Below are 41,522 nucleotides of genomic sequence, written 5' to 3' on the forward strand. Positions count from 1 at the left end.
TCAAAGGGATGTTTGATCAGTTCCCTTACTTCAATTTTTAGCCCTATATAGTTTATCTTCTCGATCTTGTCCCCATTTTCGTCATAGAACAAAAACTCACTGACTATAGGTGAAAGTTCCTTTTTCTTCTCCCTGATTTTTTGGGCCTCCCTCGTAATCTTGTTCCTAAAGTAGAACACGGAAATTAGGTATACCACCGCCAGCCCCATAAAAAAAGAGGATAAACCCCATAGCAAATCCGTCGGGATTTTGGGGCTTGTGATCAAGGTCGTTATTTTATATGTCTGGGGGACTATGACTATATTATTAAGTTTTTTTCAGTTCACGTGCCAGACGGACCATAAGCTCCGTCGGACTAAAGGGCTTCGAGATAAAATCGTTAGCACCCAGTTCAAAGGCACTTAATACATTTTCTTCATTTCCTGCTGAGGAAATAATGATTATTGGCGTATCCAGGGAAAGATCTTTTCGTACATAATTGATCAATTCGATTCCGGAGAAATAGGGCATCATGATATCGCTCACGATGATATCGGGTCTATTGGTTTTTAAATATTCCTTTACCTCCTTGCCATTGGAGGAATGGTGTACGCAATACCCACCTTTTTTTAGTCTAAACCCTAAAAGGGATGCCAATAAATCATCGTCATCCGCCAATAATACATTCATCATCAGTCTTCCTTTTGCGTTTTTAGTATGGAAAGGGATGTATCGATCTCTTTTTCATACTCCGGATACCGTATGAGGAAATCCTCGAAGAGGGCACGAACCTTTATCTCGTTGCCTTCCTCACTATTTGTCTGCATATCCATCATAATGTTCACCAGATTTTCCAGTTGCAGCATTTTGATACCTGCCTTTAATTTATGGGCCGCAAAGCCTATTTCCTTGAGGTTGTTCTGTTTGAGATTGATTTTTACCGTACCAATAAACTCGTATACATTTTGTTTGAACAAGCGTATGAGTTCTTCCAGAACGCTGATTTCGCCACAACAATCTTCCAAAACTCCTAGTAGGTCGACTGCGGCAGAAGCCTTTCCCGTAATTATGCTCTTACGCAACAGGTCCTTGCTATTTTTTGAAAGATCGGTTTGGTTTTTGGCCTTTAAGAGCTTTTTCAGCAATTCGTCCAAGGTATAGGGTTTCAATAAAAAGTCATCGATACCGGAAGCAATGCATTTCTCTTCATCCGTAGCGGTATAATCCGCACTTACGGCAATGATGGGCACTTGTTCTATATACGCATCGCCCCTAATGATTTCGGATATTTGAAAACCGTTAAGGCCGGGCATCTTCAGGTCCATCAAAATCAAGTCTATTTGCTGGGTCCTCAATATCCCTAAACCGTTGTCCACATTGGAGGTTACATAAACCTTGCAACCCCATTTATCCAATTGCTCCTTAATCAAATGTTGGTTCATTGTATTGTCCTCAAACACCAATATTTTGGTGCCGCCCAACATTTCCTTTCCTTTTGAGCGATCAATGGTGTTTAAGGATTGCTTTGGTATATGCTTGGAACTTCCTTTTTTATATGGGATGGTAAACCTAAAAGTAGCACCTTCGCCAAATTGGCTTTCTGCGGATATTTCACCTCCCTGTCTTTCCACCAATTCCTTTACGATACAGAGTCCAAGGCCCGTGCCCCCATATTTTGGGTAAATGTCACTACTCGCCTGTTTAAAGCAATCAAAAACATGCTCTAACTGCTCCGCTGACATACCAATACCTGAATCAGCTACAACAAACCGAAGCCTACAATCGTCATTGCCTAGGTCCAATAGGGAAACTTCCAGCTTAATGAAGCCCTTCTCCACGAATTTTATGGCATTGCCCAATACATTCAAAAGTATTTGCGACAGTTTGGAGGGGTCGCCCATTAAGGTTCCCGGTATTTTTTCATCTATTTTTAGCCGTAGGTCTATGTTACGGTCCATCAACAACGTCTGGCAAAGGAAAATGACATCATTGATTAATCCGCGGAAGTTAAAATTGACGGATACAAAATCCTCCATCCCTGAGGTAAGTTTGGAGTATTCCAAAACCTCATTGATGATTTCCATTAAATTCTGGGAGGCCATATGAATGGCGTCCACTTTTTTGGATTGGCTTTCGTTCAGGTTATCCTCGCGCAAAAGATTGGTAAAGCCAATGATTCCATTCAATGGCGTTCGTATTTCGTGGCTGATATGCGCTATGAACTTCGTTTCCTTGACTCGACTATCCACCGCTATTATTTCATCCTTGGGGTTCTTGGCCATCCCAACCACTGATACGTGGCTATTGGGATTTTGAATTTTTTGCTCCAAAAGATCTGAAAATGCTCTAAAGGAACTTTTAAGCGAAGCTGCCTCCGAGACATTTAACGATTCAAATGAAAAGCTGGATAAGCTTGATTCCAAATGTTTTAACTGATTCAGTAAATTTTCTGTTTGTATACCGTCCATGTATGGATTGTAGTTTTGGGGTGCATTATGTTACAGGAAATAAAATTGGCCCTTTCACGCCCCTTGCACAATTAAATGTTCCCTAGGCTTCCTTTTTTGTTGTGAATGACCTTTATTTGTAGGTATAAAATCTTACAAAATGAAGCGATATATTTATATTTTGGGCGTTTTGGCCGTGTTCGCCTGCAAAGAGGAAAAACCTCAGGACACGGAATCCTTGGAGGAAAAAGCATTGAGGATCCATGAAAAGGTAATTACCTTGGACACGCATGACGATATCAATGTGGCGAACTTTACGGATAGCATCAACTATACCCAACGACTTAACACACAGATAAATCTGCCCAAAATGGAGGAAGGCGCCCTGGATGTTGCTTGGTTGATCGTGTACACAGGCCAGGATACATTAACCCCGGAAGGGTACGCAAAGGGCAAGGAAAATGCCATGGCCAAATTTGAAGCTATCCATAGGCTGTGCGAAGAAATTGCACCGGATAAAATTAACTTGGCATTGACCTCGGAAGATGTACGGCGTATCTATGCCGAAGGAAAAAAAGTGGCCATGATCGGGGTTGAGAACGCCTATCCCGTGGGCGAGGATCTAACTGAATTTGAACGCTACCATGAACTTGGGGCCAGATACGTTTCACTGGCCCACAACGGGCATAGTCAATTTAGTGATTCCAATACGGGAGAACAGGATTCCGTATGGTTACATAACGGTTTAAGTGAATTAGGTAAAAAGGCTGTTAATGAGATGAATAGGTTAGGTATTATGGTAGACGTTTCACATCCATCAAAGGAAGCCATGAAGCAGATGATTGCCTTATCCAAGGCACCGATAATCGCATCCCATTCCTCGGCAAGGGCACTTTGTGATCACAGTCGAAATCTGGATGATGAACAGTTGATGCTGATGAAGGAAAATGGCGGGGTGGTGCAAACCGTTGCGTTCAGTTCCTATCTGAATACCCAAAAGCATGAGGCCCGGGCCGCTTATATGAAAGAAGTGTATGAGCAGATTGCCGACTCACTGGATATTGAATGGTACGAACGCTCCCAATTCAGAAGCCTTACGGACGAACAAAGAGCGACTTTCATGGAGAATTACCCCAAGGTTACCCAAATGGGACAAGAACTGGTCAAAAGTCGGAAGGATGCCCCTGAAGCTGTAAATGTTGCCGACTTTGTGGACCATATCGATTACATGGTGAAATTGATAGGTATAGACCACGTGGGTATTAGCTCCGATTTTGACGGTGGCGGGGGAATCGATGGGTGGTCAGATGCTTCGGAAACCTTCAATGTTACCTTGGAACTTGTAAAACGTGGATACACCGAAGAAGAAATCGCCAAACTATGGAGCGGTAATCTACTTCGGGTATTGGACGAAGTACAGGCTGTCGCCAAAACCATGTCCTAGTCTTTTAGGAAGTCTCCGAAGCTGCCAATCGGTCTTTCACGAATTCAATCTTTGTTTTGCCATGAGGGGCGGGTTTTCCATCATCCCCAAGGTTTACCATGATGATATTGTCCACTGTAACAATGGTCTCGTGGTTCATTTTATTCCGAACTTCACAGTTCAAGGTTAGCGAGGTTTTTCCAAACTTTACGACCTGTACGCCAATCTCAACGATGTCGCCCTGTTTGGCAGCGCTCATGAAATTGATTTCAGACATATATTTGGTGACTATCTTACTGTTTTCTAGTTGTATAATACTATATAGGGCGGCTTCTTCATCGATCCAAGCCAATACTTTTCCACCAAATAACGTTCCGTTGGAATTCAGGTCTTCCGGCTTTACCAATTTTCTAGTATGGAATCTCATATCGTATTGTTTTATAGTACAAAATTAGTACGAAAAAACAAGGCGATTATGAGCCTTTACCATATTTAACAGATGGAATTATGAAGATGAAAAATGTAGTGGCGGGCAAGTTGATTATCGTCAATAAACGAGGGGAGAATTTAGGATAATCGCTATTTTAAAAGCCCTTCCGCCTACTTTTTTAACACTTAATTAGGGTGGATTTTGAACTTTTAAAATCTTTATGGGCACACTTAAAACTATTTGGGTATATAAATACAGTAAAACCATTAACGCGCAAAAAACAAGTATTGTTTATAACCCCGTTAAAAACTAATAGTGGGGCCCAAAAAGACGCGGATTATAATGGCTACCTTTATAAAAACCGCACAAGATGAACGACAGGTCCCAAAAGTTGCTTCAAATTCGTCCCGAAATTCCTTCCGCAAAAATTCTTCCCGACATGAGCGACGAAGAACGCTTTCAAAATGAAACCTTGCGGCCCATAATCAAGCTTCAAAACGATTTATTGCTGGCCTCTTTTCAGAATTACATTGTCAAGGGAAAAAACTCCTTCTACAATTTGGATTTGGAGAATCGGTTAAACTTTATTTTGAATGCCATTCAGAAGGATGTTAAATTCAGGAATTCGCTAAAGGGCATGATCATAGGTCAATTTACCTGGGAAGAATACGAGGGGTATATCAAAAATTCATCGGCCCTGAACAAAAGAATGATGAACATGGTTATCAAAAGACTTCAAGACCAGATCCAATATTTTGAGGACAAGGTACTAGTCTAACAAGGATTCCCCATTTAAATCGGTCGTCAGGATGTTGCTCATCAAATCAAAAAAAGGACGGATGGCCATAAAGGATTCGTTGATGGCATCCAGAAAATTGGGTGACAGTACCTCCTGATCCGTAAACTTTCTCATGAATATGTACTGTTTCCTTCTGATAAGGTCTATGTTAGGGTCTTCCTTATCAAAACCCTTTGGCGCTGTTTTAAGCTCCTCGCCTTCCAGACTTCCCCATATTTTTTGAAAATCGTGATTTTCCATTATACTCCTGAATTCAATGGCATCTACCTCCAACTCTTTTCGTATCCTATGCAAATCCTCCTTTTCAGGATTCCAGAACCCTGTGGCTATAAAGCTGCCTTCAGGTTGGATATGCACATAATAACCGCCCCTTCTTTCGGCGCCCATTCTGGTATAGGAGGCTGAGAAATTGAACTTATACGGTGTTTTGTCCTTTGAAAACCGGATATCCCTATAAATCCTGAACATCTTCATCCGCTCTATTTTGTCGTGCGTGTTCAGTTTTTCCATAACCTCCTGAAAAAACTTCTTGACCCCTCCCTGTTGCTCCTTGAACCGCTTTTTGTTATCCTCGAACCAATCCCTATTGTTGTTCTTCCTCAGCTGGTTCAAAAAATCGAGGGTATTTTTAGTAATTACGGTTTGTGACATACGACTACAGTATTGTGATTTTAAGCTAAAGTTAACCATTTGCAGGGAAGACCTTTTGAATTAATGGTTAATTTTGATAGATAAACCAAGCTGATGAGCCACCCATCCATCGTTGAGAAGATAAACCTTCATAAGAAGCAACCCAATTTACGTTTTCGTCTGAAAAAGGATACCGAAACCTTTACGGACCTGCTGTTCTACACCTTGTTCGACATAGAAACCCCTGTTTCGGAAAATTTGGACAAACTTGAGGCGCAATTCGATAATCTGGTCGATTTGGCCTGTTGGGAATGTCAAAAACCGTGTAAAAAAATTTGGGGCAATTACGTACAAAAGCTTCCGGCCATTCTGGAGAAATTGAATCTTGATGCGGAAGCCACCGTAAATTGCGATCCAGCTTCCCTATCCATTGAGGAAGTCTATATGGCCTACCCTGGATTTTATGCCATTGCCATCTACAGGCTAGCCCATGAGCTCTATACCATTGGTTTTCCCTTGGTACCCCGATTAATGACGGAATATGCACATCGCCAAACCGGTGTGGATATCAATCCCGGGGCCCAAATTGGGGATTCCTTCCATATAGACCATGGTACGGGCGTCGTTATTGGTGAAACGGCCATTATCAAGAACCACGTAAAAATCTATCAGGGGGTGACCTTGGGCGGATTGTACGTTGCCAAACACTTGCAGCAGACCAAAAGACATCCCACTATTGAGGACAATGTAACCATTTATGCCAATGCCACCATTTTAGGGGGAAATACCGTTATAGGGGCCAATAGCATTATTGGCGGGAATGCCTGGTTAACGGCTTCTGTACCTCCCAATAGCACAGTGTACCATTCACCTGAAATAAAAATAAAAACCCAGACCGATGTCTAATTCCATTATTGACCTTATAGGAAATACCCCGTTGCTGGAATCCCGGGTATTGAACACCAATCCCAACGTAAAACTGTACTTTAAAATGGAAGGCCATAATCCAGGTGGAAGTGTAAAGGATAGGGCGGCTTACAATATGATCAAAAGCGGACTGGATAGCGGTGCCCTAAAGCCTACGGATAAACTTATTGAAGCCACCAGTGGAAACACGGGCATTGCCCTGGCCATGATTGCTGGGGTGTACGGGTTGGATATTGAACTGGTCATGCCCGAAAATTCCACTAAGGAACGCGTACAGACCATGCGCGCATATGGTGCCAAAGTCACTCTCACCCCTTCCGACGTGGGTATTGAGGGTGCCCGTGATTATGCCGAAAACAAAGTAAAGGAAGAAGGATTCGTAATGATCAACCAATTTGCCAACGATGACAATTGGAAGGCGCATTATAACACCACCGGACCCGAAATTTGGAAGGACACACAAGGGAAAGTCACACACTTTGTTTCCGCCATGGGTACGACGGGTACGATTATGGGCACTTCGACCTTCCTTAAAGAAAGGAACAAGGATGTTCAGATTGTAGGGGTCCAACCTACGGACAATTCAAAAATTCCAGGGATACGCAAATGGCCCAAGGAATATTTGCCAAAAATATTCGATGCCTCCAAAGTGGATAGCGTGATGGAAGTCAGTGAGGAAGAGGCTATGGCAATGGCAAAGCGATTGGCTAAGGAGGAAGGTATTTTTTCCGGAATGAGTTCAGGGGGAGCAGCTACGGTTGCCTTACGATTGGCGTCGCAATTGAGTAGCGGCGTAATAGTTTCCATTGTGTGCGACCGTGGGGATCGCTATCTTTCATCCAACTTGTTCGATTGAGCACACAAGATGCTAAAGCCAATTCTTTCTTTTGAAGTAGACCATCATACCTATAAACAGTAGTATCATAACGACCCAGACCACAAAATATCCGTATCTGTATTGTAATTCCGGCATGTGTTCAAAATTCATACCATAGACGCCCACAATAAAGGTAAGGGGTATGAAGATGGATGCCATTATGGTCAAGACCTTCATCACCTCGTTCATTTTATTGCTCATATTGCTCATATACATCTCCATAAGGCTCATGCTCATTTCACGATAAATCTGCAGGGTCTCGTTTATTTCCAAGGAATGGTCCAAAGCATCCCGAAGGAATAATTTGGTGTCGTGTTTGATCAAGGGGCTATCCGAATCGATGAGCCTGCTCACCAATTCCTTCACGGGGAAAATCCAGCGTCGGATTTTCAACACCTCCTTCTTTAGCTGTTGTATCTGATGGGCCACTTCCGGTTTGGGATCGGCATAGACTTCGTCCTCCAGTATTTCAATACGATGATTGATATGTTCGAGGACCAGAAAATAGTTGTCGATGATGGCATCCAACAGGGCAAAGAACAAATAGTCCGCTCCCCTACTCCGTATGCGTCCAGATTTTGCATTGATCCTATTACGCACCCCATTGAAAACATCGTCCTTCACCTCCTGAAAGACCAAAACGGAATTTTCCATGAGCACCATGGCCATGTGTTCCGGTACGATTTCCTCGTTTTCATTTAAATAGAGCATTTTAAATACCCCAAAAATATAGCCTTCGTATTCATCGATTTTAGGGCGTTGGTCCGTATCCACCGTATCCTCCAAAACAAGATTGTTCAAGGCAAAACCCTGTCCCAATTCCTCTATAAAACCCACATCTGTAATTCCTATGACATTGATCCACGAGGTTCTTGGATCCTTTTGATATTTAACGATGTCTTCAAAGTGTTTATGCTCCTCGGTTTCCACCGTATTGGCATCGTAGGTCGTTATAAAAACAAGGCTTTCCGACTTCTCCTTAGTTCCAAGATAACTGACCGTTCCTGGAGCGGCACCCACCTTTTCCCGAACCCTGGATACTTTTTTCTTTCTTTTGGGCAATCCTAATTTTCTTTTCACCATACACTAAATTTGTTTAAAGATAGCCAATACTCCGAAGCCGATTCAATCGAATTTTACCCCGTTCAACAGGAGTCCGGATCCTGGCGCCACGGAGTTCAGTTTTATCTTTCCATCGGGATGGAGGGAATCCAAAATGTCCTGTTTTTCCAATTCGCCCTTACCCAATGCTATCAAGGCACCCATGATCATTCGGATCTGGTAGCGCATAAAACCCTGTCCCCTTACCACCAATTTAAAACTCTCCTTGGGAAAAAAGGACGCATTTATTAGATCGTTTTCCAGAATTTCACAGTAATCAACGGTCCTTACAACGTGTGTGTTGGGTTTCAACCGAGCGGTGTAGGAAGAAAAGTCGTGGGTTCCCCTAAAACAGGGAGCGACTTCCTTCATCAATCCTATATCCAAGCGTTCGATGACATTGTACAGAAACGGGGCACAAAAAGGATGGTTCTTCTCCCCAATGGAAAACAGGTACACATACTCCTTGGATTTGCTGTTTTTGATGATATTGAAATCCTTGGTTACAGCTTCTATGGACATCGCCCGAATATCCGGCGGAAGGTTTCTGTTAAAAACAACCAGAAAGGTGTTTAACTCCGGCAATGGCGTATTGTCCACGAAAAGTTCAAAAACTCCATCCAACGCGGAAACCTTGGCGTCTGTGCGCCCGGAGCCCAGAATTTTAAACTTGGTTTCGGGCAGGACATGCTTGAACGTTTTGGACAACATGCCCTCCACGGTCTTATGGCCGGGCTGTTTTTGCCAACCGCTGTATCTAAATCCCAAGTATTGGATACGAATCAGGTAATAATAACGTGTTCTTTGCATACTAGCGTATCGATCTAAAATAAGATTATTCCTCCATTCAGTGTAACTTTTTTGTAATTTAATCACAACTAATCAAAACCAATAATTATGACAACGGAAACTAAAGTTAAACCACCCGTGTGGTTTTGGATCGTAAGCGTTTTGGCCCTATTATGGAATTTGGCCGGAGCGATGGCCTATATTGGACAGGCCTATATGTCCGATGAAGTACTTGCCACTATGAGCGAAGCGGAGCGAAATCTCTTTGAAAACCAACCCGCTTGGGTCACTGGGGCCTTTGCCATTGCCGTTTGGGGCGGTACCTTGGGCTGTATTTTCCTCCTTCTTCGTAAAAAATGGGCCAAACCCGTATTTATTGTATCCTTGCTCGGGCTTATAGGACAATTGAGCTACAACTATTTTTTAAGCGGGGCATTTGATACATTTGAAATTGTGGATATGGTAATGTCCGTTATGATTCTGGTCATATCCATAGCGCTGATTGTGTTCTCCAACAAGGCCATTAGGAAAAATTGGCTGACCTAAAGCCTTGAAAATAAGCATATAGGTAAAACTAGCTTTATTTCAAAAGAAGAAACTACCGTTCATCGAATTTTTAGAATAAAAGAAAGTTGTACCCGTTTTAAAAGAAATCATTCGTATCCAAAAGCAAAAAATCAAACATGCTCAAGTCCATTAAGGGAATTTTTTCTTGGAAGCTTACGCTTCTACTATCCTTGATCAGTATCATTATTCTTAACGTGTTCAGTTTTTATGGACTCTACACGAATAAGTTCTATTTTTTTAAGGTGGACAATTATATTTTTCCCATCCTCTCCTTGGTGCATCTAGTATTCCTATATGTGATGTGGTTCAAAATAGAGGAACGGGAGCTCAGCGATGTACCCATGCGAAATTTGGAATATGCCCTTTATGTAGTGAGCCTGGTCTACCTTTTTAAAATTATTGAAACGGTAATTACGCTATTGTCCTATGGGGATTATGATAACCATTTAATTCCGGAAACCTTCCTACCAATCGGAATTATAATGTTGGTGCTTTATACCTTATTGTTCGGCATGACGTTCCTTACCTATAGTTATCGCAAACAATTGGTGGGCACCTACATATTTGACGATAGAAACCAGCATATAGATACCTGGAACTCTTAAGAAATAACCATTACCAATCAAACTAAAAATCCCTTACCATACTGAAAGGGATTTTATTATATGTCCTTTAGAAAACTGCCCCGCACTGCGATGTTTGCAACTTCGCAGCCCAGAAAAAAATAGGCCGGTTTTTCTCCTAGTATCATTTTATATTACTTCCTTACTTTTTGAAACCCAAAAGAGGCTCCCCTCCCTGGTCAGGGAGGGGTGTTTTGCTTTAGCTAAACGGGGAGGGTCGGGTTTTTGTTTCCGATACTTTTTCCATTGCCGAAAAAGTATCCAAAAAGGCTAGGCTGATTTCAGGATACTTGAAATCCAAGAAGTCCTTGCGCCACATCGCCCAGACCGTTTCCGATTGCATCGGAATACTTTTTGGGCGATTTCCTAATTGCCAAGACCAAGTCCTTCCGGATTTACTACGTTTCCTGAAATAGGCCGGTTTACTCATAAATAGTATACCCAAAAAAAAGCTCCCCTCCCTGGTCAGGGAGGGGTGTTTCGCATTAGCGGAACGGGGAGGGTCAGATTTAAATCCCACTCAAATTGACTGAAAAAGAGACTTTCAATACAACCTATCTTTCATATATCCTTTAAAAAACTACTGTACAGATCTTTGAACTGATAGCCTTCGGAAAAACGATGTTTGTTGAGTTTTTTATGTGAAACCAGTCCCCAAAGCAGCAACTCCTTCAAAAAATAAACATCCTCTTTTGGGAAGTTGGGCTGATAGGTTTCTATCACTTGGTTGAGTGGCGGAATACCGTCCAAGGCCCTTTTGTATTCCTCGTCCGTAAAATCGTCCAATAATTCAAAGCCTTCACCTTGAAAAAACCAATGTAACAGTTCATCATAGGGAGTTTCCACGTCCTTACGTTGCAGCTTGTTAATTTTTGGGGAAAACTCGGGAAACAGGGACTTTACCGCTTCGTCTATCAAGATTTCCGCGACGGCATCGGCACCTTCCTGTTCGCCTTCATAAACCAATTCAATTTTACCGGTAATGGCAGGAATAACTCCTAAAAAATCACTTAACCGAACCATAGTAGTCTCGGCGCCGGTCAATAAGGCCCTCCGTTCCGCCGTACTCAACAAATTCTCGAAAGCGGTAATGCTCGTACGGGCACTGACACCGCTCTTTGCATCTACATACTCACTGTTCCTGGCCTCAAAACTAATCTGCTCCAATAAATCCTTGGCCAAATCCGGAACATACACGGCATCGGATTGTCTTTGGTCCAAATTGGCCTCTTGCTCGGTGATCCTTCTGGCCGTTTCAATATCATCCGGATAATGGGTGAGAATTTGGGAACCAATCCTATCCTTCAACGGCGTCACAATGCTTCCCCTATTGGTATAATCCTCCGGATTGGCCGTGAAGACAAACTGTATATCCAAAGGCAGTCGGAGTTTAAAGCCCCTGATCTGTATATCACCCTCCTCCAAAATGTTGAACAGGGAAACTTGGATACGTGCCTGAAGATCGGGAAGCTCATTGATCACAAAAATACAGCGATTGGCCCTAGGTATCATTCCAAAATGGATCACACGATCATCCGCATAGGACAATTTCAAATTTGCAGCTTTGATAGGGTCTACGTCCCCGATCAAATCGGCCACCGTAACATCCGGTGTTGCCAGTTTCTCATAGAACCTTTCGCTTTTGGGCAACCAATCAATAGGTGTATCATCTCCTTTTTCGGCTATTAGTTCCTTGGCGTAGCGGGACATGGGTGCCAAGGGATCGTCATTGATTTCCGAACCTTCCACAATGGGAATGTAATCGTCCAACAAATTCACCATCAATCGCGCCAGTCGTGTTTTCGCCTGACCCCTTAATCCTAAGAGGTTGATGTTATGTCGCGAGAGAATCGCCCGTTCCAGTTCCGGGATTACGGAATCTTCATAACCCCAAACCCCCGTGAAGGTTTCCGCTCCCGACTTTATACGCTCACGCAGGTTTTCCCTTAACTCGTCCTTAATGCTTTTCGATTGATAACCGGCCTTTTTTAAGGCTCCCAATGTTTCTATTTCTTTATAATTCAAGCTCATATTTTTTTCGTTGTTCGTTTTTAGTTGTTGGTTATTCCCTTCGGCTTACTTCGACATAGTTTACCTTGAGCGAAGCCGAAAGGCTCAGTACAGGCCGCTCAGGGCAAGCGTTGTTGGAGGTCGCTTTTCTCCAAACGCTCTACCCCGTACACTTAATTATTAATTGCTTACTGCTAACTGTACACTGAAAACTGACCACTTATAACTTTTCACCTTTAACTCTTAACTTTTAACTCTTAACTTTTAACTCTTAACTCTTAACTCTTAACTCTTAACTCTTAACTCTTAACTCTTAACTAACGTAGCTTTTTCCTTCGGTTCGACTCATAATCCTCGAAAATCATTTCTCCCAATCCCTTTAATCCGGTAAAAAAAGCCTTGCCCTTGTTGGCTTCCGTAAAATGACGGATAAACTGCATTAAATACGGGTCTTGCGCAATCATAAAGGTAGTAATGGGGATATGGAGTTTTCGGGCCTGCCGGGCCATATTGTAACATTTTTCCACAATATAGTCGTCCAAGCCGACGCTGTTCTTATAATAGGTTCCATCGGGCATGCGCAGGCAGCTGGGCTTTCCATCGGTAATCATAAATATCTGTTTGTTCGTGTTCCGCTTTCGGCGAAGCATATCCATCGCCAACTGCAATCCTGCCACCGTATTGGTATGATAGGGTCCTACTTTCAAATACGGTAAATCCTTTATGGGAATGGGCCATGCGTCGTTTCCAAAGACCAAAATATCCAAGGTATCCTTGGGGTATCGGGTGGTAATAAGTTCCGATAGGGCCATAGCTACCTTTTTCGCCGGAGTAATCCGATCCTCCCCGTACAGAATCATACTGTGACTGATGTCGATCATTAAAATAGTACTCATCTGGGCCTTGTATTGGGTATCCTCCACGACAAGGTCCTCCTCGCTCAGGTTAAAACTACCTATGCCATGGTTCACTTGGGCGTTTTTAAGGCTTTCCGTCATGGAGATGTGTTCCAGTCCGTCGCCATAGCGGTATTCCCTAAAATCACCGGTATGTTCGTCGCCTTGTCCCGATTTGCCCGTTTTGTGGTTTCCCGCCCCGCTGCGTTTTAGTTTCCCAAAAATTTGGTCCAGCGCACGCTGACGAATAATTCGCTCCATTTTTGCCGTAATGGAAATATTTCCACCGCCGGAACCTTCGCCATCCTCGCCATCTTTCCCCATTTCGCCGCCGCCGTCCTCAAATTCTTCCTGAATATACCCTTTGGCCTTCAAATCTTCTATAAAGTCATCAATGGTATAGTTCTCATCGGTGAGCTCATATTCTTTGTCCAATTCGCGTAGCCAATCTATGGCCTCGTCAAAATCGCCTGAAGTATGGGTGATGAGTTCCTGAAAAATATCAAAAAGTTTGTCAAAAGGAGATTGTTCCGGAGCTTCATAGGGCACAAACCGAAATCCTTTTCTTGTATTCATAGCCATACTATAAAATTAACATATTTGAACGTGATGTGAACGCTTTTTAGGAAATGTTAACGCTTGTTGGTTATTGGTTGATGGTTGATGGTTGCTTGTTATTCTTTATTGGCGGTTGGATATTGGCTTTTGGGATTTGAGATTTTGGTTTTCTAGTAATTGTTTATTGTTAATTGTAAACCAACTATTAACCAGAACTTCAAACTTGAAACTAGAAACTCTTAACTTGGAACTCTTAACTCTGAACTATTATAGCTATTGGCTTTTGGTTGTTCCCTTCGGCTCCGCTCAGGGCGAGCGTTGTTGGTTGTTGGTTGTTCGTTGTTCGTTGCTTGTTATTCGCTGTTGGCGGTTGACTTTTGGGATTTGGGATTCTTTTTACTGATAATTGACAACCGTTAACTTTTCATTTTTCATTTTTAGTTTTTCACTTATAACTTTTAACTATTAACTTGAAACTATTAACTTTTAACTAACCTCCGTGTCCACTCATTTAGCCCGACAATTCACCGGATTTCTAAACACTCCGCCCCTATGGAAGAATACCCAGTTTGGGATTACCCAGTTTGAATTTCCGGAGGTGGAGATGTCCGGGGTCACCCCCACCCCCATTCCCCAAAAAATACGTCTTGGTCATCAAATGGAACATGTGTGCAAACAATTATTGGACGCCTCCCCTGACTATGAAGTCTTGTTGTACAATGAACCCGTAAGGCAGGGCAAGCGGACCTTGGGGGAAATTGATTATATCCTTCGGGAAACAGCTACGGGACAGATCATCCATTTGGAGCTGACCTATAAGTTTTACATCATAGACACCCAGATTTCCGAACCCATACACCAGCTGATAGGCCCCAACCGGCGGGACATGTTCTTTACCAAAATGGAAAAAATCAAGAACGAGCAGTTTACCCTGCTCCACGCCCCATCTGGAAAAAAAGTGTTGGCTGAAAACGGTATTCCTACCGAAAACATCCAACACCAAACCTGTTACAAGGCCCAGTTGTTCGAACCCTACCAAAGTAAGGCAATCAATATCCGACCCTTGAATCCCCATTGCATTATGGGCTATTGGCTTAGATTGGAGGATTTACGGGGGTCCGACTTCCAAGCCTATGAATTTTACATTCCCTATAAAACGGAATGGGTTGTGGCACCTCACGAAGACGTGGCTTGGATGTCTCATTACGAAACCCTTTTGGAGGTCAACATGCGTCTCCTCAAAGAAAACGCTCCTATGCTTTGGGTTAAAAAAGGGCCTGACACGTTTGAAAAATGTTTCGTGGTCTGGTGGTAGGGTTTTTCTGATGGTATAGTTGATAACTCTAAGTAACACAAAAGTTCTCTATATATTTTCAATAGTTGGAAAGGAGTATCTTGTTCCGTATATGAGAGATATATAAATCATATGATTTGTATTCCTAAGTTGGCAAACATTTGATGAAAGAGAGAATACCGTATATGCTGATAGGGTCAGGTTTTGGACAAAAAGCAGAAACCCCACGAGAACCTTCATTTTTCTTCCCTTCCAAAAAAGCCCAGGTGCAGGTGGTTGGCACATTCCATATGTACTACCCCAATCTTGACGTGGTGAAAATATCCGATGTGCAAAAAATAGATGTTCTGGAAGCACCCAAAAAAACGGAACTAACCGAGGTGATACATTATATTAAGACCTTTAAGCCAACCAAAATAGCCATTGAAGCCTTTCCTAGTTGGAACGCGACCGAAAAACTAAGAAAGTATAAGGAAAATGCCTACCGAAATGAACGGGACGAGCGATTTCAAATCGCGATGCGATTGGCGACCGAACTTGGTCTGGATACCCTTTACAGTATTGACGCGGAATCATTTGACCCAGAAATAGAAAAACTCGATTCAATTTTCTATCAAAGACTCATTAAGGACTTTGATTTTGAAAGCAACGACCCATACCAAAAAATGTACATGGATTTTTATGACTATAGTAATACCGTGGTCACCAAAATGAACATGCTAGACTACTTCAAATATATCAATTCCAAGGAATTTCATAAAGTGGAATACGGTGGCTATTTAGTTGGTGATTTCAAACTTGATAATTTCAGGGGAGCTGATATCCTATCGATTTGGTGGTACAATAGAAATCTAAGGATCTATAGAAACCTTCAGGAAATTAGCACCAGCACCAATGATAAAATTTTGGTCCTGTTTGGAAATGGGCATGCTTCCATTTTACGACAATTGATTGAAAGCTCTTCAGAATTTGAATTTATTAAGTTTAATAATTTAGATTAAATAAAATAATTTAAATTCTTAAATATCAGGTTATTAAAAATATTTAAATTTTTGTTATTACCACTAATAAGTACTACTTTCAAGTTTTGGCGACTCTACGGGCTTGATAGGTTAAATCCCGTTTTGGGATGATACAAAATAGCAAATCATAACACTGCCATACGGGACCTAGCTGTGCGAGGTTTGCAACTTCGTACCTTTCTGAGTAAGGAATAAGAGTGAACGAAAATTGGAAAAGTGATGGCTGCGTATTTCTTGGTAAGCTGCGAAGTTACAAACCTCGCAGAGCGGGGCGCAATATCATTTAGTTGGCAAGTTAAATGCTTGAAATTCATTTTGGTTTTACCCAAATTTTAGATTTCAGGTATAGGGCATTGTAAATTGGAGGTGTAATCCTTAATTCTTTTATATTAAGGCTTTAGGGGATATAAAATGGTATTGGAAGTCTAGATACCACCTTTGGGTAATAAATACATTCATACCATAAGAAATAAAATCTATCTTTAGTAGAATAGTTGCTGATCCAAGCGCTATTAAAAAATCGGTAAAAGGGAACGTACGAAACAAAAAGTGAATTCTATGATAAAAATTTTGATACTACCACTGCTTTTCTTCATGGCAACTTTTTTATCGGCCCAAGTTAAACACCCCAATATCATTGTAATTGTGGTAGACGATATGAGATATGACGAATGGGGCGGCGGTGGTCATAGCTTTCTTAAAACGCCAACCATAGATAAATTGGCAAATGAAGGCACTAGGTTCAGTAGGGCCTACCATACGGTTCCCTTGTGTTCGCCCAATCGTGCCAGTATCCTTACCGGGCAATATCCATCGAGACACGGTATACTGGACAACACCTCTAGAAACCAGGCAAGTTTTATGCTGGACCTTTTCCCAAAATACCTCCAATCAGCTGGGTATAAAACAGCCCATGTGGGCAAATGGCACATGGGAAATAGCCCAAAACCGAGACCAGGTTATGATTATTGGTTGTGCATGGAAGGACAAGGAAAAACGTATGACCCAAAACTCTATGAAGGCGACCAAGAGTATCAGTATGAAGGATACATTACTGATATTTTTACGGAAAAATCCGTGGATTTTATAAAGAAATCCGCTGATTCCCCTTTCTTTCTATACATAGGACATAAAGCGGTCCATCCAGAGGCAGTCCAAAGAGATGATGGCACCACAGATTTATCCGTTCCAAAAGCTTTTATCCCGGCAGATAGACATAAAGGAACATACTCGAATGAAGAATATAAAAGGAGTATTTCGTATTCAGTAACTGGTCTCGTAGAGGAAGGTAAACCAGTTATTCAAAATGCCTTTAAAATTCGCTCAACGACCATAGAAAATGACTCCCTTTGGATACCTGCGATCGACTTGGGCGTTTCGGATACTTCCATAAGGGACAGGGCAGAGATGATGTTGGCCGTGGACGAAAGCCTTGAAAAAATATGGAATACCTTAAAGGAATTGAAAATAGACGATCAAACAACTATTATCCTTACTAGTGATAATGGCTATTTTTTTGGAGAGCACGGGTTTTCATTGGAACGAAGAATGCCTTACGAAGAGTCTATTAAAGCGCCTTTACTAATAAAAAATGCCAGTATTAAAAATCCAGTTTCCGTGGTTGATGGGCTTGTTCTTTCTATTGATATAGCTGCCACCGCACTGGATATAGCCAATATTGAAATACCTAATTCCATTCAAGGAAAATCATTACTCCCTTTAATTAAGGGGGAAACGGAGGCCATCCGGTTGGGTGCTTTCGTTGAATATTACAGCCATGAAAATCCATTCCCTTGGACGGCCCAATTAGACTACAGGGTAGTGGTTGACGATAGGTTTAAATATATTAAGTGGTTGCGTTTTGACGAAGCGGAACTATATGATTTGGTCAATGATCCTTTTGAACAACATAACCTGATCCATCAACCGGCCTATGCAACCATTGTGGCACAAATGCAAAACCAAATGAAAAACCTTCAATTAGAGGCACTTGGATTAAAATAGTGATTCAAAAATGCTATGCAATAGATTCGTATTTTAATTATTGGTAAAAAGGATCAAAATGCTTGAAGAACAACGAATAGATTTTGCGAATCCAAAATTGATTGTAACACTTTTGGTAGGGCTCAATGTTTGAACCCTAATGGGGTTTGTTGGCCTACTTTCTGCTGACGCCTTCTACGAGTGTAAAATGCACGAGGCTCTTTATTCTTTTTTAGTGCACCGTCCATTTAATAAAACTACGGCAGTTGACCCGGTTTTTTTGTAATATTGAATAAAGCGAAGTGGGAGGTAGCATTACGTGGCCAATTTCCCGCAATTTTAAATCCTTTAAATTACATGACAAACGATCAAATTCTTGTAGATGAAAAACCTGCGGATATTGGTCAGTTTACCGTAGGTAGGTTATTGCCCATACGTAAAAAACGCCAAGTAGGTCCGTTTACCTTTATAGACCACATGGGACCCGTTGACTTAGGCAACGGCAAATACATGGACGTGGACCAACATCCTCATACCGGCTTGAGTACCCTGACCTACCTTTTTGAAGGCGAAATAGCACATAAGGATAGTACCGGTGCCAATCAAATCATTACCCCTGGCGATGTAGGTTTTATGACCTCCGGTAAGGCCGTGACCCATACGGAACGCACCCCGGATCATCTACGTACTGGCTCCCGATTTACAATGCACGGGTATCAGGTTTGGGTGGCGCTACCCGAGAAATTGGAAGACATGGAACCTAATTTTCAGTTTATCCCCAAAGAAAAATTACCCCATTGGCAGGACGGTCAAACCCAATATACCTTGGTAGCAGGCACGGGATATGGTCGGCAATCACCTCTAAAAGTCTATTCTCCCCTATTTATGCTGAAAATTGCGAGTCCGGAGGAACAAACTATTAAAATCAATGGGGAACTGGAAGGGGAAATTGCCATTGTGGTGGTTACGGGAAGCGTCTTTGAAAAAGATTCGGAAATCAAGGCAGGACAAATGTTGATTTCCAAAACGGAAGACCATTGTAACATCCATGTAACCAAAAACACCCAATTATTGTTATTTGGGGGCAAACCTTTGGGCCGGGAACATTATTTACTTTGGAATTTTGTATCCTCAAGCCGCGAGAAACTAAAACAGGCCAAACAGGACTGGATGGAGAAAAAATTTCCCAGAGTACCGGGCGATAATACGTATATTCCCTTTCCTGAAATGCGGTTGAAGTAAGACGCATTGCATCTGTTTCTAGTTATACAATGTCATTTCAAACCTGTCAGACTATATATAATAGTATGAAATACGCACTATTATTTCGAACCTGTCAGACTGAGCGCAGTCGAAGTCGACTGCCAGAATCGTGAGAAATCTGAAGATTCAATACGAGATTTCTCAGTTGTTGCCCTCTTTCGAAATGACAGTAATAATCGAATGCTCATTTCTAACCTGTTAAAGCAAGTGTCATTTCGAACCTGTCAGACTGAGCGGAGTCGAAATCGACCGTAAGGAGGGTGAGAAATCTAAGGAACCAGAAATAGATTCCTTGTCGCCCCGATATTAATCGGAGCTCTATCGGAAAGACAATACCCCAAAATCAAAGTTGCCCATGTGCGCGCTATACCCTATTTTTAAGTAGTGACCAAACCGATTTTTAATATCCCTAGTATGAAACCAAAGGTATTTACTTATGCTTTCCTCGTCCTATCCATTTTGGGTTGTAAAAACGACAACAAAGAAACAGCTTCCCTTAAGGAAACAGAAACCATATCCATTTCCAGGGATACGTACAAAGACCAACTTTATGGTTTTTGGCTCGCCCAATGTATTGCTAATTGGACCGGATTGGTCACCGAGATGGATAAAATTGGAAACATTGGTGAAATTAAAACCGGAGATTTCTATACCCGTGCCGATTGGGGCAAACCGGACCAGCCAAGTATTTTTTCGGAGGGAGAACCCAGCGACCTCACCCCCACCATTGACTTTGTATTTCGGGACACTACTGAAATATGGGGTGCGGACGATGATACGGACATTGAATATATGTATCAACATTTGCTTGCTACCCACGAAACCACCCTACTCACCCCGGAACAGATTCGGGATGGTTGGTTAATCCATATTCGTCCCGAAGAGGAAAACTATTTATGGGTCTCCAACCAAAAAGCCTTTGACCTAATGCAAGAAGGGGTTTTGCCACCAGTTACAGGAAGCCCGGAACAAAACGAACATTTTGAAATGATCGATGCGCAGTTGACAACAGAAATTTTTGGTCTCTTTGCTCCTGCAAGGCCGGATATCGCCGTTAAAATCGCCGAACTGCCCATACGAACGGTAGCAAGCCAGGAAGCGGAGGACATTTCCAAATTTTATGTACGCATGTATGCTTTGGCAAGCCAACCATCGGAAGAAAAAATGTCGAATAGGGTTCTATCGATTGCCCAAAAAGCGCGTAAATCCCTCCCCGATACGGAATACCCAGCCAAAATGTACGATTATGTACATCAACTATATGAATCTGGGATTCCTTGGGAACAGACTCGGGATTCTATTTACCAAAGATATCAGGTGAATGAAGAGGATGGGTATGACATTACCTCCCAAAACTTATATTGTAATGGCTGTTTTGCTGCAGGTATCAATTTTGCAGCTAGTTTGGTCAGTCTATTTTATGGTGAAGGAGACTTAAAGGAGACCATTAAAATTGGGGTGCTTACCGGATGGGATTCCGATAATCCTACGGCCACCTGGGGCGGTATGCTCGGTTTTATGTTAGGTAAGGACGGCGTGGAAAAGGCTTTTGGCAAGCAATTTTCCAATATATTCAATATACATAGAACCCGGCAAAATTTCCCCAACGACGGAATCGATACTTTTGAGGCTATTGCGGAAAAGGGCATACAGGTAACCGATAGGGTCGTACAGGAACAACTGAACGGTCGCATCGATGCAGAAAACAATACTTGGATCATTCCATTAAACACTACACATGAATAAAAATAAAATTTTATTGGCACTTTGCGCCATTGGATTCATTTCCTGTAAGGATTCGGAAAAATTTAGCGATACCGAAATTGCAACCCGGTATTTTAATATGCTGGACACTTCAGATTATTCTCAAATTCCAGTGTTGCTAGCCGATAGTCTACAAACCCAGGAAGGGGAATACACGTCAACATATTCGCAAGAAGGCTATAAAGAGCTATTGAAGTGGGACGCGGTTTTTGACCCAACCTACGAGGTTATGGATATTGAACCGCAAGGTGACGGTACAGTAAAGGCACAAGTTTCCAAATTGGACACCCGAATTCAATTTCTATACGAAAAACCTTTTATCAGTAATTATTATCTCTCCGTTGTAGATGGCAAAGTTTCCAAAGTGGCCACCGAATATGTGGATTTTGATGCCGAAACTTTTGGGAACAACAGAACCAAATTGCTAACCTTTGTAAACAACAAGCACCCTGAACTTAACGACTTTTTACAGGACCAAACGGAGGCCGGTGGACAGAAATATTTGAAAGCGCTGGAACTTTACAAAAACCAGCCTCGATTTGATATAGGGAAAGATCTCCTGTTAATGAATTTTGATTGCAAGACTGATGTGGACGACCTACAGGCCGCTGCAGGATTATTGACCTTAATGACCTCTCCCAATTTCATGCACATGCATTATCATGCGGTTGCGGGCACTTATGGCAGTCAAGAAGGGTTATATGTACCCCCCAATGCCCTTTTTAAGTTAGCTTTTGCTACAAATTGGACAGATGCCCACGAACGTATGGAAGCGGCGGCAGAAAAAGTCGCACAATTGGCCACGACCACCTTGGAAGCTCAGGGTGATATCTGGATCGCGGAAGCGGGCCAGTCCGACTTTTCGGCCCACGTGGTCAAGGCACTTCAAAAGAAGTTACCTGGATTGGAAACCACCAAACGAATCCATATTGTACAGCATAGTGACTGGAACGAGGAAGTGACGACACCGGAACTGTTGGATTTTGTAAAAAAGAACACGGATTACAACAAAATTCCAGATGGAAATGCCGTGGGCAATGGAACGCCAGGATTTCGAACCCCTGGGTATACGGAATGGAAAGAAAAGGTGACGGATTCCAAATTAAAATCGGTTTGGGAATTGGCGGTGGAATTGTCCAACAAATACAACGGCCAAGAAGGCCGGTATAATAATGAGGCGGTCGCAGAAAACGGGCTGGACTTTTCGGACCTTTCCGAAGTGTGCTGGATGTTGAAACTGGAGGACATCAAGGATACTGAAGAATTCTTTGAACGGTATGCCAGGTAGTAGTTTAAGTAAAACGTTTTCAGGTCGAAGCTGTTATATCAAGTGTCATTTCGAACCTGTCAGACTGAGCGACCTGCCCTGAGCGCAGTCGAATGGGAGTCGAAGTCGAACGTAAGGAGCGTGGGAAATCTATGATAAAGTTAGATTCCTCGTCGCTTCCATAGGTATCGAAGCTCTGTCCGAATGACAGGATTACAACATGCGTCAATGCGAACCTACCCAAAAAAATGTGAGAACTCCATGAACATAGAATGGGATTACCCAGTCAATGCGCTCATTCTAGACGACACAAGATTATGACAAAATGGGTTTTAAAAAAAGTGTAAAATTCCTTTTCCAAACAGCGTAAATTCCTGCATTTGTATTTATAAAAGATATAATTTTATTCTTTAATCAGCATGGGTATCGAGGATACATCTTTGATTATAACCAACTCATAAAGAAATACTTAAATCCATTATTAAAATGATTCATCCGCATACAGAATTACGCTTTATAAGCAAAGAAATAGGCTACGGTGTCGTGGCCACCCAATTTATACCCGCTGGCACCATTACCTGGGTGTTGGATAAATTGGATCGGGAGTTCAGTCCCTTGGATTTTCAGAATATGGAGCCCATTTATCAGGATATTCTGGACACGTATACATATAGGAACAACAACGGAAATCTTGTCCTTTGTTGGGACCATGGAAGATACGTAAACCATAGTTTTAACTCCAATTGCCTCACCACCCCCTATGACTTTGAGATGGCCATAAGGGACATCCAGCCCGGGGAACAATTGACCGATGATTATGGGTATTTGAATATTACGAGCCCTTTTAGGGGCATCAACGAAGGAACCAGACGCAAAACGGTCTATCCGGACGACCTTTTAAAATATCACAAAGTATGGGACAACAAGATTAAAAAGGTATTTCACAGAATCAAGAAAGTAAACCAACCTTTGGAACCGGTGCTACCTGCAAGAACATTAAATAAAATAGAACGTATTCTAAACGGCGAGGAGGCCTTGGCCTCTATTCTTTCAAACTATTTTGATACTGAAAAAACGACCGTAGCTTCCAACTAAACAAAGGCAAAAGGAGGGCCCATTTGGTAGATATCCGTTTTAAATGGGCTATATTGAAGTTTTATAGAAACAAGAACCCTCTTATTTTTACAATGGTATGAAAATCAAACCAAATACAAAAAGAAGACTTTTGCTTGGATGGTTGGGATTAAGCCCGTTGACGCTCCTTGCTACCAAAATGCCCAAATTGATCCAAGAGGAATTAAGCTTCTCGGATATTTTGATAAACCGATGGGGAAAATCAAGGATATATACCTTGGCCGTATTGGACGCCATGCCCTTGGAAGATTTGGAATTCAGGCCCAGTCCTGAGCAAATGAGCTTTGCCCAGCATTTTTTGCATATCGGGTATACGAACAACATGTTCATTGGGGTGTTGAAAGATGAAAAGACCTATGCCGATTTTAATGCCCTAAAGGAAGCGCCTTTCTTTTTGGAACTGCCTGATCCCTTGAGTGTTTTTAATGCCGATAGTCTACAAAAACGCAGTCCGGAGCAAAACAAGGAATTAATAGGTGCCTATCTCCATGAAACCTTTGATTTTGTATTGGCAAATTTGAAGGGATTAAAAGATGACTTTTTAAAACAGGGAAAGGACAAGGTAAAACCTTGGTATTTGGAGGGCCATACCCACCTAGACCTTATACTTCGTGCCGAAAACCATACCGTCCACCACAGGGCACAGGCAGTCAGCTATTTGCGAATGAAGGGGATTCAACCTCCAGGGTACTCCAAGCATAATACGCTTTAATCTGTAGTTTCAATTACTGGAGCACATATTCCACAATTTCCCGAAGCTCATCTTCCAAGGATAATTTTGAAAAGGGCTTATTTGCCTGTCGGTACCAATAGCCAGCATTGAATCGGTCGCCCTCCTTTCGGTGTAGATAGGCATGGATCCAACTGCCCAGCTGATTATGCATGTCTTGGGCAATATTGTGGGAAGCTTGCCAGTCGCCCTTGGCATCGAACCAAAGAGCCTTAAGTCCTTCCGGCCAATCGGATAGTGGCTGGAAACCTGCTAAGGTTGCTTCAAATTCGGCGTAATCCTTGGGTATCATTTTGAAACTCGTTTTACCAGATTACCAACAGTTAAACCTTGGGCGATGATGGAAAAGACCACGACCACATAGGTGATGACCAAAAACAGGTCCCTATTCATATCCTGGGTCAAACCAAGGGCCAAGGCAATGGAAATACCCCCTCGCAATCCGCCCCAAGTCATGACCAAATTGGTCCCGGGCACAAAATCCAAGCGTTTTTCAAAAAACTTAATGGGCATCAGCAAACTGAGATATCTACATACCAAGACAATGGGAATCGCAATCAAACCAGCTATAATGTAACTGGTTTCAAAGCTGATGACCAACATTTCCATACCTATGAGGACAAACAACAACGTATTGAACAAAATATCCAACAATTCCCAAAATTTATCGACATATATCTCCGTATTAGCGGACATGGCAGAATTTCTCACGGTATCGTTCCCCACGACCAAGCCGGCAGTTACCATTGCCAAGGGTGCCGAAAGGTGAAATTTTTGGGCGACCACAGTCCCCATCATGACCGCGGCCAAGGTTATAATCACCTCAATATCGTAGTCGTCTATACTGCGCATCAATCTGTACGTTACCCAACCGATCAAAAGGCCCCAAAGAATACCTCCAATAACCTCTACCCCAAAAAGCTCAAGTATTTCCATAAGCTCTACAGGTGCCCCTCCCGAGGAAGCCATTTTAAAAATGGTCAAAAATACGACTACCCCTACTCCATCGTTAAATAGGGACTCGCCAACAATCTTGGTTTCTAATTTTTTAGGAGCGCCAGCCTTCTTTAAAATTCCCAATACAGCTATGGGATCTGTTGGGGAAATAAGTGCCCCAAAAAGCAAACAATGGATATAATTCACGTCCATAGAGGTCATTTTCAACAGGTAGAACATAATAGTACCGACCAAAAAGGTAGACACCAAAACGCCCAAGGTAGAAAAGACCAGAATAGGCCATCGTTGTACTTTTAGCTGCTCAAAATTGGTATGAAGCGCACCCGCAAATAGCAGAAAGCTCAACATGATATCCAATAAAACCGTCTTAAAATCGATTTGAGAAATAATATACCTTTCGGCATTTAGAAGGGTGTCGTCCACATACCCGATGACAAAAACGGCCAAGGTAAATACAATCGTTATCAGCATGAGTCCAATAGTATTGGGCAATTTCAAAAACCGGACATTTATATATCCAAAAATTGCCGAAATAAAAACCAGTACAGCGCTGATAATGAAGTAATCCATTCCTTTTATTTAAATCATTGCTAAAAATTCTTGCTCCGTGATGATAGGGATACCCAAAGACTCCGCTTTGGTCCTTTTGCTGGGCCCCATTTTGTCCCCGGCAACCAAATAACCCGTTTTGGAGGATATAGAAGAACCTACTTTTCCACCATTGTCCTCAATCAGCTTTTTAAGCTCGTCCCTACTCACCGTTTCAAATACCCCGGACACTACAAAGGTAGTACCTTTCAAGATATCGGTTTGGTTTTGGAGCTTTTCAGCGGAAAGTTCCATTTGCACCCCTTTTTCCCGTAAACGGCTTATGGCATCCAAATTTTTTGGGTTTTGGAAAAAGTCGACTACGCTTTCCGCAATCCGGTCGCCAATTTCATCCACGGAAATCAACTCTTCTTTGGTAGCGACCATAAGGGCATCAATGGCTTTGTAAGCATTCGCCAATTTTTTCGCCACAGTCTCGCCTACATAGCGAATACCTAAGGCGAACAATACCCGCTCAAAAGGCACCTTTATCGAATCCGCAACACCTTGAATCAGGTTTTCTGCAGACTTTTCCGCCATACGCTCCAAGGGCAACAATTGCTCTTTGGTAAGCTCGTACAAATCCGCATAATCATTTATTAACCCTTCCTTAAAGAGCAGTTCTACAGTTTCACCGCCCAAACCTTCGATATCCATGGCCTTCCTTGAAATATAATGCTGAATTCGCCCTGTAATTTGTGGCGGACATCCGTATTCGTTCGGGCAATAGTGTTTTGCATCGCCCGGAGTACGAATCAAGGAAGTGTGGCATTCCGGACACTCAGATATATATTCCGTGGGTTTTGAATCATTAGGACGTTTAGAAAGATCCACCCCAATGATTTTGGGTATGATTTCACCTCCTTTTTCAACAAACACTGTATCCCCCTCCCGAATATCCAATTTCTCAATTTGGCCCGCATTGTGCAAGGAGGCCCGTTTGACAGTGGTTCCCGCCAAAAGCACTGGCTGCAGATTCGCCACTGGCGTTATGGCCCCAGTGCGCCCTACTTGGTAGGTGATTTCATTAAGTACCGTAAATACCTGTTCCGCCTTGAATTTATAGGCCATGGCCCAACGAGGGGATTTGGCCGTAAATCCCAATTCCTCCTGATGTTGGATAGTATTGACCTTTACCACCACCCCGTCCGTTTCGTAGGGCAGACTATGCCTGTTTACGTCCCAGTGCTCAACAAAATCCATAACTTCTTGGGTGTTCTTGCATAATTTGGCCACGGTTGGCACTTTAAAACCCCATTCTCGGGCCTTTTCCAACATCTCGAATTGGGTACTTATGCCGGTTTCCTTACCCACAATGCTATATAAAAGGCATTCCAAAGGGCGTTGGGCCACCAAGGCACTGTCCTGCAATTTTAAACTTCCGGAGGCCGTGTTCCTTGGGTTCATGTAAGGTTCTTCCCCGTTGGCGATCCGCTCCTCGTTCATTTTGGTAAAGCCCTCAAAAGGCAGGACGATCTCACCCCGAATATCGAACTTCTTTGGATAATCGCCCTTTAATTTCAAGGGAACCGACTTTATAGTTTTTATGTTAGTGGTCACATCATCGCCTTGAAAACCGTCTCCGCGGGTCACCGCTCTCACTAATTTTCCGTTTTCATAGGTAATACTGATGGAGGCCCCATCATACTTAAGCTCACATGTATATGAGACAGGGGCATCCCCTAAATTTCGTTGGATTCTTTTTTCCCAATCCTCCAAATCCTCCTTGGAATAGGAATTATCCAAGGAATACATGCGATGCTCATGAACGACGGTTTCAAAATGTTTGGTCACCATGCCACCTACCCGAATGGTGGGCGAACTTTCATCAAAATACTCGGGATGCTTGGTCTCCAAGTCCTGAAGCTCCTTCAACTTCATGTCAAACTCATAGTCGGATATCGAGGGGTTGTCCAGAACATAATAGTTGTAATTGTGCTCCCTCAGCTCGTCCCTTAAGGCCTTGATTTTAATTTCGATATTCATAGTTTTTACTTCTTGATAGCTTTGATCATTCTATCATTCCCAAACATATCCTTACGTAATTCAATGTTTTCAAAATCATAATCGCGCACTAATTGGCACGTATCCGCGCAAAGGTATTGATTGATTTCAAGATACAACATACCGTTTGGTTTTAGATGTTTCGATGCGAAATCAGCAACCCCCCTGTAAAAAATCAACGGGTCGTCATCCGGAACAAAGAGTGCATTCCCAGGTTCGTAGGATATCACGTTTTTACTCATTTCTATTTTTTCCAATTCCCTGATATAAGGAGGGTTGGATATAATTATATCAAATAATAGTTCACTTTCAAAATTTAGTAAATCGGACGTAAAAAAATGAACATCGACCTCGTTCAGAAGCGCATTTTCCCTAGCGATTTCCAAAGCCTCATCTGAAATATCCAAACCGTGAACAGTTGCATTTTTCAATGCTTTTGCAAGGACTATGGCGATACAGCCGCTCCCTGTTCCCATATCCAAAATGTCCAAATCGGCCTCTTTATCCACATCGGCCAACACCCATCGAACCAATTCCTCGGTCTCCGGACGTGGAATCAAGACTTCGGGACCCACCTTAAATTCCATATCCATAAAATGTGTTGACCCTATGATATGCTGAATAGGTCGAAACTCCTTCAATTGGGACAAGGCCAAAAACAGTTCTGGGTCCTCGTTCTTTTCGATCCTTACATCGGGCTGGACAGCAAGGACAAATCGCTCCAAACCTAGATAATGTTCGATCAGCAAATAAAAAAAACTGGCAACCTCCTCATTGCCGTACAAAGTATCCAATTCGTTATGAAAAATCCTTTTTAACTCCCTCAACAACATGTTACAAGGTTTTCAACATCCAAACGGGGCAGGAATAATGCCCGGTATCGCCCATAGGCGCATCTATATATTCAAAACCGGTCTTCCTATACAGCTTTTGGGCATCCTCCATATACGGCATCGTTTCCAGATAACATTTTTCAAATCCCAATTCACGTGCACGGTCCAAGCAGGCCTGCATCATTTTAGCACCAAGCCCACGCCCACGTGCAGCTCTTAAAAAGTACATTTTTTGAAGCTCACAAACATTGCCAACGTAATTCTCCAATTGGGCCACGCCTGCACAACCTATAATTGCGCCACCATCATCAATGACAAAGTATGTGGCCCTGGGTACATTATAGGTCTCATACATTCGATCAAGGGCAGCATCGGCATAGGCCGTACCCACTTTTGGCACACCCATTTCCACCAACACCTCGCGTACAACCCTTGCGACCTCTTTATTATCGGCAGGTCTTATCTCCCGTATTAGAACCTCTTGCATGACTTTTAAAGAATAGGTTTTAAAGTGCTATTTTTGATTGGTGAAGATACACGAATTGGGCAAAAACCTAAAAAACAGTTTTCAACAAGATTTTTCCTATGGATACAAATTTCAGGAACCCTGAGTCCCCAATCATGGTGGACGAAATATTCATGCGCCGCTGCATTGAAATCGCCAAAAACGGACAGGGTTCCACAGCGCCCAATCCATCTGTAGGCGCCGTTATTGTGCATGAAAATAGGATTATTGGAGAGGGTTTTACCAGCGCCTATGGCGGACCCCATGCCGAAGTGAACGCGATTCGCTCCGTTAAGGAGAGACACCTACTTTCCAAATCCACCCTGTACGTAACCCTGGAGCCTTGCTCCCATTTTGGAAAAACCCCTCCCTGTGCCAACCTAATTGTCGAAAATAAGATACCCAAGGTCGTAGTGGGCCTCAAAGACCCACACGATAAAGTAGCCGGAAGGGGAATAGAAACCCTAAAAAAAGCAGGGTGCTCTGTAACTGTCGGTATCCTGGAAAAAGAGTGCAGGGAGCATCATAGGCGGTTTTTGACCTTTCACGAGAAAAAACGGCCCTATATCATCTTAAAATGGGCGGAGACGGCCGATGGTTTTGTATCCCCGGGAAAGGAACTCAGACACTCCGATCCTGAACCTTATTGGATTACCAATACCTATTCCAGACAATTAGTACACAAATGGAGAAGTGAGGAACAGGCTATTTTGGCAGGTACAAACACCGTGCTGGAAGACAATCCAAAATTGGACACCAGACTATGGAACGGAAGGCCACCAATCCGACTCATCATTGACAGGGAGCTTAAAATACCAAAAGGTTTTCATGTTTTGGACGGCAAACAACCTACAATAATTTATACTTCAATAAAAGATAAATATAAAAGTATACAAAAAATTGATTATCAATATATTAATATAAATAGTAATCTTATTTTAGAGTTGTCTAAAAATCTTTATGTACGAAATATACTGAGCGTTCTTGTGGAAGGTGGCGCCAAGACCATTCAAGGTTTTATCGATGAAAACCTGTGGGACGAGGCAAGGATTTTTGTTGGAAAAAACGTCTTTAAAAAAGGGATAAAAGCCCCTATCTTGCAGGGAGAACTAGTTCAAGAAAAATACATTTTAAACGACCATTTAAAAATAATCCGGAATGATAAAAAATATCATATTTGATTTTGGCGACATTTTCATCAACCTGGACAAGCCAGCAGTGTTTAAAAAAATGGAAGCGTTTGGCTATACCGAATATACGGTGGCGCTGGATATACTATGCAAGGATTACGAAACGGGCCTTATGTCATCCAATGATTTTCTGGCAGACCTAAAGGAAATGTATCCCAAAGCTACTGAAACCGATTTACTGGATGCCTGGAATTCCATCCTGCTTGATTTTCCGGAGTATCGATTGGAATTTATAGAGGAATTAAAGACAAAAAAATCCCACCGTTTATTTTTATTGAGCAATACGAACGATATACACATAGAATATGTAAAAAAGACTATGGGACTGGAACGTTTTGAGCGTTTCAGAAACTGTTTTGAAGGCTTCTATTTGTCCCAACAGATTAAGATGCGCAAGCCCAATACCAATATTTACGAATACGTATTGAACGAAAATTCGCTAGTTCCAGAGGAAACACTTTTTATTGACGACACCAAGGCAAATACGGATAGTGCGCAAAAATTGGGGATACAATGTTGGAACCTTCTAGTCGGAAAAGAGGATATTGTTGAGCTAAACAAAAAGCTGTAATGGAATACTTGGTACTAAGCGTTCTTGCATCCAGTTTAATCTTTGTGATTTTTAAACTGTACACCAAATACAGGATACAGACACTTTACGCCATTATTGTCAATTATTTTGTTGCGTGTTCCGTAGGAATCTATTTCTATACTGGTAGTGTTGAATTTTCAAAGGTCATTGAGCAACCTTGGTTTTTTGGAACGATTCTTTTGGGCGTTCTGTTCATTGTAGTTTTCAACCTTATGGCGGCCACTTCCCAAAAAGTGGGAGTTTCTGCGGCATCCGTAGCGACGAAGATGTCATTGGCGATACCTGTTGTCTTTGGCATGTGGATGTATGGGGAGCGCCTTGGCCTTTTTGAAATTTTGGGCATCCTTTTGGCCTTGGTGGCGGTATACCTGGCCACCATGCGAAAAAAGAATGTAGTCAACCACAGGTACCTCCTATTGTTGCCCGTGGCCGTATTTCTTGGTTCCGGCATCATAGACACGAGCATAAAATACGCCCAACAGGTATCCGTACCCGAAGAAGAATTCCCATTGTTTTCAGCCGTGGTATTTGGATCTGCAGCATCCTGTGGAATTTTGTTCATATTGTTGAAATCTTTTAGGGACGGCTTAAAAATAAATTCTAAAAATATCATTGGAGGTATCTGTTTGGGAGTGCCAAATTTTTTTTCCATATACTTTTTAATGAAGGCATTAGATAGCGAAACCTTAAATAGCGCTTCAATATTTACGATCAATAACGTAGCCATTGTAATGCTTTCCACATTGCTTGGTATATTCTTGTTCAAAGAAAGGATTAGTGGCAAAAATTGGATAGGCATAGGCCTGGCCATTGTTAGTATCGTTTTGGTAGCGCTAGGTAATTCAATACAAAAAATGATGTTCGGATAAACCAAAGCAATGGATTCCAAAATCACTAGATTTAAGACTACGGACAAACCTTCGGGGGAAGTATTGTTCAAGGAAAAGAAAAGCAAGTTCTTTGGATATACCTTTCCTATAACTACCGAAGAAGAAGTGAAACCGATTCTTGACGAACTTCGCAAACTTCACCCTACGGCAAACCACGTGTGCTATGCTTGGCAATTAGGAATTACAGACGTTCAATATAGGGCCAATGATGATGGGGAGCCCAACAATTCTGCTGGACTGCCTATTTATGGTCAGATACAATCCTTTGACGTAACCAATGTGCTGGTAGCTGTAGCCAGGATTTTTGGAGGTACAAAATTGGGTGTAGGCGGTTTGATGACCGCTTACAGGGAGACGGCCAAGTTGGCATTGGAAAATTCTGTGATATCTGAAAAAGTTTTAACGGAGGAAGTGTCCATGTCATTTGAATATGCGGAAATGGATACCGTCATGAGGTTCATTAAAAAGAACCAATTGGAAATACTTTCCCAAAAGCTGCATCTGGATTGTGAAATACGTGTTTCCGTTCAAAAAGATCTACTACCCGGCATTTTGGAACAACTGGAAGCCCATCATAAAATTTCCGTCCAATTGCCTGATTTAAAAAAGTAGGAATTATGATAGTTTTTCCAGAATATAATCCGGACATTTTATAGGCTTTTTCTTATAAGCGTCCATGAACACCAAAACGGTGTTCGCTTCGATCAAAATTTCACCAGCCTCGTTCAGTATAACATAGTCAAATTCTATGCGTACGGACGGTTTGCTTTTTAGTTGGGTACGGACCGTGATAAGGTCGTCATATCGCGCAGGATTTTTATACTCTATTTTAAGGGAAATAACTGGAAGCATGACCCCATGCTCCTCCATCCATTTGTAGGAAAGCCCCAGGGACCTTAGCCACTCAACCCTTCCCATCTCAAGATATTGCGCGTAGTTACCATAATACACAACGCCCATTTGATCTGTTTCCCCATATCTTACGCGAAAAGAAATTTCGTTAAACCCCATTGATTTATAATTAAAAACTATATATTTAAAGCCCCCGTTGGTAGGCAACGAACATGAGAAAAAAAAAGCTCAAATTCAAGAGGCATTGATTTTTTTTTTAGAATTTTTGTTCACATATTTGTCCACTTTACAGAGCTAAAATAACTGTCTCTATTTTTTTTAAATTGTTCGCTTTAAACTAACCAATAACAAGAGCTTTAATTATTATGAATGTTACTGCCGATTCCGTATGGAAAAATTGTTTGGTATTTATCAAGGATAACATCCAACCGCAGGCATTCAAAACTTGGTTTGAACCTATAAAGCCTATCAAGCTTTCCAACAATGCGTTAAGTATACAAGTGCCAAGTAAATTTTTTTACGAGTGGCTGGAAGAGCATTATGTGAAATTACTTAAGGTAGCTTTAACGAAACAGCTTGGTGAAACCGCCAAATTGGTATACATCATTAAGATGGAAAATACTTATGGCAACAAAGAACCTTTCACTGAAAAAATACCCAGTTCCAATAGGGGCAATATGGGTCCCCAAGAAATGGACGTTCCCATAAAGTCCAAAAATCCGGAACTACGAAATCCCTTTGTAATCCCAGGTATTAGGAATATTAAAATTGAATCCCAGTTAAACCCAAACTATAATTTCGATAATTTTCTGGAAGGTGATTCCAATCGCTTGGCGCGCTCTGCGGGTATGGCCGTAGCCAACAAACCGGGAGGCACATCCTTTAACCCCTTGTTGGTTTTTGGGGGCGTTGGTTTGGGAAAGACCCATTTGGCGCATGCCATTGGGGTAGAAATAAAGGACAAATATCCAGAACGTACCGTATTATATATTTCGGCGGAAAAATTCACCCAACAGTACATAGAATCCGTCAAAAAAAATACCCGAAACGATTTTATCCATTTCTATCAGTTAATAGATGTTTTGATTATTGACGATGTTCAATTCCTTTCCGGCAAATCTGGAACCCAGGATGTGTTCTTCCATATCTTCAATCATCTCCATCAAAATGGCAAACAGGTCATTTTAACTTCGGATAAGGCTCCAGTAGATATGCAGGACTTCGAGCAACGCCTACTTTCCCGCTTTAAATGGGGATTGTCGGCAGAATTGCAAAGTCCGGATTATGAAACCCGAATTTCCATCCTAAAGAACAAACTATATAGGGATGGCGTGGAAATGCCCGATGATATCATTGACTATGTTGCCAAACACATCAAGACCAATATCAGGGAACTGGAAGGTGCTATTATTTCCCTTATTGCCCAATCTACCCTAAACAAACGGGAAGTTACCATTGAATTGGCGCAACAAGTAGTGGAGAAGTTCGTAAAGAACACCAAAAGGGAGGTATCCATTGATTATATACAGAAGGTAGTTTCCGATTACTTTGAAATGGACGTAGCCACGTTACAATCCAAAACAAGAAAAAGACATATTGTGCAGGCGAGGCAATTGGCCATGTTCTTTGCAAAAAAATTCACAAAGGCCTCTTTGGCGAGCATTGGTTCGCAAATTGGCAAAAGGGACCACGCTACCGTTTTACATGCATGTAAAACCGTGGATAATCTGGCCGAAACGGATAAGCAGTTCCGTAAATATATAGAAGACCTTACCAAAAAATTCTCCTGAATTTGATGAAGACCAAAGTTTTGATGGTTTGCCTTGGAAATATCTGCAGGTCGCCATTGGCCGAGGGCATTCTAAAAAGCAAGGTTGACATCACTACGGTATATATAGATTCTGCAGGCACTGGAGGATATCATATTGGAAATCCACCCGATCCCAGATCCATTGCAATTGCCAGAAAATATGGTATCGACATCAGCCGTCAAGTATGCCGAAAACTTAAGGCGACGGATTTGGATGATTTTGACATCATTTATGCCATGGATAAAAGCAATTATGGCAACATTATTGGCTTGAGCAGAAATGAGGAGCAAGCGGCCAAGGTAAAACTATTGCTAGGTGAAACAAACGATGGGGAGCTAGAGGTGCCGGACCCTTATTATGATACGGCCGATGGATTTGATCATGTCTTTCACTTGATAGACAAGGCCTGCGATGCCATTGCAAAAAAACTTTCCTAGACATATGGCAGAAGAAATATCCAAAAAAGGCAAGCTCTATTTAATTCCCTCCACCCTTGGAGAAATTCCCCCATTGGAAGTACTTCCCATTTCCATTAAACGGGCGATCGAAGAAATAAACATCTACATTGTTGAGAACGAAAAGACGGCTCGACATTTTATAAAGAAAATTTCGCCCAGAAAATCACAACCCTCCTTGACCCTTTTTTCACTCAACAAGTTCACAGAAGCGTCTGAGATACCTAGTTTTTTGAACCCATGTTCGGAAGGATATGATGTGGGCATATTGTCCGAAGCTGGATGCCCAGGAATTGCAGATCCAGGGGCCGCCGTCGTAAAAATTGCCCATGAGAGGAACATACAAGTGGTTCCGTTGGTTGGACCATCCTCTATCATTCTTGCCCTCATGGCCAGTGGCATGAACGGACAAAATTTTGCTTTCAATGGTTATTTGGCGATTGAAGGCTCAGAAAGGAAAAAACAGATAAAGACCTTGGAAAAAAAATCCAAGGAAGAAAATCAATCCCAAATTTTCATAGAAACACCCTACAGAAACAATAAGCTGTTGGAAGAGCTTGTAAAAACGGTCTCCGGTAATACTAGAATTTGCGTAGCATGTGACATTACCCTTACCACAGAATTTATTAGGACCAAGCCTGCATCTCAATGGAAATTGGAACAGGTAGACCTACATAAACGCCCAACAATCTTTATCATTCAGGCATAAAAAAACCTTAACATTACTGCCAAGGCTTTCCCATTTTCATAGGTAATAGTACTTTATATTCTTGGGTTTTTTATAGGTTTGATCATAGTGATGTCAAATCCTGAAAATATCTTTAAATACGTCGCGATAGTAGTTCCATAACCGTCCGTAACATCTGTCTTACCAAAGGTCCGCAAATACTGTTTCACGTTTCCAGGTCCCGCTAGATGGGCAGCAGCCACGATACCAGATTCGGTTACTTCGATGCCATTGATACGTTTGCCCACAAATCGCTGGATATCCTTTCTTAAAATCCATTTGTTTCGGGCGATATTCTTTTCGAAAACTTCCTCTTGTAAGGCAGGGTTTTCCAAAAAATGAATCGAGTCGTATACACCTACTAGGGCCAACGTATTGACGCCGAATTGGTATTTACCCAAATATCCGAAAGAATTTACAGCCGAATAACTGCCTTGAGACTCCTTAAAAGCCAAGGCTTCCTTAAAACCGATGTACCTACTCCCCAAGAATGGTGGTCGTACATTCATTTTTTCAAAATAAGATTTGTCCTGGGGGAACAAAAACGGAGGGGGTTCTTTTACTTTTAAAGCTTCAGGAACTTCAACATTGTAAAGCCTAAAACTGAAACTCGAAAAAATAAAAATCACGATAAGAGGACAAGAGAACAATATCCATCTTTTCATAAAGTGTTTTTCTTAAGACTTACAGCTATAAAAATCGCTTGCTTAAATTTCTGGTGCAAAGTTAGGTATGTTAAAAACGTAAATTGGGAAGATTTTGTTAAAAATATACACTTTTAGTTAACATGTCTTAAAATGACGATAAGGGCCTACCTGTTGATTTTCTGTTCGTTAAGCCAGCGGATGTATTGTGCCTTATTTCGGTTATGCTGCGCAATATTCTCGGCAAACATATGATAACCAAAGTTCTTTACGTTGGCCACAAAATAGTAGTAGTTATGTTTTTCCGGGTTTAGGACAGCGTCAACCGCACTTATATCGGGCATGGTAATTGGTCCGGGAGGAACGCCTCCGTATTTATAGGTATTGTAGGGCGAATCCATTTCCAAATCCCTATACAAGACCCTTTTTATAATGGTGTCGTAATTACCGGTTTCCTTTTTAATGGCGTAGATAACCGTAGGGTCCGCCTGTAAGAGCATACCCGATCTTAATCGGTTTAAATAGACACCTGCAACACGTGGTCTTTCGTCCACCTTGGCAGTTTCCTTATGGACAATAGCGGCCAAAGAAACCACCTCAGTGGGTGTCATTCCCTGGGCCTTGGCCTTTGCAAGCCTATCCTCGGTCCAAAAACGTTTATACTCCTTTAGCATACGGTCCCGGAATTCTTCCGCAGAAGTGTTCCAAAAAAATTCGTAACTATTGGGTATGTACAAGGCCAATTTAGTTTCTTTATCAAAACCGTTCTCACCCAGAAACTCGGTATCATTAAAAACCTTCAAAAGACTAAGGCTATCCGCTTCTATTTGCTCGGAAATCCTGCCCGCCAGTGAGGCAATATTTTCCTGATTGTTGAAGGATACCCTTACGGGGATGTTGTTTACCCTTAGATTGTTGATAATGTCGTTATTGGTCATACCCTTTGAAATGCGATATTTCCCACCCCTAATATTGGATGCATATCCCTTCCTCTCAGCAGCTTTTTGAAAAGATGGAAGATCGGTCAAAAGTGGCTCGAGCTGTTCCTTAACATCCGCAAAGGAATCGTTGGAACCTATATAAACAAATGCTTCCTTGTTATTAAAGCTGGTATTTGGTGTGAAAAAGGTGCTATAGACCCTATAGGCAAATACACCGGCCCCGATCAGTCCAAGTATCAATATGGCGACCACAATTTTTTTGATGTACATTATCTAAAAATCTTTTGAAATAACAATTCGTTTTTAAAAACGCCTTCGGTAAATATCCAATCCCTTTTGGTTCCCACCAGTTGAAAACCCAGTTTTTTAAACAGATGGAGACTTCTTTCGTTTTCTTCCAAAATATTGGCGTATAGCTGTTGCAGACCCAAGGTCTTAAAGGCATACCTACATAAAATTTCAAGGGCTTCCGTACCAATGCCCTTGTTTCTTTTCCCTTCTTCCGAAATAATGATGCCAACCCCTGCCCGCTTGTTTTTTGGGTCGAAATCGAAAAGGTCTATTAGGCCGATGGCCTCATTGTCCAACGTACAGATCACCAAACGCAATTGTTTGACATCATAAATATCCCTGTGGGCATTTTCCAGATACAGTTTTAAGACATTTCTGGAATAAGGCGCCAGTGTACCACTGATTTCCCAAACTGATGGATGGTTCTCCAGTTCGAAAAGTAAATCCAAGTCCCCTTTTTCCAAGGCCCTTAACTTAATACTATTTCCTTGAAGGTTTACCATGAAATTTCACCTTTAAAAACCTGCTTGGCCTCTCCATTTAAATGGACTTTGCAATAGGTATCGTTTTCAAAATCAAATTCGACTTTTAACTGACCTCCCAAAGCTATTATATGTGCAAAATTATCCTTTAATTTTCCCAAATGATGCATCGCCAGTGCTACGGCCGTAACTCCCGTACCACAGGAAAGTGTCTCATCCTCCACTCCCCGCTCGTAGGTTCTTACCCTAAAGGTATCCCCGGTAACTTGTTCCACAAAATTGATATTGCTTCCCGTTTCCCCATAAATACCGTACCTTATTTTGGAACCCTCCTTGGCAACGTTGAACTTTTCAAGATCTGAGACAAATTGTACGTGATGGGGCGAGCCCGTATTCAAGTACAGGGCATTTGGTTTACTTTTTAATTCCTTTACGTCCTGCATTTTTAGACGTACCCAATTTTCGTTGACCGATGCCGAATGGGGTCCGTCCACGGCCATGAATTGTGTTGTTGTATCTATAATGCCCAAGTACTTGGCAAATGCAACAATACACCTTCCACCATTTCCACACATACTGCCCTCTTTGCCATCAGAATTGTAATACACCATTTTAAAATCCAAGGATGCATCATTTTCAAGAAGAATGAGTCCGTCGGCCCCAATCCCAAATCTTCTGGAACACAAAAAAGCTACAAGGTTTTGGTCCTCCTTAGGAAAAAACAATGACCGATTGTCAATCATAATAAAGTCGTTCCCCGTTCCCTGGTACTTATAAAATGTAGTGGTCATAAGCTAAATTGAACCACAAAGATAGGATTTAATTGAGGCATCCTTGCAGTTAAAAAGTCGTTAAACCATTACCAAAAAAATGGAAATGATGTAATTTTACCTTTAAAAGGTTAAAACAGTATAGATTATGAAGAGAATTGGAGGACTTTTACTCGTTTCCATCTTTGCCGGTGCCATAACATTAGGTACCTATAAGTTTTTCTTTGAGAAACCCAATTACGCCATTGTAACTTCCAATGATTCACAACCCATTTTTAGCACTAATTATACGCCTACTTCGGCTTTAGGCTCTGGAATAAATGAAGTTGATTTCACAAATGCCGCCGAACGTACGGTAAATTCCGTGGTCCACGTAAAAAACCTTACTTTAAGCGCTCGAAGAAGCAGTGTTTTCGATTTCTTCTACGGATCCGGAGGTACCGTAACTCCTCAAGTGGGAACAGGGTCCGGGGTGATTATATCCCAAGATGGTTACATAGTGACCAATAATCATGTTATAGCCAATGCAACGCAGCTACAGGTGACCTTGAACAATAACCAGACCTTTGAAGCGGAATTGGTGGGTACCGATCCAAATTCGGACATTGCCCTAATCAAAATAGATACTGAGGACAAACTACCTTATTTGGCGTTTGGAGATTCTGACAATACAAAAATTGGGGAATGGGTATTGGCCGTTGGAAATCCGTTTAATTTGACATCTACTGTCACGGCGGGAATCGTAAGTGCAAAGGCCAGAAGTTTGGACACACGTTCCAATCAATCCTTCATTCAGACAGATGCCGCTGTAAATCCGGGAAACTCCGGAGGTGCTTTGGTAAACACCAATGGAGATTTGATTGGCATCAATACGGCCATATCGTCGCAAACAGGATCATACGTAGGATATTCCTTTGCAGTTCCCAGCAATATCGCCAAGAAAGTCGTGAACGATATTATGGAGTATGGAAACGTTAGAAAAGCGTTTATGGGTATAAGTCCTGCCCCCGTGGATACCCGGGATGCTATAGAAAGGGGCATAAACAATATAGACGGTGTATACATTGAAAGCATTGAGGAAGAATCCGGTGCTGATGATGCAGGCTTGGAATTGGGCGATATCATTAAAAAGATCGATCAAATAGAGATACACAAATATCCGGACCTTACAGGCTATTTGGGTACCAAAAGGCCAAATGATACTATTAATGTTACCGTTGAAAGAAATCAAGAACTATTGACCTTACCCGTAATCTTAAAGGAAAGGCAATTATTGATAGTACCTGCCATGGGAATGGAAGTAAAGAACCTGACCAAAGAAGATCAAAAGAGATTTAGAACAAAAAACGGGGTGAAAATTACGGGAGTACCGGAGCGTTACAGGGGCTATGGGCTGGAAGGCAAGGTCATCGTTAAAGTAGATGAAAAGGATATTAAGGATATTTCGGATGCGGACACGGCCTTTGGGGCCATTTCTAGGTATGGAAAAACTATTATCACCATGCTTAATGAAAAAGGCGAGAGAGAACGCTTAATTTTTCAATAACTCAAATTTTAAGTTTGGAAAGCATCCGCTGTAAACGGATGCTTTTTTTATGTATAGTTGTTACAAATCTTCATAAAAGGCATAATTTTGACCTTTTATACAACAACAAACCAATATGTCTCGCAAAATATCCTTTGAAAAAGAACTGGCCTTCCAAGCAGATAGAAGAAAGGCCACAACGGAGTTTATAAAGATCATCAGCGACCTATGGTATGATAGGTCCATAGAAATTGTCCTATTTAAAAACCCATTAATTGATCGCAACGTAAGCGATATAATTCGGTTGCACGAGTATGCGGGGGAGTTTGTACAAAAACCCATTTCAATTTTCGATTCCGTTGAAATCCTTAGGGCCATCAATGACCTAAAATTGCCTCCGGCCAAATTGGACATCGGCAAATTGACCTATGAATACCATTCCGATGATAACAATTTTAACAACGTGAAAGCCTTTGTTATCGATAAACTTAAATCGGCCACGGAATATAAAAGCATTAAACCAAAGGATGTCATACTCTATGGTTTTGGACGAATTGGTCGGTTATTGGCAAGGGAACTCATGTCAAAAACTGGAAAAGGCAATCAAATGCCATTGCGGGCCATTGTTGTACGAGGGGACCTAAATGAAGACTTATTGGAAAAAAGGGCCAGTCTTTTGCGAACGGATTCCGTTCATGGTAATTTTACGGGAACGGTCACCGTAAATACCAAGGACAACACCCTGTTGATCAATGGTACGACTGTTCAAATAATTAACTCGAGTTTCCTATTATAGTACTGTTTTTTCAAACTGAAACGCCATCACGAACAGTATCAGTTTGATGATGAACCCGTCCGGGGTCACTGCGTTTATATGCCTCGGCATCAATGCGCAGATCTGGCTTATCGAGGTCTCTATCCTTTTTCTCATGTGTTCCTTGATGAAGGCCAC

The 41,522-nt window shown here is 41.9% G+C and carries 42 protein-coding genes and 1 pseudogene (1 of these 43 only partly in view); 23 read left to right on the forward strand and 20 right to left on the reverse strand.

Going from position 1 to position 41,522, the window contains the following annotated elements:
- From BFP75_RS09220 to BFP75_RS09230, 3 genes are all read right to left on the reverse strand, one after another.
- On the reverse strand, positions 1-209 hold the 5' end (the start) of the coding sequence (locus BFP75_RS09220) for a HEAT repeat domain-containing protein (RefSeq protein WP_099544952.1). 2,278 nt of this gene lie to the left of the window's left edge; only the first 209 of its 2,487 coding nucleotides appear in the window; its start codon is at positions 207-209; the stop codon falls past the left edge of the window.
- Between the two features lie 97 nt (positions 210-306).
- A complete protein-coding gene (locus tag BFP75_RS09225; protein WP_099544954.1) occupies positions 307-672 on the reverse strand; it encodes a PleD family two-component system response regulator in 366 nt (121 codons plus the stop codon).
- A complete protein-coding gene (locus tag BFP75_RS09230) occupies positions 672-2,447 on the reverse strand; it encodes an ATP-binding protein (protein WP_099544956.1) in 1,776 nt (591 codons plus the stop codon). Before BFP75_RS09230 ends, BFP75_RS09225 begins: the two co-directional genes overlap by 1 nt.
- A gap of 139 nt (positions 2,448-2,586) precedes the next feature.
- Between BFP75_RS09230 and BFP75_RS09235 the strand changes: the two genes are divergently transcribed.
- Entirely contained in the window at positions 2,587-3,870 is a 1,284-nt protein-coding gene (locus BFP75_RS09235; protein WP_099544958.1) for a dipeptidase, read from the forward strand.
- Between the two features lie 4 nt (positions 3,871-3,874).
- Here BFP75_RS09235 and BFP75_RS09240 read toward each other — a convergent pair whose 3' ends face one another.
- Positions 3,875-4,276, reverse strand: coding sequence for an acyl-CoA thioesterase (locus BFP75_RS09240; protein ID WP_099544960.1), 402 nt, complete (start codon positions 4,274-4,276; stop codon positions 3,875-3,877).
- Positions 4,277-4,649: 373 nt separating this feature from the next.
- On the opposite strand from BFP75_RS09240, the gene BFP75_RS09250 reads away from it, so the two are divergent.
- Positions 4,650-5,057 carry a glyoxalase gene (locus BFP75_RS09250; protein ID WP_099544963.1) on the forward strand — a complete coding sequence of 136 codons (408 nt, stop codon included), beginning with the start codon at positions 4,650-4,652 and terminating at the stop codon, positions 5,055-5,057.
- Here the strand turns inward: BFP75_RS09250 and BFP75_RS09255 are convergent.
- Positions 5,049-5,729 (reverse strand): DUF2461 domain-containing protein, encoded by a 681-nt coding sequence (locus BFP75_RS09255; protein ID WP_099544965.1) that lies wholly within the window; start codon positions 5,727-5,729, stop codon positions 5,049-5,051. The two genes, BFP75_RS09250 and BFP75_RS09255, sit on opposite strands and share 9 nt — an antisense overlap.
- Before the next feature lie 93 nt (positions 5,730-5,822).
- Between BFP75_RS09255 and epsC the strand changes: the two genes are divergently transcribed.
- Positions 5,823-6,614 (forward strand): serine O-acetyltransferase EpsC, encoded by a 792-nt coding sequence (gene epsC / locus BFP75_RS09260; protein ID WP_099544967.1) that lies wholly within the window; start codon positions 5,823-5,825, stop codon positions 6,612-6,614.
- A complete protein-coding gene (gene cysM / locus BFP75_RS09265) occupies positions 6,607-7,491 on the forward strand; it encodes a cysteine synthase CysM (protein ID WP_099544969.1) in 885 nt (294 codons plus the stop codon). The genes epsC and cysM overlap by 8 nt, the downstream gene beginning before the upstream one ends.
- Positions 7,492-7,503: 12 nt before the next feature.
- On the opposite strand, the gene corA is transcribed toward cysM, so the two are convergent.
- Positions 7,504-8,595, reverse strand: a complete 1,092-nt coding sequence (corA, locus tag BFP75_RS09270) for a magnesium/cobalt transporter CorA (protein WP_099544971.1) — start codon at positions 8,593-8,595, stop codon at positions 7,504-7,506.
- A 42-nt stretch (positions 8,596-8,637) separates the two neighbouring features.
- The gene (locus BFP75_RS09275) at positions 8,638-9,423 is read right to left on the reverse strand and encodes a tRNA pseudouridine synthase A (protein ID WP_099544973.1); all 786 of its coding nucleotides are present in this window, start codon (positions 9,421-9,423) and stop codon (positions 8,638-8,640) included.
- Between the two features lie 87 nt (positions 9,424-9,510).
- Between BFP75_RS09275 and BFP75_RS09280 the strand changes: the two genes are divergently transcribed.
- Positions 9,511-9,948 carry a hypothetical protein gene (locus BFP75_RS09280; RefSeq protein WP_099544975.1) on the forward strand — a complete coding sequence of 146 codons (438 nt, stop codon included), beginning with the start codon at positions 9,511-9,513 and terminating at the stop codon, positions 9,946-9,948.
- Positions 9,949-10,085: 137 nt separating this feature from the next.
- On the forward strand, positions 10,086-10,574 hold the full coding sequence (locus BFP75_RS09285; protein ID WP_099544977.1) for a hypothetical protein: 489 nt from the start codon (positions 10,086-10,088) through the stop codon (positions 10,572-10,574).
- A gap of 217 nt (positions 10,575-10,791) precedes the next feature.
- On the opposite strand, the gene BFP75_RS21790 is transcribed toward BFP75_RS09285, so the two are convergent.
- The 3 genes from BFP75_RS21790 to BFP75_RS09300 form a co-directional block, all read right to left on the reverse strand.
- Positions 10,792-10,935 carry a hypothetical protein gene (locus tag BFP75_RS21790; protein WP_165776565.1) on the reverse strand — a complete coding sequence of 48 codons (144 nt, stop codon included), beginning with the start codon at positions 10,933-10,935 and terminating at the stop codon, positions 10,792-10,794.
- 218 nt (positions 10,936-11,153) lie between these two features.
- Entirely contained in the window at positions 11,154-12,623 is a 1,470-nt protein-coding gene (locus tag BFP75_RS09295; protein WP_099544981.1) for a magnesium chelatase, read from the reverse strand.
- A 296-nt stretch (positions 12,624-12,919) separates the two neighbouring features.
- Entirely contained in the window at positions 12,920-14,080 is a 1,161-nt protein-coding gene (locus BFP75_RS09300) for a vWA domain-containing protein (protein WP_099544983.1), read from the reverse strand.
- A gap of 475 nt (positions 14,081-14,555) precedes the next feature.
- Here BFP75_RS09300 and BFP75_RS09310 point away from each other — a divergent pair, with 475 nt between their 5' ends.
- The 8 genes from BFP75_RS09310 to BFP75_RS09345 all read left to right on the forward strand — a co-directional run bounded on the left by BFP75_RS09310 (position 14,556) and on the right by BFP75_RS09345 (position 24,495).
- The gene (locus tag BFP75_RS09310) at positions 14,556-15,371 is read left to right on the forward strand and encodes a DUF1853 family protein (RefSeq protein WP_099544984.1); all 816 of its coding nucleotides are present in this window, start codon (positions 14,556-14,558) and stop codon (positions 15,369-15,371) included.
- A 143-nt stretch (positions 15,372-15,514) separates the two neighbouring features.
- On the forward strand, positions 15,515-16,351 hold the full coding sequence (locus tag BFP75_RS09315) for a DUF5694 domain-containing protein (RefSeq protein WP_240531750.1): 837 nt from the start codon (positions 15,515-15,517) through the stop codon (positions 16,349-16,351).
- Between the two features lie 579 nt (positions 16,352-16,930).
- Complete coding sequence (locus tag BFP75_RS09320; RefSeq protein WP_099544989.1) at positions 16,931-18,376, forward strand: sulfatase-like hydrolase/transferase; 1,446 nt, start codon at positions 16,931-16,933, stop codon at positions 18,374-18,376.
- 336 nt (positions 18,377-18,712) lie between these two features.
- Complete coding sequence (locus BFP75_RS09325; RefSeq protein WP_099545037.1) at positions 18,713-19,597, forward strand: pirin family protein; 885 nt, start codon at positions 18,713-18,715, stop codon at positions 19,595-19,597.
- 435 nt (positions 19,598-20,032) lie between these two features.
- A complete protein-coding gene (locus BFP75_RS09330) occupies positions 20,033-21,364 on the forward strand; it encodes an ADP-ribosylglycohydrolase family protein (RefSeq protein WP_099544991.1) in 1,332 nt (443 codons plus the stop codon).
- The gene (locus BFP75_RS09335; RefSeq protein WP_099544993.1) at positions 21,357-22,670 is read left to right on the forward strand and encodes a hypothetical protein; all 1,314 of its coding nucleotides are present in this window, start codon (positions 21,357-21,359) and stop codon (positions 22,668-22,670) included. The genes BFP75_RS09330 and BFP75_RS09335 overlap by 8 nt, the downstream gene beginning before the upstream one ends.
- Positions 22,671-23,135: 465 nt before the next feature.
- Entirely contained in the window at positions 23,136-23,744 is a 609-nt protein-coding gene (locus tag BFP75_RS09340) for an SET domain-containing protein (protein ID WP_099544995.1), read from the forward strand.
- A gap of 97 nt (positions 23,745-23,841) precedes the next feature.
- Positions 23,842-24,495: a DinB family protein gene (locus BFP75_RS09345; RefSeq protein ID WP_099544996.1), complete on the forward strand. Its 654-nt coding sequence runs from the start codon at positions 23,842-23,844 to the stop codon at positions 24,493-24,495.
- 13 nt (positions 24,496-24,508) lie between these two features.
- On the opposite strand, the gene BFP75_RS09350 is transcribed toward BFP75_RS09345, so the two are convergent.
- Genes BFP75_RS09350 through BFP75_RS09370 form a run of 5 tightly spaced genes read right to left on the reverse strand, consistent with a single transcriptional unit; the run spans position 24,509 to position 29,382 of the window.
- Entirely contained in the window at positions 24,509-24,805 is a 297-nt protein-coding gene (locus tag BFP75_RS09350) for a hypothetical protein (protein ID WP_099544998.1), read from the reverse strand.
- Entirely contained in the window at positions 24,802-26,040 is a 1,239-nt protein-coding gene (locus BFP75_RS09355) for a cation:proton antiporter (RefSeq protein WP_099545000.1), read from the reverse strand. Before BFP75_RS09355 ends, BFP75_RS09350 begins: the two co-directional genes overlap by 4 nt.
- 9 nt (positions 26,041-26,049) lie before the next feature.
- Positions 26,050-28,044 (reverse strand): NAD-dependent DNA ligase LigA, encoded by a 1,995-nt coding sequence (ligA, locus tag BFP75_RS09360; protein WP_099545002.1) that lies wholly within the window; start codon positions 28,042-28,044, stop codon positions 26,050-26,052.
- A gap of 5 nt (positions 28,045-28,049) precedes the next feature.
- On the reverse strand, positions 28,050-28,895 hold the full coding sequence (prmC, locus tag BFP75_RS09365) for a peptide chain release factor N(5)-glutamine methyltransferase (protein ID WP_099545004.1): 846 nt from the start codon (positions 28,893-28,895) through the stop codon (positions 28,050-28,052).
- A 1-nt stretch (position 28,896) separates the two neighbouring features.
- The gene (locus BFP75_RS09370; RefSeq protein ID WP_099545006.1) at positions 28,897-29,382 is read right to left on the reverse strand and encodes a GNAT family N-acetyltransferase; all 486 of its coding nucleotides are present in this window, start codon (positions 29,380-29,382) and stop codon (positions 28,897-28,899) included.
- Between the two features lie 98 nt (positions 29,383-29,480).
- On the opposite strand from BFP75_RS09370, the gene ribD reads away from it, so the two are divergent.
- Genes ribD through BFP75_RS09390 form a run of 4 tightly spaced genes read left to right on the forward strand, consistent with a single transcriptional unit; the run spans position 29,481 to position 32,684 of the window.
- Positions 29,481-30,581 (forward strand): bifunctional diaminohydroxyphosphoribosylaminopyrimidine deaminase/5-amino-6-(5-phosphoribosylamino)uracil reductase RibD, encoded by a 1,101-nt coding sequence (gene ribD / locus BFP75_RS09375; protein ID WP_240531751.1) that lies wholly within the window; start codon positions 29,481-29,483, stop codon positions 30,579-30,581.
- On the forward strand, positions 30,559-31,161 hold the full coding sequence (locus BFP75_RS09380; RefSeq protein ID WP_099545007.1) for an HAD family hydrolase: 603 nt from the start codon (positions 30,559-30,561) through the stop codon (positions 31,159-31,161). Before ribD ends, BFP75_RS09380 begins: the two co-directional genes overlap by 23 nt.
- Positions 31,161-32,051, forward strand: a complete 891-nt coding sequence (locus tag BFP75_RS09385) for a DMT family transporter (protein ID WP_099545009.1) — start codon at positions 31,161-31,163, stop codon at positions 32,049-32,051. The genes BFP75_RS09380 and BFP75_RS09385 overlap by 1 nt, the downstream gene beginning before the upstream one ends.
- Before the next feature lie 9 nt (positions 32,052-32,060).
- Positions 32,061-32,684, forward strand: coding sequence for an IMPACT family protein (locus BFP75_RS09390; RefSeq protein WP_099545011.1), 624 nt, complete (start codon positions 32,061-32,063; stop codon positions 32,682-32,684).
- Positions 32,685-32,687: 3 nt separating this feature from the next.
- On the opposite strand, the gene BFP75_RS09395 is transcribed toward BFP75_RS09390, so the two are convergent.
- Positions 32,688-33,083 (reverse strand): acyl-CoA thioesterase, encoded by a 396-nt coding sequence (locus BFP75_RS09395; RefSeq protein WP_099545040.1) that lies wholly within the window; start codon positions 33,081-33,083, stop codon positions 32,688-32,690.
- Between the two features lie 206 nt (positions 33,084-33,289).
- Here BFP75_RS09395 and dnaA point away from each other — a divergent pair, with 206 nt between their 5' ends.
- Genes dnaA through BFP75_RS09410 form a run of 3 tightly spaced genes read left to right on the forward strand, consistent with a single transcriptional unit; the run spans position 33,290 to position 35,899 of the window.
- A complete protein-coding gene (gene dnaA / locus BFP75_RS09400) occupies positions 33,290-34,714 on the forward strand; it encodes a chromosomal replication initiator protein DnaA (RefSeq protein WP_099545012.1) in 1,425 nt (474 codons plus the stop codon).
- Positions 34,715-34,719: 5 nt separating this feature from the next.
- A complete protein-coding gene (locus BFP75_RS09405; protein ID WP_099545014.1) occupies positions 34,720-35,172 on the forward strand; it encodes a low molecular weight protein-tyrosine-phosphatase in 453 nt (150 codons plus the stop codon).
- Between the two features lie 4 nt (positions 35,173-35,176).
- On the forward strand, positions 35,177-35,899 hold the full coding sequence (locus BFP75_RS09410; RefSeq protein WP_099545041.1) for an SAM-dependent methyltransferase: 723 nt from the start codon (positions 35,177-35,179) through the stop codon (positions 35,897-35,899).
- Between the two features lie 53 nt (positions 35,900-35,952).
- Here BFP75_RS09410 and BFP75_RS09415 read toward each other — a convergent pair whose 3' ends face one another.
- The 4 genes from BFP75_RS09415 to dapF form a co-directional block, all read right to left on the reverse strand.
- Positions 35,953-36,582, reverse strand: coding sequence for a hypothetical protein (locus BFP75_RS09415; protein WP_099545016.1), 630 nt, complete (start codon positions 36,580-36,582; stop codon positions 35,953-35,955).
- A 146-nt stretch (positions 36,583-36,728) separates the two neighbouring features.
- The gene (gene mltG, locus BFP75_RS09420) at positions 36,729-37,772 is read right to left on the reverse strand and encodes an endolytic transglycosylase MltG (RefSeq protein WP_099545017.1); all 1,044 of its coding nucleotides are present in this window, start codon (positions 37,770-37,772) and stop codon (positions 36,729-36,731) included.
- Positions 37,772-38,296 (reverse strand): GNAT family N-acetyltransferase, encoded by a 525-nt coding sequence (locus BFP75_RS09425; RefSeq protein WP_099545019.1) that lies wholly within the window; start codon positions 38,294-38,296, stop codon positions 37,772-37,774. The genes mltG and BFP75_RS09425 overlap by 1 nt, the downstream gene beginning before the upstream one ends.
- Positions 38,290-39,066 carry a diaminopimelate epimerase gene (gene dapF / locus BFP75_RS09430; protein WP_099545021.1) on the reverse strand — a complete coding sequence of 259 codons (777 nt, stop codon included), beginning with the start codon at positions 39,064-39,066 and terminating at the stop codon, positions 38,290-38,292. Before dapF ends, BFP75_RS09425 begins: the two co-directional genes overlap by 7 nt.
- 127 nt (positions 39,067-39,193) lie before the next feature.
- Here dapF and BFP75_RS09435 point away from each other — a divergent pair, with 127 nt between their 5' ends.
- Both BFP75_RS09435 and BFP75_RS09440 read left to right on the forward strand, forming a co-directional pair.
- Positions 39,194-40,591 carry a S1C family serine protease gene (locus BFP75_RS09435; protein WP_099545023.1) on the forward strand — a complete coding sequence of 466 codons (1,398 nt, stop codon included), beginning with the start codon at positions 39,194-39,196 and terminating at the stop codon, positions 40,589-40,591.
- 115 nt (positions 40,592-40,706) lie between these two features.
- A pseudogene (locus tag BFP75_RS09440) lies at positions 40,707-41,354 on the forward strand (glyceraldehyde 3-phosphate dehydrogenase NAD-binding domain-containing protein); the annotation flags it as partial.
- Positions 41,355-41,522: the final 168 nt, after the last annotated feature.

Source organism: Maribacter sp. 4G9 (assembly GCF_002742265.1).
GTDB lineage: Bacteria > Bacteroidota > Bacteroidia > Flavobacteriales > Flavobacteriaceae > Maribacter.

Excerpts from the sequence above, each read along its gene's own strand:
- BFP75_RS09225 (WP_099544954.1), bottom strand. The coding sequence starts at position 672 with ATGATGAATGTATTATTGGCGGATGACGATGATTTATTGGCATCCCTT.
- BFP75_RS09230 (WP_099544956.1), bottom strand. The coding sequence starts at position 2,447 with ATGGACGGTATACAAACAGAAAATTTACTGAATCAGTTAAAACATTTG.
- BFP75_RS09235 (WP_099544958.1), top strand. The coding sequence starts at position 2,587 with ATGAAGCGATATATTTATATTTTGGGCGTTTTGGCCGTGTTCGCCTGC.
- BFP75_RS09240 (WP_099544960.1), bottom strand. The coding sequence starts at position 4,276 with ATGAGATTCCATACTAGAAAATTGGTAAAGCCGGAAGACCTGAATTCC.
- BFP75_RS09250 (WP_099544963.1), top strand. The coding sequence starts at position 4,650 with ATGAACGACAGGTCCCAAAAGTTGCTTCAAATTCGTCCCGAAATTCCT.
- BFP75_RS09255 (WP_099544965.1), bottom strand. The coding sequence starts at position 5,729 with ATGTCACAAACCGTAATTACTAAAAATACCCTCGATTTTTTGAACCAG.
- epsC (WP_099544967.1), top strand. The coding sequence starts at position 5,823 with ATGAGCCACCCATCCATCGTTGAGAAGATAAACCTTCATAAGAAGCAA.
- cysM (WP_099544969.1), top strand. The coding sequence starts at position 6,607 with ATGTCTAATTCCATTATTGACCTTATAGGAAATACCCCGTTGCTGGAA.
- corA (WP_099544971.1), bottom strand. The coding sequence starts at position 8,595 with ATGGTGAAAAGAAAATTAGGATTGCCCAAAAGAAAGAAAAAAGTATCC.
- BFP75_RS09275 (WP_099544973.1), bottom strand. The coding sequence starts at position 9,423 with ATGCAAAGAACACGTTATTATTACCTGATTCGTATCCAATACTTGGGA.
- BFP75_RS09280 (WP_099544975.1), top strand. The coding sequence starts at position 9,511 with ATGACAACGGAAACTAAAGTTAAACCACCCGTGTGGTTTTGGATCGTA.
- BFP75_RS09285 (WP_099544977.1), top strand. The coding sequence starts at position 10,086 with ATGCTCAAGTCCATTAAGGGAATTTTTTCTTGGAAGCTTACGCTTCTA.
- BFP75_RS21790 (WP_165776565.1), bottom strand. The coding sequence starts at position 10,935 with ATGCAATCGGAAACGGTCTGGGCGATGTGGCGCAAGGACTTCTTGGAT.
- BFP75_RS09295 (WP_099544981.1), bottom strand. The coding sequence starts at position 12,623 with ATGAGCTTGAATTATAAAGAAATAGAAACATTGGGAGCCTTAAAAAAG.
- BFP75_RS09300 (WP_099544983.1), bottom strand. The coding sequence starts at position 14,080 with ATGGCTATGAATACAAGAAAAGGATTTCGGTTTGTGCCCTATGAAGCT.
- BFP75_RS09315 (WP_240531750.1), top strand. The coding sequence starts at position 15,515 with ATGAAAGAGAGAATACCGTATATGCTGATAGGGTCAGGTTTTGGACAA.
- BFP75_RS09320 (WP_099544989.1), top strand. The coding sequence starts at position 16,931 with ATGATAAAAATTTTGATACTACCACTGCTTTTCTTCATGGCAACTTTT.
- BFP75_RS09325 (WP_099545037.1), top strand. The coding sequence starts at position 18,713 with ATGACAAACGATCAAATTCTTGTAGATGAAAAACCTGCGGATATTGGT.
- BFP75_RS09330 (WP_099544991.1), top strand. The coding sequence starts at position 20,033 with ATGAAACCAAAGGTATTTACTTATGCTTTCCTCGTCCTATCCATTTTG.
- BFP75_RS09335 (WP_099544993.1), top strand. The coding sequence starts at position 21,357 with ATGAATAAAAATAAAATTTTATTGGCACTTTGCGCCATTGGATTCATT.
- BFP75_RS09340 (WP_099544995.1), top strand. The coding sequence starts at position 23,136 with ATGATTCATCCGCATACAGAATTACGCTTTATAAGCAAAGAAATAGGC.
- BFP75_RS09345 (WP_099544996.1), top strand. The coding sequence starts at position 23,842 with ATGAAAATCAAACCAAATACAAAAAGAAGACTTTTGCTTGGATGGTTG.
- BFP75_RS09350 (WP_099544998.1), bottom strand. The coding sequence starts at position 24,805 with ATGATACCCAAGGATTACGCCGAATTTGAAGCAACCTTAGCAGGTTTC.
- BFP75_RS09355 (WP_099545000.1), bottom strand. The coding sequence starts at position 26,040 with ATGGATTACTTCATTATCAGCGCTGTACTGGTTTTTATTTCGGCAATT.
- ligA (WP_099545002.1), bottom strand. The coding sequence starts at position 28,044 with ATGAATATCGAAATTAAAATCAAGGCCTTAAGGGACGAGCTGAGGGAG.
- prmC (WP_099545004.1), bottom strand. The coding sequence starts at position 28,895 with ATGTTGTTGAGGGAGTTAAAAAGGATTTTTCATAACGAATTGGATACT.
- BFP75_RS09370 (WP_099545006.1), bottom strand. The coding sequence starts at position 29,382 with ATGCAAGAGGTTCTAATACGGGAGATAAGACCTGCCGATAATAAAGAG.
- ribD (WP_240531751.1), top strand. The coding sequence starts at position 29,481 with ATGGATACAAATTTCAGGAACCCTGAGTCCCCAATCATGGTGGACGAA.
- BFP75_RS09380 (WP_099545007.1), top strand. The coding sequence starts at position 30,559 with ATGATAAAAAATATCATATTTGATTTTGGCGACATTTTCATCAACCTG.
- BFP75_RS09385 (WP_099545009.1), top strand. The coding sequence starts at position 31,161 with ATGGAATACTTGGTACTAAGCGTTCTTGCATCCAGTTTAATCTTTGTG.
- BFP75_RS09390 (WP_099545011.1), top strand. The coding sequence starts at position 32,061 with ATGGATTCCAAAATCACTAGATTTAAGACTACGGACAAACCTTCGGGG.
- BFP75_RS09395 (WP_099545040.1), bottom strand. The coding sequence starts at position 33,083 with ATGGGGTTTAACGAAATTTCTTTTCGCGTAAGATATGGGGAAACAGAT.
- dnaA (WP_099545012.1), top strand. The coding sequence starts at position 33,290 with ATGAATGTTACTGCCGATTCCGTATGGAAAAATTGTTTGGTATTTATC.
- BFP75_RS09405 (WP_099545014.1), top strand. The coding sequence starts at position 34,720 with ATGAAGACCAAAGTTTTGATGGTTTGCCTTGGAAATATCTGCAGGTCG.
- BFP75_RS09410 (WP_099545041.1), top strand. The coding sequence starts at position 35,177 with ATGGCAGAAGAAATATCCAAAAAAGGCAAGCTCTATTTAATTCCCTCC.
- BFP75_RS09415 (WP_099545016.1), bottom strand. The coding sequence starts at position 36,582 with ATGAAAAGATGGATATTGTTCTCTTGTCCTCTTATCGTGATTTTTATT.
- mltG (WP_099545017.1), bottom strand. The coding sequence starts at position 37,772 with ATGTACATCAAAAAAATTGTGGTCGCCATATTGATACTTGGACTGATC.
- BFP75_RS09425 (WP_099545019.1), bottom strand. The coding sequence starts at position 38,296 with ATGGTAAACCTTCAAGGAAATAGTATTAAGTTAAGGGCCTTGGAAAAA.
- dapF (WP_099545021.1), bottom strand. The coding sequence starts at position 39,066 with ATGACCACTACATTTTATAAGTACCAGGGAACGGGGAACGACTTTATT.
- BFP75_RS09435 (WP_099545023.1), top strand. The coding sequence starts at position 39,194 with ATGAAGAGAATTGGAGGACTTTTACTCGTTTCCATCTTTGCCGGTGCC.